Consider the following 56,229-nt stretch of genomic DNA (forward strand, 5'->3'; position numbering starts at 1 on the left):
TAGTGCGCGGGACTGGGTCAACGAAATCCGACCAGCCTCGGCATTCTTGTTCGCCAGGCCGAGATCACGGATCCTGCGGTTGATCGGCTTATATTCGGTCCATTTGTCGAGGACGTTCTGCCAGTCCTGCCGCGCTTCCGGGCTGGCGTTCGCGACGGCGGTGCGGATGAGGTCGTCGGTCTTGGCGACCTTGGTCGTTGCCTGCTGGTCGAAATCGCGGGTCAGCGACATGTCGTCGGTCAGCGCCATGTTCTTTTCCAGACGCAGAAGCTCGTTCAAGGCGACCTGCACGCCGAGCGAGCGGGCCTGGCGCGCGGCCGGGCCGTCGATGACCTGCATCATGCCGGAATTCATCGCGCCCATCTTGGTGATGCCGATCAGGATCACCGCCAGCAGCATGACGATGACCACACCGAAGGTCGCCGCCAGTTTCATTTTGATCGTAGCACGCATTGGTTCAATCCCCCCCGGGATCAGTGGATGGATGCCGCGACGGCATCGCCGCGGGTAATCGATTGGAAGATGGCGCCCAGATCGGGCAGGACGACGATGTCGTCATTGCCGTGCCGGACGAGCGAGCGGACATGTTCGCGTTTCCAGCGCAGACCGACGACGGGTGCGTCCTCGCTGGTGGCTGCGGCGAACGTCGCGACTTCGTGCACTTTGTCCGTGCGCAGCCCGATGATCGTCGGTTCGCCGTCGAGGTCGAGTTCGATGACGACGATGCGGCTGTCCTTGGTCGCGGCCGACACCGGCATCCCGAAGGCGAGGTGCAGGTCGGCCAGCGGAATGATCCGCCCGCGAAAGTTGATGACGTGACCGACCAGCGCGGGTGCGCCGGGCACCCGCGTTTCGGGCATGGTGTCGAGAATTTCGCGCACCAGCACCGCTTCGAGCGCGAAACTCTGTCCGCCGAGATCGAACACCAGCACTTCGAGCTGGTCGTCGCTGTTCCATGGGACCAGGCCGGTCGCCTGGCGGGTTTCATCCGGCTGCACGCAGCGTCTCCTCACGCGGCTGGCCGAGCGCGATGAGCTGGGCGATGTCGAGGATCAGCGCGACCTCGCCATCGCCGAGGATCGTCGCGCCGGCAAAGGTGGTGGCGCCCTGGTGCAGCGCCGACATCGGCTTGATGACGGTCTGGTGGTTGCCGATGATCTGATCGACGACCAGCCCGACGCGGCCCTGCGGCGTCGAGACGACCACGATCTTCTGGAACGGATCGGGGCGGGTGTCGGTCGCGAACATCTCGCGCAGGCGCAGGAACGGCACCAGCTTTTCGCGCAGCGTGATGAGGCTGCGGCCGCGATGGCGCATGTCGTCCTCGAGCGACAGCTCAATGCATTCCTCGACCGCGGTCAGCGGAATGACATAGCGACCAGTACCGACGCGCACGAGCAGGCCGTCGATGATCGCCAGCGTCAGCGGAATGCGCAGCGCGATCAGCGATCCCTCGCCCTCGGTAGATTGAACATCGATCGACCCACGCAACCCCTCGATCGTCCGCTTCACCACGTCCATGCCGACGCCGCGGCCCGACAGGTTGGTGACGGTCGCGGCGGTCGAGAAACCCGGCGCGAAGATCATCTGCAGCAGCTCGTGGTCGCTCAGCACCTGATCGGGCTGGATCAGCCCGTTCGCCTCCGCCTTCGCACGGACGCGGGCGCGGTTGATGCCGCGGCCGTCGTCGCGGATGGTGATGACGACCTCACCACCAGCCTGATGCGCGGCGAGCTTGACCGAACCGGCGGCAGGCTTGCCGGCGGCGATACGGTCCTCGGGCGTTTCGAGGCCATGGTCGCAGCTGTTGCGGATCAGGTGGACCATGGGATCGAACAGGCGTTCGATGACGGTCTTGTCGACTTCGGTCGCTTCGCCGGCGGTCTCGAACTCGATCGTCTTGCCGGTGTCGCGCGACAGGTCGTGGATCAGCCGGCGGAAGCGGGAGAAGAGCGAGCCGACCGGTACCATGCGCAGCACCATCATCGTGTCGCGCAGTTCGCCGGCCAGCCGCTCGATCTCTTCGGATACCGAACGCAGCACCAGATCCTGCCCGCGGTCGGCGCATTGCGACAATCGGCTCTGGGCGATGACCAGTTCGCCGACGCGGTCCATCAGCGCGTCGAGACGCGCGGCGGGCACGCGCACGCTTTCCTCGGCCTTGGCGGTCGAGCGGGCGGCGGGGCTGTCGGTGGGCGGGGCGCTAGCGACAGGGGCGGCGACGATGCTGTCTTCGACGGCCGGGGCTTCGACAGTCGGGATGTTTTCGGCGGCTTCGGCGTCATCGAGTCCGAGCGGTTCGATCGACAACTCCATGTCGTCCATCACGAAGATGAAGACATCCTCGATATCGTCGCGCTTGATGTCGCCGGTGAGCGTGACGTCCCAGCCGATATGGCATTCGGTCGGGACCAGATCGGCAAGCGGCGGGACCCGGTCGGTCCGTGCGACGACGGTGCATTCGCCAAGCTCGCGCAGTTCGTCGAGCAGCATCAGCGGGTTGGTGCCGTTGGCCATCGCATCGGCGGGCAGGCGGAACGCGATCTGCCAGCCGGTGCGGACGGGTGCCTTGGCAGCGGCGGGGGCGGTCCCTGAAGCTTCGTCGATCGCCGCCTGCAATCGGGCGAGGATCGCGTCGCCATCGGCGGCAGGCGCGTCACCCTCGACCAGCGCGCGCATATGGTCCTGCGCGGACAGGATGACCGAGACGAGACCGGCGGTGGCGGGCACCTGACCCTTGCGCACGCGGTCGAACGCCGATTCGCAATGGTGGGTGAAGCCGGCGAGCGCATCGAATCCGAACATCGCGCCCGAACCCTTCAGCGTGTGCAGCCCGCGGAAGACGGCGTTGACGAGGTCGGCGTCGTCGAGGCGGTGGCCGAGGTCGAGCAGCGCCTGCTCCACCTGATCGAGCACCTCGCCCGCCTCCACGCGGAAGGCGGCGATCGGATCGTCGGCGATCACCGACCGAGCACCTTGCGCGCGACCTTGACCAGCTGGTCGGGGACGAACGGCTTGACAAGCCAGCCGGTCGCACCGGCGGCCTTGGCCTGGTTCTTCATCTCCGGATCGGATTCGGTGGTCAGGAAGATGATCGGGACACCCGCCTGCGCCGGCTGCTTGCGCAGTTCGCGGATCATCGACAGCCCGTCCATGTTCGGCATGTTCAGGTCGGTGACGATCATGTCGAACTTGGTCGAGGTCGCCTTCGACAGCCCTTCGACGCCGTCACCGGCTTCGGTCACGGTATAGCCGGCACCGGTGAGCGCGATGCGGATCGCCATGCGCAGGCTGGCGGAATCGTCGACGGCGAGGATGGAAGCGGTCATTGCAGGGGTACTCCGTGAAACCAGAAGTCGTGGTCGTCGGCCGGCATCGCGTCCACGAAGCCGGCACGGCGCAGCAGGGCGGCGAGCGTGTCGTTGGCGGGGGCGGCGAGGCGGACCGAGCCACCGTGCGACCTGGCCTGCGCGCGCAGGCTTTCGATCAGTTGCACGACGCTGAGGTCCGGGACGGCCAGATCGGCGACGTCGAGGACCATATCCCCGTCGGGCGGAAGAAGGCGCAGTTCATCGGCGACGGCGCCAATATTGGCCATCGACAAGTCGGCAGGTACACAAAATGCAGAAGTCATTCGATCTCGCCCCCCAATAGAGCTGTCGTCTTCTCTGGCAGGCGGGGATTAAGATCGATTTAAGTACGGGCCGGTTCAAGCGCTTTCCGGCGTTAACCGGGTGGTAACGGCTGTACCTATGCTGCGGCATGATTTACAATGCTGTCCGTGACTTGGCCGATTTTTGCGGCCGGCCGGCAACCGCTGGGCGGGACGGGCGCCGCCAGCTTTTTTGGTCCGGGGACGGATCGATCGCACGGGCGCTGGCCCGGCGAGTCGGCGCGGCCTAGCGTCGCGGCAGGCGCCGGGAGATCAGGACCAGCAACAGGCCGAGTGCGGCGGTTACCGATCCGGTCACGACCCAGAGATATTGGTCGATCATGAACGAACTGGCGGGCCAGCGGATGATGCCCATCCCCTGACCCAGCCAGAACAGCCCGACAAACGCGAGGATCGCACCGACGATCGTCAGCACCCGCCGGACGATGCGCATCTCAGCGCTGACCCACCGGCACGTAGTCGCGCTGCGCAGGGCCGGTGTAGAGCTGACGCGGACGGCCGATCTTCTGTTCGGGGTCCGAAATCATCTCGTTCCACTGCGCGACCCAGCCGACGGTGCGGGCAAGTGCGAACAGCGCGGTGAACATGGTGGTCGGGAAGCCGATCGCCGACAGGATGACGCCCGAATAGAAGTCGACGTTCGGGAACAGCTTCTTTTCGATGAAGTAATCGTCCGACAGCGCCAGTTCCTCGAGCCGCAGCGCGGTTTCGAAGACCGGATCGTTGACGCCGAGCGATTCGAACACTTCGCGCACCGTCTTCTGCATCACGGTCGCACGCGGATCGTAGTTCTTGTAGACGCGGTGGCCGAAGCCCATCAGGCGGAACGGATCGTCCTTGTTCTTGGCGCGGGCGATATATTCCGGAATCCGCTCGGGCGTGCCAATTTCGCGCAGCATGTTGAGCGCGGCTTCGTTCGCGCCGCCATGCGCCGGACCCCACAGGCAGGCGATGCCGGCGGCCATGCAGGCGAACGGGTTCGCGCCCGACGAACCGGCAAGGCGCACGGTCGAGGTCGAGGCGTTCTGTTCGTGGTCGGCGTGGAGGATGAAGATGCGGTCCAGCGCCTTTTCGACGACCGGGTTCACTTCATACTTCTCGGCCGGCACGCCGAAGGTCATCTTCAGGAAGTTGCCGGTGTAGCTGAGCGAATTGTCGGGATACTGGAACGGCTGCCCGACGCTGTACTTGTAGGCCATCGCGGCGATCGTCGGCATCTTGGCGATCAACCGGTGCGACGCGATCGTGCGCTGGGTCGGATCGGTGATGTCGGTCGAATCGTGATAGAAGGCCGACAGCGCGCCGACGACGCCGCACATGATCGCCATCGGGTGCGCGTCGCGACGGAAGCCGCGATAGAAGGTCGCGAGCTGTTCGTGCAGCATCGTGTGGCGGGTGATGGTGTTCGTGAAGTTGCCCAGTTCCTCACCCGACGGCAGTTCGCCGTTCAGCAGCAGATAGGCGACTTCCATGAACGACGAATGTTCGGCCAGCTGCCCGATCGGATAGCCGCGGTGCAGCAGCACGCCTTCGTCGCCGTCGATATAGGTCAGAGCCGAATCGCAGCTGGCGGTCGAGGTGAAGCCCGGATCGTAGGTGAAGGCGCCGGTCTGCGCATAGAGCTTGCGGATATCGATGACGTCCGGACCGATCGTGCCCGATCGAACCGGAAATTCGACGTCCTTGCCCGCGACCTGCAGTTTAGCGTTATCGGCCATCTGGCGTCTCCTGTTAGGTTATGCGGCCGGTTTGGCCATCTGATCTTCGATGCGGCCAAGGCTTTCGTCGCGACCCAGCAGGGCGAGCACGTCGAAAATCCCCGGTGAGGTGCGCGAACCCGTCAGCGCGGCGCGAAGCGGCTGCGCGGCGGCACCCAGCTTCAACCCCGCTGCCTCCGCCACTTCGCGTACCGCAGCTTCGATCGTCTCCGTATCCCATGCTGCAATTGCGTCAAGCTTGGCGTGCAACTGCGACAGGATCGTACGCGCCTCGGGCGTGAGCAGCGCGGTGGCGCCGTCGTCCATCGCCAGCGGACGCGACTTGAAGAAGAAGGCGGCGTTGGCGGCGAGTTCGTTGATATCGGCGGCGCGAACCTTCAGCACCGGCATGGCGCGCTGCAGCAGATCGCGGTCGATGCCGTCCGGCAGCCGTTCGGCGACCAGTGCGGTCAGGCGCGCATCGTCGGCCTCGCGGATATAATGACCGTTCAGGTTCAGCAGCTTCTTCGTATCGAAACGAGACGGCGAACGCCCGACGCCGGACAGGTCGAAGACTTCGGTCGCGCGCTCGCGGCTGATGATCTCCTCGTCGCCATGGCCCCAGCCGAGCCGCAGTAGATAGTTGTTGAGCGCTTCGGGCAGGACGCCCAGCTCGTCGCGATAGGCCTCGACGCCCAAGGCACCGTGCCGCTTCGACAGCTTGGCTCCGTCGGCGCCGTGAATCAGCGGGACATGGGCATAGACCGGGTCGGGCCAGCCGCCCTCGACCGCGTCCATCGCGCGGATCAGCGCGAGCTGGCGGAAGGCGTTGTTCAAATGGTCATCGCCGCGGATGACGTGGGTCACGCCCATGTCGTGATCGTCGACGACGACCGCGAGCATATAGGTCGGCGTACCGTCCGAACGAAGCAGCACGAAATCGTCGAGCTCGGCATTGGCGACGGTCACCTCGCCCTGCACCTGATCGGGGATCGTTACCGACCCTTCCTTCGGCGCCTTCAATCGCACGACGAACGGGGCGCCTTCGGGAGCCTCCTCGGGCGAGCGATCGCGCCAGCGGCCGTCATAGCGGATCGGCTTGCCGGCGGCGCGCTGTTCCTCGCGCAGCGCGGTCAGTTCGTCGGGCGTCGCATAGCAGCGATAGGCGTGGCCGGCAGCAAGCAGCTGGTGCGCGACTGCAGCATGGCGATCGGCGCGGGCAAACTGGAACACGGCGTCGCCGTCCCAGTCGAGGCCGAGCCAGCGCATGCCATCGAGGATCGCGTCGATCGCCGGCTGGGTCGAACGCGCACGATCGGTATCCTCGATCCGCAGCAGGAAACGACCGCCATGGCGGCGGGCATAGAGCCAGTTGAACAGCGCGGTGCGGGCACCGCCGATGTGGAGGAATCCGGTCGGTGACGGTGCGAAACGGGTGACGACAGGCGTCGCGGAAGTGGTTGCGCCCAAGCGCGGATGCTCCCAGAAATCGAGTGGAACAGATATGGCCAGCTCAGCCGCGAACGCCCCTAGCATGGCACCCCTGCCGCTTCAAACCGCCGGTATCGGGGTGCGGTTCCTTGCCGCGCTGGAACGGGTGGCGGAGGCGGAGCGGGGGCAGTTGCCGCTGTGGATGCCGGTCGCGCTGGGGCTGGGCATCGCCGCTTGGTTCGTGCTGCCGGGGCCGGCGGCATGGGGTGCGGTGCTGTTCGCCGGGCTGGCGGTGGCGCTGGCCGGGCTGGTGCTGCCATGGGGCACGCGGACGGGACGGGCGATCACGGTCGCGGGGCTGCTGGTGATGCTCGGTTGCGCGCTGATCTGGTGGCGGGCGGAGCGGGTCGCGGGCCCGGTGCTGGCGCGGCCGGTGGTGGCGGCGTTCGAAGCGCGGGTCGAGCGGGTCGAGCCGCTGCCGGCGCGCGAACTGGTGCGGTTGACGCTGCGGCCGCACGGCGTGGCCAGTTTGCCGCCGGTGATGCGGGTGAATGTCGCCGAGCGCGATCTGCCGAGCGGGGTGGCGCTCGGTGCACGCCTGGCGCTGCGTGCCCGGCTGATGCCGCCGCCCTCCGCGGCATTGCCCGGCGCTTATGACTTTGCCCGGACCGCGTGGTTTCAGGGGATCGGCGCGACCGGGCGCGGCTTCGCGCCGATCCGCCTCGTCGCGCCGGGCGATCCGGGCAATGCCGGTCTGCGGTCGACGCTGACCCGCCATATCGTCGCGCGGGTCGATGGCAGCGCGGGCGGGATCGCCGCCGCGTTCGTGACCGGCGACCGCGGTGCCATTGCCGAGGCTGATGCCGAGGCGATGCGGCGATCGGGCCTCGCGCACCTGCTGTCCATCAGCGGACTGCACGTGACGGCGGTGGTCGTCGGGACGATGACGCTGGTGCTCAAACTGCTGGCGCTGTTTCCGCCGCTCGCGCTCCGGATGCGGCTGCCGGTCGTGGCGGCGGGGGCGGGGGCGATCGCGGCGGTCGCCTATACGTGGCTGTCGGGGGCGGACGTTCCGACGGTGCGGTCGTGCATCGCCGCCCTGCTGGTGCTGGCGGCGCTGTCGATCGGGCGCGAGGCGATCACGTTGCGGATGATCGCGACCGGCGCGTTGCTCGTCCTGTTGGTGTTGCCGGAGTCGCTCGAGGGGCCGAGCTTCCAGTTGAGTTTCGCCGCGGTCACCGCGATCGTCGCGCTGCACGAACAGCCGCGGGTGCAGCGCTGGTTCCTGAAGCGCGACGAGGCCCAGTGGCGGCGGTTCGGGCGCGCGCTGGCGTCGCTGCTGCTGACCGGGCTGGTGGTCGAGGCGGCGTTGCTGCCGATCGGCCTGTATCATTTCCACGAGGCCGGGCTGTACGGGGCGCTGGCCAATATCGTCGCGATCCCGCTGACGACCTTCGTCACCATGCCGCTCGAGGCATTGGCATTGGCGCTCGACCTCGTCGGGCTGGGGGCGCCGGCATGGTGGGCGGTCGAGCGGTCGCTGGCGCTGTTGCTGTGGATCGCGCGGACCGTCGCTGCCGCGCCGGGATCGGTCGCGGCGCTGCCGGCGATGCCCGACGGGGCGTTTGCGCTGATGGTTGGCGGCGGGCTGTGGATCGCGCTGTGGCGGACGGCGATGCGGCGTTGGGGCATGGCGCCGCTGGCGATCGGTGCGGTCTGGGCATTGGCGACGCCCGCGCCCGACCTGCTGGTGACGGGAGACGGGCGGCATATGGCATTGGCGACGCCCGATGGCGGCATGGCGATCCTGCGCGACCGGGCGGGCGACTATGTCCGATCGACGATCGGCGAGGGGGGCGGGGTCGAGGGCGAATTGTCGCCGCTGTCCGAACAGCCGGGCGTGAAGTGCAGCGCCGACCTGTGCATCGCCGGGCGGCAGGCGGGCGGGCGGCGCTGGACGATCGTCGCGACGCGCAGCGGCTACGCTGTGCCATGGGGCGAACTGGTCGCCGCCTGTCGCATGGCCGATATCGTGGTGAGTGACCGCCGCCTGCCCGCCGCCTGTACGCCGCGCTGGTTGAAGCTCGATCGGGCGACGCTCGCCCGAACCGGCGGGGTCGCGATCGCGCTGGCGAGCGGACGGGTGACGACGGTCCGGCGCGGCGGGCGGCATCCGTGGGAACGTCCAGAGCAAATCGCTCCGCCTAGGTTGTTGAAAAGCCACTGAACCAAAGCGGGATCCGGGACGTTGGCCGCGTCAATCATCAGGAGACGCGCCGTGGATCACAGCACTTCACGCCGGGCGGTATTGGGCGCGGCGGCAGGCGTCGGGCTGGGCAGCCTTGCTAGCGGCGCGATGGCGGAACAGGGCGCGCCGGCGACGCCCGCGCCACCGCTGGTCGATCCGCGCAACCGCTATACCCGCACGCCTTTTCCCGAACAGCGCCAGCCCTGGCCCGGCCTGCAGAGCAAGATGACGCCGAAGCCCGATTGCGGCGAGGCAAGCTATCGCGGATCGGGCCGGCTGGTGGGGCGCAAGGCGCTGGTCACCGGTGGCGATTCGGGGATCGGGCGCGCGGCGGCGATCGCCTTTGCCCGCGAGGGCGCCGATGTGGCGATCAACTATCATCCCGATGAGGAAAGCGACGCACGCGAGGTCGTCGCGCTGATCCGGCAGGCGGGGCGCAAAGCCGTGGCGATCCCGCGCGACCTGCGCACGCTAGCCGGGTGCGAGGCGATCGTCGCTGCGGGGAAGAGAGGGTTGGGCGGCGTCGACCTGCTGGTCAACAACGCCGCCTATCAGCAATCGAAGGAAGATATCTTCCAGATCAGTGACGAACAAATGGTGCGTACGTTCGAAACGAACATCTTCGCCTATTTCCGGATCGCGAAGGAAGTTGCCCGCGACATGGCACCGGGGTCGGTGATCCTGAACGTCGGGTCGGTCAACAGCTACGATCCCGGCGTCGAACTGCTCGACTACGCATCGACCAAGGGCGCGATCCTGATTTTTACGAAGGGGTTGGCGAAGCAGCTCGCCAAACGCGGCATCCGCGTCAACATGATCGCGCCAGGGCCGATCTGGACCCCGCTACAGGTCGCGGGCGGGCAATTGCCGGGGCAGATGGGCGAATTTGGGCAGGACACCCCGCTCGGCCGCGCCGGCCAGCCTGCCGAACTCGCCCCGCTGTTCGTGACGCTCGCGTCGAGCGAGGCGAGTTTCTCGACCGGTACCGCCGTCGGCGCCCATGGCGGCGAGGGCAGTCCCTGAGCGGTCAGAGCCGGGGCAGCGTCACCCCGCGCTGACCCATATATTTGCCGGCGCGGTCGGCATAGCTGGTGCCGCAGGGCTGGTCGCCCTTCAGGAACAGAAACTGGCAGGCGCCTTCATTGGCGTAGATCTTGGCGGGGAGCGGCGTGGTGTTGGAAAATTCCAGCGTGACATGGCCTTCCCATTCGGGTTCCAGCGGGGTCACGTTCACGATGATCCCGCAGCGCGCATAGGTCGATTTGCCGAGGCAGATGACCAGCACGTCGCGGGGCACGCGGAAATATTCGACGGTGCGGGCGAGCGCGAAGCTGTTGGGCGGGATGATGCAGACATCGGTCTTGCGATCGACGAAGCTGTTCTGCGCAAAGTCTTTCGGGTCGACCACGGCGGAGTCGACGTTGGTGAAAATCTTGAATTCGTCCGACACGCGCGCGTCATAGCCATAGGATGACAGGCCGTAGCTGATGCACCCCTCGCGCCGCTGCGATTCGACGAAGGGTTCGATCATCCCCGTCGCCAGCGCCTGTTCGCGAATCCAGTGGTCCGACAGGATGGTCATGCTTTTCCCCCAATTCCCAGGTCGCCCGGACCGAATGCGTGCGGCAACAGAGCGGATAGCTTGTGGGCTTCGACCTCGCCGCCCCCTAGTCCAGAGCAATAGACGTCCAGATCGCGCCCGCCCATCTGCGCCGCTTCGTTCAGCACCTGCCGACAGCGGCCACAGGGGCGGATCGGATCGGTGTCGCGCTCGCCCATCCGCCCGCCGACGATGCCGACCGCAACGATCTGATCGAGCTTGCCGGCCCCGCTGGCGGTCGCGGTGGCGACGGTCTCGGCGCAGAGCGACAGGCCGTAGCTGGCGTTTTCGAAGTTCGTGCCGGTGACGATCGATCCGTCGGTCAGCAGCAACGCCGCTCCGACCGCAAAGCGCGAATAGGGCGCATGGGCGTGGGCGGCGGCGGCGCGGGCGGCGTCGATCAGGGCGGCGGGATCGGTCATTGGGCGGCTACACTCCACGCGACGGGACGCTCGACGCCGTCGATGCGCCGCGCCGGGTTCGCCTGCCACATCCGCCACGGCCGCGCCAGATAATCGGGTTCGAAGAAGCGCCGCGTACCCCACAGCGGACGGACGATCGCGGCGCTGACCCGATATGCATCCTCGAACGCCGGCGAGATACGCAGCATCATCGGTCGCCCGTCATGATATTCCGCCGGCCCCAGGAACCCGCGGATCGCGGTCATGACCTGCGCGCGGGTCGGGCGGGCGGTGCAGTCCGGTGAGAAATCGAGCGAGAGGGTAGCGGGCAGGGCGTCCGCCTCGCGCGGCACGGTGGTCAGATAGGTCGTGACCTGATCGGCGGTCGGCTCGCACAGCGAAAAGGCGTGGAGCGCGCCGTGACGCAGACCGGCGACATGCGCGCCGTTCCAGTTCGTTTCGAACGCGGCATCGCGCTGCGTCCCCTGCGACGCGGTGACATAGGCGAAGTCGGCGCCGCGCGCGCGGACGGTCGGCCAGTCGACCGAGCCGTCAATGGCCGAAACGGTCAGGCCCTGCACCGGAAACCGGGCAGGCTCGGGCGTCCAGCCGAACGACCATTGCCACGCGAACAGCGCGACGAGCGCCAGCACCGCCAGCGCGACGAGAATCAACCTGAACCGCATCACGCCTTGATATGCAGCACGCAGATCAGGGTGAAGAGGCGGCGGGCGGTGTCGAAATCGATCTCGACCTTACCGTCCAATCGTTCGCGCAATGCCTCGGCCGCCTCGTTGTGGATGCCCCGCCTCGCCATGTCGATCGTCTCGATCTCGTGCGGGGTCGCCTGTCGGATCGCTTTATAGTAGCTGTCGCAGATCGCGAAATAATCGCGGATCGGGCGGCGCAGGCGGGCCATGCCCAGCACCAGCGTCTCGATCAGGCTGCCGTCCTCGCGCGTGATGTCGATCGCCAGCCGCCCCTCGGGCACCGACAGCGCGATGCGGTACGGCCCGGCATAATGGTCGGGGGGCGTGCGGGCGGGCGCAAAGTGATTCGCCTCGAGCAGGTCGAAGATGGCGATGCGGCGTTCCTGCTCGATATCGGCGCTGCGCCACAAGATGGTGCGCTCGTCGAGGGTCACGTCGATGATCCGGGGATCGGCCATGGCCTCCTGTCGCCGCTTCATGTGCTGGCGTCCACCGCAAAATGCGCTGTCAAGCGGTTGAGCGTAAGGCCGAGGTCTGGGACAAGGGGCGATGGCTACTGTTCACAGCATCGGCGGGGGTACCCCCCCGCAACCCCCGCGCGTGCCCCACAATGTCGATGCGGAGGCGGCGCTCTTGGGCGCGATGCTGATCGACAACGGTCTGGCTGACGACATGGTCGAACGGCTGGATATCGAGCATTTCTACGATCCCGCCCATGCGCGCATCTTCGAACGGATTCGCGACGTCCGCCGCACCGGCATGATCGCCAGTCCGGTGACGCTGCGGCCGATGTTCGACAATGACGAATTGCTGGCGGCGCGCGGCGGCACCCAATATCTGGTCGAGATCACCGGCAGCAACGCCAGCCTGATCGGCGCGCGGCAGTTCGCGCAGCAGATCTACGACCTGGCGCAGTTGCGCGCGCTCATCACCGTGGGCCGCACGCTGGTCGAAAACGCCACCGATACCTCGACCGAGGTCGATCCGAAGAAGCAGATCGAGGCCGCCGAGGAGGCTTTGTTCAAGGTCGCGGCGGAGGGGAATACGACCAATGCGGTCAAATCGTTCGCGCAGGCGACGACGATGGCGGTGCGCATGGCCGAACGCGCGATGAATTCGGGCGGCGGCCTGTCGGGCGTGACCACCGGGCTCGCGTCGGTCAATGGCCGGATCGGCGGCATGCATCACAGCGATCTCATCATCCTTGCCGGGCGTCCCGGTATGGGCAAGACGTCGCTCGCCACCAACATCGCCTTCAATGCCGCGCAACGTTACATGGACGACCAGCGCGCGGGGATGGAGAAGGGCAAGTCGGTCGGCGCGAAGGTCGCGTTCTTTTCGCTCGAAATGTCCGCCGACCAGCTCGCGACGCGCATCATGGCCGAGCAGGCGGAAATCAGTTCCGAAGCGCTGCGCATGGGCAAGATCCGGAAAGAGGATTTCACCCGCCTCGCCAACGCCGCCGCCGATCTCGAGCAGTTGCCGCTCTATATCGACGATACCGCGGGGCTCTCGATCTCCGGGCTGCACACTCGCGTCCGCCGCTTGCAGCGCAAGCTGGACGGCGAACTGGGGCTGGTCGTGGTTGACTATCTGCAACTCCTGCAAGGCTCCGGCAAAGGCAGCGACAACCGCGTGCAGGAAATTTCGGAGATTTCGCGCGGATTGAAGACGCTGGCCAAGGATATCGGTGTGCCGGTGATGGCGCTGTCGCAGTTGTCGCGCGCTGTCGAGCAGCGCGAGGACAAGCGACCGCAGCTGTCCGACCTTCGTGAATCAGGGTCGATCGAGCAGGACGCTGACATGGTTTGGTTCGTGTACCGCGAAGACTATTACGTTGCGGCCAAGGAGCCGAAGCGTCCGCGCGACGGCGACGATGCGAAGGTGTTCGAGGACCACGCCAAATGGGCGATGGATATGGAACGTGTCTATGGCCTGGCCGAGCTCATCATCGCGAAGCAGCGTCACGGCGCCACGGGCAAGGTGACGCTGAAGTTCGAGCCGCAGATCACCAAGTTCAGCGACTATGCCGGCGGCGGGTTCAGCGGTCTGGACGAATAGCCGGTCGATCTTCACCGGACAAAGAAAGGGGGAGGCGCCGGTGGCACCTCCCCCGATTTGTTTGCGGCAGGTCCCGTCAGATGCGGAACAGCGCGCCAATAACGATACGGCGATCGTTCAGGAAGCTGAACCGGTCGTACCGCTGGCCGTCGGCGTCGATGATGCCGTACGCCTTGCTCTTCGTATCGAGGATGTTGGCGATCGAGCCGCGCAGCTGTAGGTTGCCGATGTTAAACTTCAGCGACGCGTCGAGGAAGCCGGCGTCCTCGGCATAGATCGGGTTGCCCGTCACATAGTCGCGATAGGTCAGCAGGTAGGACGACCGCCAGTTATAGGCGAGACGCGCTTCGACCACCTTGTCCTGATAGATCGCGACCGCGTTGGCGATATGCTTGGACTGGCCGAGCAGATCGCTGACGCCCCAGCGGAACACCTGCGTCACGTCGTCGGGAACGCCGTCGCCATTGGCATCGGCGCCGTTGCCCGGCGGCGTCGTCGTCGCGTCGATGAAGGTGTAGTTGCCCTGTACGCCCAGATGCTTGAGCGGTCCCGGCAGGAAGTCGAAGAACTGCTGGTAGCCGACTTCGACGCCCTTCACCTTCGCCTTCGCCTGGTTGACCGGACCGTTATAGACGATGTTCAGCGTCTTGCCGTCGAGCGTCGTCGTGCCCAGCGACAGGTCGCCGTTGGTGATGATGTTCGACAGGCTCTTGTAGAAGCCGGCGACCGACAGATAGCCGCCCTTGAAATACCATTCGTACGACAGGTCGAAATTGTCGGCGGTGGTAGGTTTCAGGAAGGGGTTGCCGCGGCTGACGCGAATCTCGCTGGCGGAGATGTCGTTCGCACCGCGGTCGACACCGAACAAGGGATCGTTCGGGTCGGTAATCCGCACCGGGTCGGTACGGGTCGTCGTGATGACATATTCCTGCGAAGCCCGCAGATCCTGTACGTTCGGCCGGCTGAGACCCCTGCTGTAGCCGAAGCGGAACAGCATCTCGCGGTTCAGATTGAACTTCATGTTGAACGACGGCAGCCACTTTTCGTCGACCAGGTTGAGCGTGGTCGGGATCGCGGCCTGTTCCGAATAGGCGACCGCCTGCGGTGCGAAGTCGCGGATATCGTCGCGGCTCTCGGCATTGTCGGTGCGCAGGCGACGGCCGGTCGTCGGATCGATCGTGTATTGGCATCCCGTCTGTCCCGCGCCCCCGGCCGGATTACACGACGGCAAGTCGGGGTTGAACGGGCGGAATGCCTGGAAGCCCGACGATTGCAGTTCGGTGCGGACATAGCGGACGCCGACATTGCCGTCGATCGACATGCCGCCGTCGAAGTCATGCTTGAAGTCGACGCGGACATAGGCGTTCTTCGTCCGCTCGGTGATGTCGGACGTATCCTCGGGACGATAGACACCCTGACCGAAGCGCGTACCATTATCGATCCCGCGCGGAACCCAGCTGCCCAGCGTCGCGAGCTGGGGTTCGCTGGCGATATACTTCCGATAGGCGGAGTAGTCGTTCAGGATATCGCTGTTTACGAACACGAAGGCGGTGTTGCTGCCCGGAATGACGCCATCGCCACGGAAGAAGTCCTTGAACTCGACTGCTTCGAAACCCTTGCTCGGGTTCTGGAACGTGCCGGCGATACCATAGCCGCCGGCCCATGCCGGTGCGATCGCACCCCAGTTCAGTGCCATTTCCGAATTGACCTGGCTGCGTTCGGCGAAGCGGGCGCCGAACTTCACGCTGTCGAACCAGCTGGCAAGGCCGTCGCCACCCGACACGTCGTAGCTGACGTCGCCGCGCAGCGCGTACAGGTCGCCGTCGCCATTCTGGAACTGATCGGCCGCGTACTGGAAATTGGCCCCGTTGAAGTCGGCCGAGTTCGTCGGCGAAGGGATGTACACCCCAGGTGCGTTGATGAAACCGTTGGAATTGGTGATCGGGTCACGATCACCGGTGAAACGGGTATTGCTGGGGTTGAAGCGGTGCGCCGGGTCGATGAAGAATTCGACCCGCGGATGATCGAGGTCCGGCTTCACCGAATAGTTGAAGTAGCTATTCATGCCACCCCAAATCTGGCGCTGCCGGGCGTCCGCCTTGGTATATTGCCCGTCGAGCGTGACGAAGAGGCGCTCGGTGGCGTTCCATTTGATGTTCAGGCTGAAGTCCTCGGTGGTTGCTTCTTCCTGTTTGCCGACGCCGAGCATGCCGATGTCGCGACCCCGCGCACCGGTCCACGAATCGTTGTTGCTGGTGACGAGCCCTGATTCCATCAGCCCGCCGCGGACCGGATACAGGTTTTCGCAGTCGCCGGGCGCAACCGGACGGCCGCCGGGGCCGCTGCACAACGGAAGTCCGTTCGAACCCCAGTTCCTGTTCAACTGCATGTTCTCGACACCGATCTGGACGCCGCCATTATGATCGGGGAACCATTCCAGCGTATCTTCGATGCTGTTGATCTTGCTTTCGACGCGAATGTACTTGAACGTCGCCTGCAGGCCGTCGTTCCGCCACTGCAGCGCGCCGTAATAGCTGATACGGTCGCGATCGAATTCGGTATTGCGGAACTGGAAGCCCGGCGTGATGCCGACGATGCGCGACGGATCGACACCGTTGAACTCGTTCAGCCGGTTGTCGTCGTTGAAGTTGCCGGTTTGCGGCACGTTGCCATTGGCGTCGAGCACGCGCGGGATCGGCGGGCTCTGCTGCCAACCATTGATGCGCGAATCGAGGCGCGAGCGCGAATAGGAGCCGAGGATGCCGAATTCGCCGATGCCGGTCTGCCAGCGCTTGCCGGCGGTGATGCTACCCTGCGGCGACCATTTCTTGCGAAGATCGGAATAGGTCCCATCGACCGAGATGACGAACAGGTCCTTCTTGCTGTCGAAGGGTTCGAGCGTGCGCAGGTTGATCGTGCCACCGATGCCGCCTTCGATCAGGTCGGCGCTCTGGTTCTTGTAGACGTCGACGCCGCCGACCAGTTCGGGCGGAATGCTCGAGAAGTCGAGTGCGCGACCGCCATTGGCGGAGAAGGCGTCACGGCCGTTGAATTCGGAACGGACGAAGCCGAGGCCGCGCACCAGGTTGCCGCGACCTTCGGGAGAGGGAAAGTCGGGGCTGCCGCCGTTGGTCGGGAAGCGCGAAATGGTGACGCCCGGGATACGACCGATCGCTTCGGCGACCGACAGATCTGGCAGCGTCGCGATGTCCGACGCGGTGATCGAGTCGACGAAGGTCGACGAACGGCGCTTAATCTCCTTGGCCGATTCGAGTGCGGCGCGGATGCCGGTGACGACGATTTCGCCCTCGGGCGTCGCGTCCTGTGCGTTCGCAAGCGGCGTCGGCACCTTTTCGTCCGGCGGGGTGATCGCGGTCTGCGCGGCGGCGAGTGCGGGCGTCATTGCCAAGGTCAGTGCCGAGGTGGCCATGAGCAACCGCTTGGCCGAGCGCGACGGATACGCGAGTACCTGCATCTTCATCAATCTATCCCCTCCCTGTAGCGGCTTGTGGTACGTGCCGCCCGGTGTCCCCTGTGCTCGATCCTTACTGCTCGTTTTTCGTTTATCGATACGATACGGCTAGCAATGGTGCGGCAACGAAGAGCGGCATAACTGATCCGATTTACCCCGACAAGATAGCGGTAACATATTTAGCCGACATCGTTGACAATTGTACGTGCGCGGCGTTTTGATTAGTAATCGAAGTTACATTACGTACGTAATTATTGCTGCATTGCAACGTGTTAGGGATATCGCTCCCTTTGTTCTTGTGCAGTGCGGACGAAGTGGTCGGAGAGAGGCGGTTCCATGACAAAATGCGCCGGTAACGGGCCGAAAACCGCATGAGTGTTGCAAGTGACATCGAACGCATCTGTATCGTCGGCGGCGGGACCGCCGGATGGATGACCGCTGCTGCGCTTGCGAACAGACTGCACGGTCTCGGCGTCCGCGTGCAGCTGATCGAATCGGACGAAATCGGGACGGTCGGGGTCGGCGAAGCGACGCTGCCGCACATCCGCGCGTTCAATGCGACGCTGGGTATCGCCGAATCGGACCTGATGCGCGCGACCGAGGCGACGTACAAACTGGGCATCGAATTTTGCGACTGGGGGCGAATCGGCGATCGCTATATCCACCCGTTCGGCAATTACGGGCCGACCGATGACGGCATTCCCTTCTACCATCAATGGCTGCGGCTGCGCGAACAGGGCGATACGACCCGGCTCGACGAATATTCCTTTCCGGTGATCGCCGCCGAGAACAACCGCTTCCGTCATCCGGGCAGCGACGTGCGGCAGGTCGGATCGAGCTTCGGCTATGCCTATCAGTTCGACGCGTCGCTCTATGCCCGCTTCCTGCGCCGCTATGCCGAGGCGCGGGGTGTCGAGCGGGTCGAGGGCCGGGTGGTCGATGTCGCGCTGGATGGCGAACGCGGCCATGTCCGCGACGTGACGCTGGCCGACGGCCGTGTGATCGATGCCGAGCTGTTCGTCGACTGTTCGGGCTTTCGCGGGTTGCTGATCGAGGGGGCGCTGCGATCGGGCTATGACGACTGGAGCAACTGGCTGCCGTGCAACCGCGCGGTCGCGGTGCCGACCGACAGTCGCGGGCCGCTCGGCCCCTATACCCGCGCGACGGCGCGGACCGCGGGGTGGCAGTGGCGGATTCCGTTGCAGCACCGGGTCGGCAACGGCCATGTCTATTGCAGCAGCTTCATTTCCGACGACGATGCGCAGGACCAGCTGGTCGCCAATCTCGACGCGCCGATGCAGGCCGAGCCGCGGCGGTTGCGCTTCACGACGGGGCGGCGGCGCGACTTCTGGAAACGCAACGTCGTCGCGATCGGCTTGGCCAGCGGGTTCCTCGAACCGCTCGAATCGACGTCGATCCACCTGATCCAGGACGGCATTACCGAATTGCTGGCGCTGTTCCCGACCCGCGCCTTCGATGCGGGCGATATCGACGAATATAATCGGCGGATGGCGCTGCATTTCGAACGGGTGCGCGACTTTCTGCTGCTGCACTATGTCGCGACCGAGCGCGAGGACAGCGAAATGTGGCGGCATTTTCGGGCGCTGACCCTGCCTGACAGTTTGCAGGCGAAGATCGATGCGTGGCTGACGCGCGGCTATGTCGTACCCTATCAGTTCGGATTGTTCCTGCCGCCCAGCTGGGTGGCGGTGATGCTGGGGCAGAGACTGATGCCGAGAGGATATGATCCGCGCGTGTTGGCGCAGGACGATGCGACGATCGCGGCGCGCGCGGCGGCGCTGCGCGGGGCGGTGGCGCAGGCGGTGCAGGCGACCCCCGACCATGCCGATTATATCCGCCGGTCGCCGGCCGCGGCCGGTCTGGCGGCCTGAAGGACGGTGATGCAGGGTTTCGAGTCGTCCGCACCGGTCGGACGCATATTGGTATGTGGCAGCGGGCTTGCCGCCGAGATGACGGTCGCGGCGCTGGCGGCGCAATTGCCGTCGCACGTCGCGATCCTGCGCGTCGATGCCGGCGATCAGCACAGGAGCGATCTGTTCTATGGCAGCGTCACCGCGCCATCGGCCTATGGCTTCAACCTGTCGGCCGGGGTCGACGAACGGCGGCTGATCCTCGACAGCGATACGAGCTTTTCGTGGGGGACGCGCTATGCCGATTGGGGCGGGCGCGGCTGGATGCAGGGCTTTGCGTTGCCGTTCCCGGTGATCGACGGCGTGCACCTGCACCAGTATCTGGCACTGGTCGGGGCGGATGGGATCACCCCCTATGTCGCCGGGGTCCAGGCGGCGCGGCGCGGCGTGTTTGTCCATCCGCCGCGCGAGGGCGACGGGCAGCATCCGCTGGCGCGCGCCGAATATGGCTATCAGTTCGATCCGGCGGACTATGCCGCACTGTTCGCCGCGGCGGTTCCGGCGGGGCGGGTCGAGCGGATTGCCGGGTCGGTTGTTGGCGTGGACGTCGCGGGGGGGGCGATCGAGGGCGTGCGGCTGGACGATGGCCGGTTGGTGACCGCCGACCTCTATGTCGATTGCAGCGGCCCGGTGGCGATGCTGCTGTCGGCGCTGGCGCCCGAGTGGCATGGTGATCGCCGGATCGCGATCGAGGTCGAGGATAGCGCCAGCGCCGACGAAGCGCCGCTGCGGACGGTGCGCGTGTCGGCGGAGGGATGGCAGAGCGAGACGCCGCTAAAAGAGCGCGTCCGCCGGATGCGGGTGTCGGCATCGGACGGCGCCGAGGTCCTGCTCGGCCGGCGGTCGCGCGGATGGGTCGGCAATTGCGTCGGCATCGGACAGGCGGCGGCGGTGGTCGAACCGCTGACGCCGGCGCCGATGATGCTGCTGGAACGCGATATCGAACGGCTGCTGACGCTGATCCCGACGCGGTGCGATATGGGCGTGGAGGCGCGCGAATATGACCGGCGCTTTGCCGACGATCACGACCATGCCGGCCTGTTCCAGCGCGCGTTCTTCACCGCCGAGGGGCTTCCCGACGGCCCCTATTGGCAGGCGGCGAAGGCGCAGGCGGTGCCGGAGAAGCTGGCGCGCAAGCTGAGCATGTTCGCCGACCGCGGGGTGCTGGTGGCCTATGACCTCGAACCGTTTCATCCGGAGGACTGGGTGATCCTACATCTGGGGATGGGGCTGCGGCCGATGCGCCACGACCGGCTGGCCGATCGCGCCGATCCGGTGCGGGTGCGGCAGTTCCTGTCGAAGATGGCGGGTGATATCGAAGCGGCGGTGGCGAAGCTGCCGCCGGCGCGGATCTATCGGGCGCAACTCGAGCAATATCTGAAGCGGGGAATGCTATGAGCGCGCCGCTGTTGCGCCGGATCGTGATCGTCGGCGGTGGATCGGCCGGGTGGATGACCGCCGCTGCGCTGTCGAGCCTGCTCGACCCGAAGGATGTCTTAATCACGCTGGTCGAATCGGACGCGATCGGCACGGTCGGGGTGGGTGAGGCGACGATCCCCGACATTCTTGCGTTCAACCGGATGCTGGGCGTGAACGAGGCCGAGTTCATGGCCGCGACGCAGGCGACGTTCAAGCTGGGCATCGAGTTCGTCGATTGGGGGGCAAAGGGCGACCGCTATGTCCACCCGTTCGGCCAGCATGGCGTCGACATGCAGGGGATCGATTTCCATCAATATTGGCTGCGCGCCCGCGAGCATGGGGCACCGCAGCCGATCGAGGATTATAGCCTGTGCGCGGTGGCGGCGCGGGCCGGCAGGTTCGTCCTGCCCGATCCCGATCCGCGATCGGTGTTGTCGCACATTCGCTATGCCTATCATTTCGACGCGACGCTCTATGCGCGCTTCCTGCGCCGCTATGCCGAGAAGCGCGGCGTGGTGCGGGTCGAAGGGATTGTCGGTGCGGTCGGGCAGGGTGCGGATGGCGTCGTTACCGGGCTGACGCTGAGCGACGGGCGGGTGGTCGAGGGCGATTTCTTCTTCGACTGCACTGGTTTCCGCGCGTTGCTGGCCGGGGAGACGCTGGGCAGCGGCTTCGTCGACTGGAGTCACTGGCTGCCGTGCGATACGGCGCTGGCGGTGCCGAGCGAACATGCCGGGCCGCCGGCACCCTATACTCGTGCGACCGCTCGCGATGCCGGGTGGCAATGGCGCATCCCGACGCAGCGGCGGGTCGGCAACGGCCATATCTTTTCGAGCGCGTTCACGACCGAGGAAGCGGCCAGCGCGACGTTGCTCGCCAATCTCGATGCGCCGGCGCTTGCAGATCCACGCCGTATCCGGTTCAGGGCGGGGTGTCGCGAGACGTTCTGGTCGGGCAACTGCATCGCGATCGGGCTGGCGGCGGGGTTCCTCGAACCGCTCGAATCGACCTCAATCTACCTGATTCAGGAGGGGATCAGCCGGTTCATCTCGCTATTCCCGCGCGGTGACATGCCCGACATCCTGCGCACCGAATATAACCGCCACATGCGCACCGAGTTCGAACAGGTGCGCGATTTCATCATCCTGCACTATGCAGCGACCGCGCGCGACGACACGCCGTTCTGGAACCATTGCCGGACCATGACCCTGCCCGATACGCTGCTGCACAAGATCGAACTGTTTCGGGAGACCGGGCGGGTGTTCCGGTACAATGACGAGCTGTTCACCCGGCCGAGCTGGGTGGCGGTGATGCTGGGGCAGGGGATCGTGCCCAAGGCGTCCGATCCGATCGTCGCGACGCTTCCGCAAGCGGATGTTGCGCGCAGCTTGACGTCGATGCGCGAGGCGATGGCGGCAGCGGTCGCGCGGATGCCGAGCCATGGCGACTTCCTCGCCCGCTACTGCCCGGCACAGGCGATGGCGGCATGAGCGAGGCGAACATCCGCAGCATCGTCATCGTCGGCGGCGGCACGGCGGGATGGATGGCGGCGGCGGCGCTCTCGCACATGCTGGCGGGCAGCGGCATGACGATTCGCGTGGTCGAATCTGAAACGATCGGCACGGTCGGCGTCGGCGAAGCGACGATCCCGCATATCCAGTATTTCAACCGGCTGCTCGGCATCGACGAGGACGATTTCGTTCGCCGGACTTGCGCGACGTTCAAGCTCGGCATCGAGTTCGTCGATTGGGGGCAGATCGGCGAACGCTATATCCATCCCTTCGGCACCTATGGGCAGGAGATGGAGGGCATCCATTTCCACCATTTCTGGTACCGCCATGTCCAGGCCGGACGCGCGCTGCCACTCGATCGCTACAGCATCGGCGTCGGCGCGGCGCGGGCCGGCAAGTTCATGCGACCCGATCCATCGCGGCGTGGGTCGCCGCTGGCCGGCATCAGCTATGCGTTCCAGTTCGATGCCGCGCTCTACGCCAGATATCTGCGCGAACGTGCCGAAGCGGCGGGCGTGGTGCGAACCGAAGGGCGGATCGTCAATGTCGCGCTGAACGGCGAGAGCGGCCATGTCGATCATGTCGTGCTCGACGATGGCAGCCAGGTTGCGGGCGACTTGTTCATCGACTGCTCGGGGTTTCGCGGGCTGCTGATCGAGGGGGCGCTGAACGCCGGTTACGACGACTGGCGCGAATGGCTGCCCTGCGACCGGGCGGTGGCGCGGCCGTGCGCGCGGGGCGGCGATCCGACGCCCTATACCCGCGCGACCGCGACCAGTGTCGGGTGGCGCTGGCGCATTCCGCTTCAGTCGCGCACCGGCAACGGCCATGTCTATTGTTCGGACTATGTCGATGACGACACCGCACTTGTCATGCTCAATGACGGGCTGGACGGGGCGCCGCTGGCCGGGCCGAATTTCCTGCGCTTCACCGCCGGGGTGCGGCGCAAGGCGTGGGACCGGAATGTCGTCGCGCTCGGACTGGCGGCGGGGTTTCTCGAACCGCTTGAGTCGACCTCGATCCACCTGATCCAAACCGGGATCGCGCGGTTGCTGACCAACTTCCCCGATCGCGCGTTCAACCAGCCCGATATCGATTACTATAACCGGCGGACGCGGCTGGAGTACGAACAGGTCCGCGACTTCCTGATCCTGCATTACAACGCGACGGTGCGCGACGACAGTCCGTTCTGGCGCCGCTGCCGCGACATGGCGATCCCGGCATCGCTGGAGGAGCGCATCGCGATCTTCCGCGAAAATGCCCGGCTGTATCGCCACGACAATGAATTGTTCAGCGAAACGAGCTGGCTGGCGGTGCTGCATGGGCAGAATATTCACCCCAAACGGCATCACCCGATCGCCGATATCCTGTCCGAGGAAGAGCTCGACCGGCGAATGACCCATATCGCGGGGGCGATGGATGCCGGGGTGCGGGCGATGCCCGACCATATGGCGTTCATCGACCGCTTTTGTCGAGCGACTGGCTAGGATCAGTACAACCGCAAACCGTTCGTGCTGAGTAGGGGCTGAGCGAAGTTGAAGACCCGTATCGAAGCACCCTTGGCTATCCTTCGATACGCCGCTTCGACAAGCTCAGCGGCTACTCAGGACGAACGGAAGGGATTGCGGCCGGTTCGCCCTAACGACGTAAATCGTCGATCAGATAGTGTTTCACCCGCTGCGCCATGTCGGGCGTCATCTCGCCCAGCGCGCCGCGACCGGCGGGGGGCAGATGGGTGACCGCGTCGTGACCGGTGCCGAAGACATAATGGTCGAACCATGTCCGCCACACGTCGCGCTCGCGTTCGGGCAGGTCGCGGATGCTCATCACCGCGTGCATCAGCGTGCGGAACGGGGAGCCCTGCCAATGGCGCGGCGACAGGTCCCACCAATAATTGGTGAGCACGTTGATCGGCGACAGCCCTTCGACCTGATGCCACCACATATACGGGATGTAGATCGCGTCGCCAGGTTCCAGTTCAGCCTCGAGCGCGGTTTCCAGCGCCTCGGCATAGCGCGGATAGCGTTCGAGATCGGGGTTGCGCAGATCGACCATACTGACCGGCGGCCCGGCAAAGGTGAAGTCGAACGGCCCGACATACAGGTTGCGGACCTGTTCGGGCGGAAACAGTGTGAAGCGCCGTCGCCCGCCGACGACCACTGCGACATTTTCCGACATGTCGAAATGGGTCGACACCGTCACCCGGTTGCCGATCCACAGCCGCGCGACCGCGCCCGGACCGGTGATGCCGAGCACATTGTCGCGTGCGAAATCGGGACAGTTTTCGACGATCGGCACCGCACCGGCGTAAAAGGCCGGCGGCTGTTCCTCGTCACGGACGCCCATCAGCACGCGCAGCAATTCGGCGATCGGCGCGAGGCGCTGCCGATAATTCAGCCCGCGCAGGTCGTTGCTGTACCAGAATCGCCCGTTGATCTGCGGCGGTCCCAGAAAGGCAGGCACCGGTTTGCCGAGGTCGGTCGCCTCGATATAGTCGCGCAACGCCTCGTCCGACTGTCGCGCCGCCTGCACCGCCGGCCACGACGCGGCGATACCGCGCAGGACCGCCGGCTGGCGCAGCGGCACGATCTCCGTTTCGAACCGCTGGCGATCGACATCGTGCCATTCGCGGATCGGCTGAAAACTGCGCGTCATATCGGAAAGCCCGTCAAATTACCGTCCGGCAACCACCCGCCGGATGTAACAGCCTGTAAATGGCCAGTTTGCGGATGTCGATGACATCACGTCTTTACACCGCGCGCGGACCTACCTAGCCTTGCAAACGAATTAGCAGACAATACTGCGGAGGGGTGGCTGATGGCCATAGCGGAGGGTGTCGGGCCCGTGACCGAAAATTCGGTCGGCGGAAGTCTGACCGCGCGGCTGAGCGCGTTGATGTTTATGCAGTTCTTCATCTGGGGGGCGTGGCAGGTCACGCTCGGCCTGGTGATGCAGACGGTCGGGATCGGAAACCTGATCGGCAACGCGTTTTCGATGGGACCGATCGCGTCGATCGTGGGCTCGCTGCTGCTCGGCATGGTCGCGGTGCGCTATGTCGCGCCGCGGATGCTGATGGTGATCCTGCATCTGGTCGGTGGCGTGCTGCTGTACCTGCTGCCGACACTGCTCACGCCTGAAAATGGCGGCACGTTCGTGTGGCTGCTGCTCGGCTACATGATCCTGTACATGCCGACCGTGGGGCTGGCGAACACGATCGCGCTCAAGAGCTTCGGCGATCGGACCGATAATTTCCCGTTCGTTCGCGCCTTCGGCACGATCGGCTGGATCGCCGCGGGCCTCATCATCGGCTGGGCGGGGCTGTCGGCCAGCCCGAAGATCTTCTGGGTCGCGGCGGTCGTCTCGGTCGCACTCGGCGTCTACAGCTTCACCCTGCCGGCGGTCGAGGCCGACAAGCCGCAGGGCGGCAGCGTCCTCGCCCAGGTGTTCTGCGTCGAGGCTTTCGGCCTGATGCGGCAGAAGTCGTTCCTGATCTTCATCATCTGCGCGACGCTGATCTCGGTGCCGCTGGCGATGTATTATGCCTATGCCTCGCCCTATGTCGGGGCGGCGGGGATCGAGAATGTCAGCGGGACGCTGGCAATCGGGCAGATGTCCGAACTGGTCTTCATGTTCTCGATGCCGTGGCTCTATCGCCGCTTCGGGGTGAAGCCGCTGCTGCTGGTCGGCATGGCGGCATGGGCGCTGCGCTATGCGCTCTTCGCGATCGGCGACGGTGGATCGGGGCTGTGGGCGATCTATCTCGGCGTCGCGCTGCACGGCGTGTGCTACGACTTCTTCTTCGTCGCAGGCGCCATCTATGTCGGCACCATCGCGACGCCGAAGGGCGTCAATGCGCAGGCGCAGGGTATGCTGACCTTGTTCACCTATGGCGTCGGCATGTTGCTCGGCTCGCAGATCGGTGCGCTGATCTACGCGCAGTTGCCGACCGCGCCGACCATCGCCGACTGGCAGGGCATGTGGGTCTATCCGGCGGTCGCCGCCGCCGCGATCGCGCTGCTGTTTCAATTCACCTTCCGCGACGATCGTCGCAAGGAGACGCTGGCATGACGGGAATGAAGGGGCCGGGCATCTTCCTGGCGCAGTTCATGGGCGACCAGGCGCCGTTCGACACGTTGGAGAACATGGCCGAATGGGCCGCCGGGCTCGGCTATGTCGGTGTGCAAATCCCGTGCGATCCGCGGCTGATCGACCTGAAGACCGCGTCGGAGAGCAAGGATTACTGCGACGACCTGCGCGGCAAGCTGGCCGAGCACGGCATCGAGCCGACCGAGTTGTCGACGCATTTGCAGGGGCAGCTGGTCGCGGTCCATCCGGCGTACGACACGCTGTTCGACGGCTTCGCGCCCCCGGAAGTGCACGGCAAGCCCGCTGAGCGGCAGGTCTGGGCAGTCGAGCAGGTCAAGATGGCGGCGAAGGCCAGCGCCAATCTGGGGCTGAAGGCGCATGCGACCTTCTCCGGCGCGCTGGCATGGCCCTATGTCTATCCGTGGCCGCAGCGTCCGGCCGGGCTGGTCGAGGAGGCGTTCGCCGAACTGGCGCGGCGCTGGACCCCGATCCTCGACGTGTTCGAGGAAAATGGCGTGCATTGCGCGTTCGAGGTCCATGCGGGCGAAGACCTGCACGACGGCGCGACGTGGGAACGCTTCCTCGAGGCGGTGAAGGGGCACAATGCCGCGCGGCTGCTGTTCGATCCGTCGCATTACGTCCTGCAACAGCTCGATTATCTCGACTTCATCGATCGCTATCACGACCGGATTTCGTGCTTTCACGTCAAGGATGCCGAATATAATCCGACCGGGCGGTCGGGCGTCTATGGCGGCTATCAGGACTGGGTCGATCGCCCGGGGCGGTTCCGCTCGCTGGGCGACGGGCAGGTCGATTTCTCGGGCGTGTTCAGCCGCATGGCGCAATATGGCTATGACGGCTGGGCGGTGCTCGAATGGGAGTGCGCGCTCAAGAACTCGGCGGATGGCGCCAGCGAAGGTGCCCCGTTCATCGAGGCGCATATGATCAAGCTGACCGACCATGCCTTTGACGATTTCGCCAAGAGCGGCGTCGATCGGGCGGCGATCCGGAAGTTGATGGGATTGTCGGCGGAATGAGTGGGAAGGCGTTGAAGCTGGGTATGGCCGGCGGTGGCGAGGGCGCGTTTATCGGCGCGATCCACCGCAAGGCGGCGGCACTGGATGGCGACTGGCAGCTGGTGGCCGGTGCGTTCAGCAGCGATGCCGCGCGCAACGAGCGCAGCGGTGCCGCGCTCGGGCTCGATCCGCAGCGTGTCTATGGCGATCTGAACGCGCTGATCGCCGCCGAAACGGGGCTGCCCGAGGGCGAGCGGATCGATGCGCTGGCGATCGTTACGCCGAACCATCTTCACGCGCCGATGGCGATCGCGGCGCTGGAGGCGGGCATCCACGTCTTCTGCGAAAAGCCGATGGCGATGAGCAGCGACGAAGCGCGCGCCATCGCCGCAGCGGCGCGCAAGAGCGGCGCGAAGTTCGCGCTGGCCTTCACCTATAGCGGCTATCCGCTGGTCGAGGAGGCGCGGGCGCGCGTCGCGCGCGGCGATCTGGGCAAGATCAGGCTCGTTCAGGTTGAGTATCTGCAGGGTTGGCTAAGTTTGCCGATCGATGGCGAAGGCAACAAACAAGCGGAATGGCGCACCGATCCGGCCAAGGCTGGCTTGGGCGGCTGTCTGGGCGATATCGGCACCCATGCCTTTCACCTTGCCGAGCATGTCTCGGGTGTGCGGGTGAGCGAGGTGTCGGCCGACCTGACCGTGCATGTCGCCGGAAGGCGGCTCGACGACGATGTCAGCGCGCTGCTGCGCTTCGAGGGCGGCGCGCGCGGTACGTTGAAGGCGACGCAGGTCGCGGCGGGCGAAGAGAACGGTCTGAAGCTGCGCGTGTCGGGCGAACATGGCACGCTTGAATGGGCGCAGATGGAGCCGAACACGCTGACGCTGCGCTGGCTCGATCGGCCAGCGGAGGTGGTGCGCGCGGGCGGACCGGGACTGGCGCCGTCAACGCAGGCGCTGCTGCGGACGCCATCGGGGCATCCCGAAGGCTATATCGAGGCATTCGCCAATCTGTATCAGGGGTTTGCGGCAGCGATCCGTGGGCAGGACGAACGCTTCGTCCCTGGCCTCACCGACGGGCTGCGGACGATGACCTTTATCGAGGCGGTGATCGCGAACGCGGCATCCGACCGGAAATGGACCCCAGTGGAAGCGGGAGAGTAAAGATGAAACTGCTGACGGGTATGGCGATCGTAGGAGCGGCGGGTGCGACCGCTTTGCTGGCGACCGCAACGCCGACCACCGCGCAGACCGCGGCACCGCCCGCGTTCAATGCGTGCAAGGCGTGCCACACGGTCAACAAGGGCGGCCGCAACGGCATCGGCCCCAATCTATTCGGGGTCGTCGGACGGCCGGCTGCATCGGTGCCGGGCTTCAACTATTCGCCGGCGATGAAGGCGTCGAAGCTGCGCTGGGATGCGAAGACGCTCGACGAATATCTGGCGGCGCCGGCCAAGAAGGTGCCGGGCACGCGGATGCCGATCGCCACGCCCGATCCGGCGAAGCGCGCGGCGATCATCGCTTATCTGACATCTGCAAAATGAGCGGGGTATCGCGACGCACGGTGATGGCGGGGGCCGCCGCCGCGACGCTGACCGCCGGGGTCGGTGCGTCGCAACGACGCGAGGGCGGCGGCAGCAATGCCGCGCGCTTCTCGCTGAAATTCGCGCCGCACGAGGGCAGCTTCGCCAGCCGCGGCGACCGAATCGAACAGATCGCCTATGCCGCCGATCAGGGCTTTACGGCGTGGGAGGATAACGAGGCGGCCGGTCGCAGCATTGCCGAACAGACGGCGATGGCGAAGGCGCTGCAACAGCGCGGCATGACGATGGGCGTGTTCGTCGCCAGCATGCCGAAATGGTCGCAGTCGCGGCCGTTGCTGGGGGCGAATGACGGGGCGGAGCGCGAAGGCTTCCTGAACGACATCCGCGCATCGATCGACGTTGCCAAGCGGCTGTCGGCGACGCGGATGACGGTGGTGACCGGCTTCATGGATCCGAAGGTGCCGGTGGATATCCAGACGGCACGGGTGATCGACGTGATGCGTCGGGCCGGCGATATCGTCGCGCCGCACAACATCGCGATGGTGATGGAACCGCTGAACACCCGGACCAATCATCCCGGCGTCTATATGCAGACGGTTGCGCAGGGCTATGCCGTCGCGCGCGGGGCGAACAGTCCGGGGGTCAAGATCCTCGCCGATCTGTATCACGAGCAGATCCAGTCGGGGAATCTGATTCCGACCCTGGACACTTGCTGGGACGAGATCGGCTACATCCAGTTCGGCGACAATCCGGGCCGCAACGAGCCGGGAACCGGCGAAATCAACTATGCCAACATCGTCAAATGGCTGCGTAACAAGCGCTATGCCGGGGTGATCGGCATGGAACATGGCAATTCGATAAAGGGTCGTGCCGGGGAGGACGCGCTGGTCGCGGCCTATCGCCGGATCGATCAGGCTTGAAGGGAGGGGATGATGCGGCTGCGTAATATAGCGGCACTCGGTTCCGCACTGACAGCGCTGGCGGGTTCCGCCGGTGCGCAGGACCGGCCGGGGTTCAAGGATACGCCCGTGCTGCCCGGCGGTCAGTGGCGGGTGCACGATGCTGACCGGCCGACACCGACGGTGGTGACGCCCGCCGCACAGCCGGGCGGTGCGCCGTCCGATGCGATCGTGCTGTTCGACGGGCGATCGGTCGACGCTTGGTCTCCAAAGGGCACGCCATGGCTGGTCAAGGACGGCGCGCTGACCGTCCCGTCGCGCGGGCCGGACGGGAAAGGTGGCGGCGATCTGGTGTCGAAGCAGAGCTTCGGCGACGTGCAACTGCACCTCGAATTCCGCAGTCCCAATCCGCCGACCAAGACGTCGCAGGATCGCGGCAACAGCGGCATCTGGTTCATGCAGCGCTACGAGGTGCAGATCCTCGACGGCTATCAGAACCCGACCTATGCCGATGGCACGGTCGGTGCGGTCTATGGCTGGAAACCGCCGCTGGTGAACGCGTCGCGCAAGCCCGGCGAATGGCAGACCTATGACATCATATTCGAACGGCCGCGTTTCGCCGCCGATGGTTCGCTGCTGCGCCCCGCCTATGTCACCGCGATCCTGAACGGGGTGGTGGTGCAGAACCACCAGGCGATGCTGGGCACGACCATCTGGCGGCAGGTCGCGAAGTACGAGGCACATGGCGATGCCGCGCCGATCCAGTTGCAGGATCATGATTCGCCGGTGTCGTTCCGCAACATCTGGGTACGGCCGCTGCCCGAGAGCGCGATCGCGCAGGACCTGAAGGAGAACAGCAAATGATCGATCGCAGAACGGCGCTTGCCGGTGTCGCGGCGATGTTCGGCACCGCGCTCTATGCGCCGCTCGCCCGTGCCGTGGGTGCGGAGGGTCCGGTCGGCGTACCGGCGATCAGCGATGGCCCACCGAGTGCGGCGGTGTTCACCGCGCCGCAACGCGCGCTGATGACGGCGCTGAGCGAACGGGTGATCCCGACCACCGATACGCCGGGCGCAATCGCCGCGGGCGTGCCGGCCTATATCGAAAAGCTGCTGGCCGATTGGTCCTATCCCGCCGAGCGGGTGCCGATCGTCGCCGGGCTCGACGCGATCGAGAAGCGCAGCATGACCGATTACAAGGTCGCGGGTGCAAAGGCGACGCCCGCGCAGCAGGACGCGTTGCTGACGCTGGCGATGAACGACCAGATTCCGGGCGGCAAGACCTTCTTCGAAGCGTTCCGGCAGCTGGTCATCGCCGGCTATTACACGTCGGAAATCGGCATGACGCAGGAACGCGAATATCTGCCGGTACCCGGTGAGTATAACGGCGCCTTCCCCTATTCGCAGGTCAACAAGGTGTACAGCGCATGATCGTCAATCGCAGGCACGTCCTGGCCGGAGCGGGCGGCATCGCCGCGCTCGGCGTCACCGGCATAGCGCAGGCCGCGCAGATCAAGGCCGTCGGCATCCAGCTCTACACGGTGCGCGACCTGTTCCAGAAGGACCCGGTCAAGACGCTGGGTGACATCGCCCGCATCGGCTACAAGGAAGTCGAATATGGCGGTGGCGGCTATGACGCCATGGACCACAAGCTGTTGCGGCGGACCACGGACCGGCTGGGGCTCAAGGCGCCCTCCGTACATGTGCCCTATGAAGCGCTGCTGGCTTCGTTCGACAAGCAGGTCGAGATGGCCAAGACGCTGGGGGCCGATACGGTCATCCTGCCGTACATGATCGACAAATATCGCACCGAAGCCGGTTGGAACGAGGCGCTGCCGAACATCAATCGCTTCGCCACCGACCTGCGCAAGGCCGGGCTGGGCTTCGCCTATCATAACCACGACTTCGAATTCACGGTGAAGCCGGGCGGCGTCAGCCTGTACGAGCGGTTGCTGAGGGCGACCGATCCGGCGCTGGTGAAGATCGAGCTCGACCTTTACTGGGTCGGCCATGCCGGCGAGGATGTCGGCGGCTGGATCGACCGGCTGGGGCCGCGCCTCTATGCCTATCACGTCAAGGACGCGCGTGCCGATGGCAGCATGACCGCGGTCGGCGCCGGCAAGACCGATTTCGCGGCGCTATTCCGCCGCCGCGGCAGTGCCGGCGTCCGCCATTTCTATGTCGAGAACGATCAGGCGCCTGCGCCCTATCTGCCCGACATCACCACCAGTTTCCGGACGCTCAAGGCGCTGCGGTACTAAAACAGATACCCTTGGAGGGGAATTATGGCAGTCACCAACAGGTTCGACGCGATCGTCATCGGATCGGGCGTCAGCGGCGGGTTCGCCGCCAAGGAATTGACCGAAAAGGGCCTGCGCGTCCTGATGCTCGACCGTGGCCGGATGGTCGAGCATGTCGAAGGCTATCCGTATGACGGCAAGCCGGCATATGAGGTCCCGGCGCGCAATCAGATGCCCAAGCCGTTGATGGACAGCGACTATTTCATCGCGAAATATGGCTATGTCTCGCCCAGCAACCGGTCCTTCTACAATGACGACCGGTTGAACCCCTATGCCTATGACGAAGGGGAGAAGTTCTACTGGATCCGCCCGGGTGCGGTCGGCGGCAAGTCGCTGATCTGGGGTCGCTGGTCGTTCCGGTGGAGCGCCGACGATTTCGAGGCGAACAAGCGCGAGGGCATCGATGGCGCGTGGCCGATCGGCTATGACGACGTCGCCCCGTGGTACAGCTATGTCGAGAAATATATCGGCGTATCGGGTTCGCGCGAGAACCTGCCGTACCTGCCCGACAGCGAATTCCAGCCGCCGATGCCGATGAACGTCGCGGAGAAGTGGCTCAAGGAACGGCTCGAGACCCAGTTCCCAGGTCGCAAGCTGATCCACACCCGCCTGTCGAACATGACCGAGGACAAGCCGGACCAGAACCGCAGCAAGTGCCAGTTCCGCAACCAGTGCGGCAATGGCTGTTCATTCGGTGCCTATTTCTCGACCCAGGCGGTAACCTTGCCGGCGGCGCGGGCGACGGGGCGGCTGACGCTGCGCTCGGACGCGGTCGTCACCAATCTCGAATATGATGCCGCACGCAAGAAGGTGACTGGCGTCCGCTTCGTCGATGCGAAGACCGGGCAGGCGGAGACGGTGCAGGCGAACCTCGTCTTCCTGTGCGCATCGGCGATGGCATCGACGCAGATTCTGATGAATTCGCGGATGGGCGGCGGCGGTCGCAGCCATTTCGACACCAGCGGTACGCTGGGCCGCTATGTCATGGACCATATCTTCCGCGTCGGCGCCGAGGGCGAGATCCCCGGCATGACCGACCTGATCGAATATGGCCGGCGGCCGGGCGGGGTCTATGTCCCACGCTTCCGCAACCTGAAGGGCGAGGAAGGCGTCGGTTTCCGTCGCGGCTATGGCTATCAGGGCAGCGCGCGGCGCGAACCGATGGCGCCGGTCGGCTTCGGCAAGGACATGAAGCACGGCATGCGGCAATATGGCCCGTGGAAGTTCGGTATGGGCGCGTTCGGCGAATGCCTGCCCTATGCCGACAACCGCGTGTCGCTGCACGCGAACAAGGTCGACCGGTTCGGCGTGCCGTTGATGAAGTTCGACGTGAAGTTCCGCGACAACGAACTGAAGATGATGGCCGATGCCCGGATCGAGGGCGAGAAGATGCTGAAGGCGGCGGGCCTGACCAATGTCCGCAGCTATGAAGGCGCGCATATCCCGGGCGACGCGATCCACGAAATGGGTGGTGCGCGCATGGGGGCCGATCCGCGCAAGTCGGTGCTGAACGGCTGGAGCCAGGCGCATGATGCGTCGAACCTGTACGTCACCGATGGTGCCCAGATGGCGTCGGTGTCGTGCGTGAACCCCTCGCTGACCTTCATGGCGCTGACCGCGCGTGCGGCGGACCATGCGATGCGGACGAAGCCCTGGGCATAAGGGGCAGCGTAACCGGGAGGCCCCGGCCCTGGCTGGGGTCTCTTGCGGCTAGAATGTTATAGAAGCCGCAGGAGGCCCGGCCGCAATCTGTACGAGAGTCCGCCTCGCCGTGTCCCCGCGAAGGCGGGGACCCAGGGAAAGAAGAGCGAGCCGTTGATTTGCGTGGCTCTGGACCCCCGCCTCCGCGGGGGTACGGTAGGGTCCGGGGTTAGGTCGTGGACTTTCGCAAAGACTCCCATACGCCGTGTGACGTTTGGGTCAGCCTTCGGTGGAAGTATATGCCGGGTCCGGCCGCAGTCCGAGCAGGATCAGCAGCGCGCCTGCCATCGCCTCGCCATCGCCGGCGGTGACCGATTTGGCATCGTCCGGCCGCGGTTCGAAGCCGTTGTTCGCACCAAGATTGTCAGAAGGCGTCAGCACGACCGTGTCGCCGGTACGGTCGATGTCGACGCGACGCGCTTCGCGCATGAAGGTTTTGAAGTTCTTGACCGCCGCTGCGTCCTGGAAGGGGATGAACTGGCGCTTCCATTGCTCGGGGGTCGGGTCGGCGATCTCGCCGCACGATGCTGCGAGGGCGGCAGCGATTGCCTGCGCGACGACGGCCTTCTTTGCCGATTTGCCGAACCACTGGGGATCGGTCGCGATGGTGTCGCCAGATATGGTGCGCGATACCGGCGCGATGATGATCCGGCCGTTGGTGAAATAGGCGACTGCCGATTGCTGCATCGCCGCCCTTTGCGCCCGAAACCGGGGCGGGGCAAGCAGCGGGTCAGAAGCTCGGCAGGTTCGGATCGCCATCGAGCAGCGGCTTGTGGATGCCGCATTCGACCTTTTCCCAGCCGGCCCAGCGGCCCGAGCGCGGGTCTTCGCCGGGCTTTACCCGGTTGGTGCAGGGTTGGCAGCCGATCGAGGGAAAACCTTGTTCAACCAGCGGGTGGCGCGGCAAGTCGTGCTGCGCGAAATAGGCGTCGATATCGGCCGGGGTCCAGGTGATGAGCGGATTGACCTTCAACCGGCCGACCGCGTCCGACGTGTCGAGTTCGAACCGCGGCAGCGCAGTGCGGGTCGCCGACTGGAACGCCTTGCGCCCGGTGAAGCTGGCATCGAACCCGGCAAGGCCGCGCGCGAGCGGTTCGACCTTGCGAAGGTCGCAGCAGCCATCGGGGTCGTAGGACCAGCGCAGCCCGGTCGCGTCCCTTGCCGCCAGCAGCGCGGGATCAGGGGTCAGGTTGCGAAAATCGGTCAGGCCCAGCCGGTCGACCAGCAGGTCGCGATAGGCGAGGGTTTCAGGGAAATGCTTGCCCGTTTCGAGGAACAGGACCGGGACCGACCGGTCAACCGAGGCGATCAGGTGCAGCAGCACCGCCGACTCCGCACCGAACGAGGAAACGGCCGCGACATTGCCGAGCAGCCGCTCGCGCAGGGCCACCGTCAGCATATCGTGCGTCGACGCATCGCGAAAACGATCGTTCAGTGCCTGCGCATCGGCGGCGGTGAAGCGCGGGGCGATGTCCAGCCGGTCGCGCACGCGAATATCGGGGTCGGCATCAGCCATGACGCAGTTTCCACACCGGCACCTGCGCATCGGCGGCCGATTGATAGACATGGTCGTAGCGTTCCAGCGCGCGTTCGAGCGCGGCGGGATCGACCGGGGCGGCGGGCGCAAAGCTGTCGAAGCCACAGCGCCGCATCAACGGAATCTGATCGACCAGCACGTCGCCCTCGGCGCGCAGTTCGCCGGTATAGCCCGCCTCGCGCAGAATACGCCCGGCCGAATAGCCGCGGCCGTCGCGGAATTTGGGGAAGCTGACCTCGATCAATGCCAGCCGGTCGAGATGCGGCAGCAGCAGGCGGGCATCGTCGCCCGCCTCGATCCGGACGGCGGTCGCGTTCGACTGGCCGAGGAAGGCGTCGAGGGTGACGGCGGGTTCGTCATGCGCGGCATCGTTGCGCAGGCGCAGGGCCTCAACCATAGATAGCCTCCTTGAACGGTTCCATGCCGATCCGGCGATAGGTGTCGACGAAGCGCTCGCCGTCGTTCCGTTCGGCGAGATAGCGGTCGGTGACGCGCTCGATCGCGTCGACCACGCCGTCCTCTGAAAAACCGGGACCGGTGATCTTGCCGAGCGAGACGTCCTGCGCCCCCGATCCGCCAAGGAGAAGCTGGTAATTCTCGGTCCCCTTCCGGTCGACGCCGAGAATGCCGATGTGCCCGGCATGATGGTGGCCGCAGGCGTTGATGCAGCCGCTGATCTTGAGCTTCAGTTCGCCCAGGTCCCGCTGGCGCACCGGATCGGCGAAGCGGTCGGCGATCTTCTGTGCGAGCGGGATCGAGCGCGCATTGGCGAGGCTGCAATAATCTAGGCCGGGGCAGGCGATGATATCGGTGATGAGGTCGAGGTTCGCCTCGGCCAGCCCGATCGCCACCAGCCGGTCATAGACGGCGCGCAGATCGGCCGAGCGGACATGCGGCAGGACGATGTTCTGCGCATGGGTGACGCGCAGTTCGGCGAAGCTGTACGCCTCCGCCAGATCGGCCATCGCGTCGATCTGATCGGCCGACGCGTCGCCCGGGATGCCGCCGGTCGGCTTCAGGCTGATCGTGACGATGGTGTAGCCGGCGCGCTTGTGGGCGTGCGTGTTCTGGTCGAGCCAGGCGGCGAATCCCGCATCGCTGCGATCAACCGGGGCGTCGGCCGTGGTGTCGGCAAAGGCGGGATCGGCGAAGAAGGCGGCGATGCGGTCGAATTCGGCCTGGGGCGGATCGATGCCCAGCGTCTTGATATGGGCGAATTCCTCGGCGACCTCGGCGCGGTATTTGTCGACGCCGATCTCGTGGATCAGGATCTTGATCCGCGCCTTGTACATATTGTCGCGGCGGCCATAGCGATTGTAGACGCGCAGGCACGCCTCCAGATAGCTCATCAGGTCCGACAGCGGCACGAAGTCGTTGACCAAGGGTGCGATCATCGGCGTACGGCCCATGCCACCCCCGACATAGACTTGCGCGCCGGCTACACCGTCCTGTTCGACGATCCGCAGGCCGATATCGTGGAGGCGCATCGCCGCGCGGTCCTCGTCGGCGGCGATCACCGCGATCTTGAACTTGCGCGGCAGGTAGCTGAATTCGGGGTGGAAGGTGCTCCACTGACGCAGCAACTCGGCCCAGGGGCGAGGGTCGGTCGTCTCGTCGGCGGCGGCGCCGGCGAACTGATCCGAACTGATGTTGCGGATGCAGTTGCCGCTGGTCTGGATGGCGTGCATCTCGACCTTGGCCAGCTTCTCGAGAATGTCGGGCGTATCGGCCAGCTTGATCCAGTTGAACTGCAGGTTCTGCCGCGTGGTGAAGTGGCCATAGCCGCGGTCATAGGTGCGGGCGATATCGGCCAGCACCCGCATCTGCGTCGACGACAGCGTGCCATAGGGGATGGCGACGCGCAGCATGTACGCGTGAAGTTGCAGATACAGGCCGTTCATCAGCCGCAGCGGCTTGAACTGGTCCTCGGTCAGGTGGCCCGACAGGCGGCGTTCGACCTGGTCGCGGAACTCCGCGACGCGGGCATCGACGATCGACTGGTCGTAGGTGTCGTATTGGTACACTTCGAAGTCCTCTCCGTTGGCGGGGAGGGGGCCGTCGCGCCAGCGACGCGGCGATTAGGGACACCCCCCTCCACCAGCCTGCGGCTGGTCCCCCTCCCCGCGGAGCGGGGAGGAGTTTGATTAGATCACCCACGCCCCGGCATCGGGGTCGGCGGGCTTGAGCGTAAGGTCGGTTCGCACCGTGGGGCCGAGCGCGCGGATGCGGTCCTTGATATGCGCGGGGCGGGGGCCTTCGGGGGTCGCTACCGCATCGATCACATAGGGTACGTTGACCCGGCGGGCGGCTTCCTCAACCAGTGCGATGCGTTCGCCATCCTCGCCGACGTCCGCCGCATCCTCGACATGGCGCGACCAGTCGCTGCCGGTCCACCACGTCACGTCGCCGGTGGCGAGATCGTTGCCGGTCAGCAGCTTCATGCCAAGGCCTCCGCCGCCCGTGCCCAGTTGCCGAGCTTGTCCTCGGCATCGGCCAGTTGCACGACCTCGCCGACGACGATCACCGCCGGACTCTTGACCCGTTCGCGCGCCACCATCGGACCGAGATCGGCGAGCAGGGTGCGCAGCGCGCGGGCGTCGGCATAGGTGCCGCGCTCCAGCACCGCGACTGGCATGTCGGGGGCGACGCCATCGGCCATCAGCTTGTCGGCGATCGCCTCCGCCGTCGCGACGCCCATATAGATCACCAGCGTGCGACCCTGTCCGGCAAGGCCCGACCAGTCCTGCTCGCTCAAACCCTTGCACTGGCCGGCGACGAAGCTGACCGCCGACGACCAGTCGCGATGGGTGAGCGGCAGCATCGCGCCCGCTGCACAGCCGAGCGCGGCGGAGACGCCCGGAATGACCTCGACCGGCAGGCCGGCGGCGCGGACCGCCTCGACCTCTTCGCCTCCGCGACCGAAGATGAACGGGTCGCCGCCCTTCAACCGGACGACGATCGCGCCGGTCTTCACGTGCGCGACGATCAGCGCGTTGATCGATTCCTGCGGCAAGGTGTGGCGCGCGCGCTGCTTGGCGACCGAGATGCGCTGCGCCGTCGCAGGTGCCAGGTCGAGCACGCGCGGGTCGATCAGCCCGTCATGGACGACGACATCGGCGGACTTCAGCGCTTCCACCGCGCGTACGGTCAGCAGGCCGGGATCGCCCGGACCTGCCCCGACAAGGATGACGCGCCCGCGCGCGGTCGGATCGAGTAACGTTGCCATGCCGCCGTAGATGCGGGCAGGGCGCCCCCCGAGCAACCGACGCTTGCTTGGGGGGCGGGAAGGGATTGTTTAGCGGCCTATTGGTTGCGCAGGCCGATGCCGATCGAGGCGCGCGCCTGTTCCGCTTCGGCCGAGACGACCGGATAGGCGCAATAGTCGGCGGCGTAATAGGCCGAGGGGCGGTGGTTGCCCGACCAGCCGATGCCGCCGAACGGTGCCGCCGACGACGCGCCGTTGGTCGGGCGGTTCCAGTTGACGATGCCGGCACGAATATTCGCCCAGAAGCCGTCATAGAGCTGCGGATCGGACGAGATCAGCGACGCCGACAAGCCGTAGCGGGTGTTGTTCGCCTCGGCGATCGCGTCTTCGAAGCTATTGACGCGGAACACCTGTAGCAGCGGGCCGAACAGTTCGACGTCGCTGCGCTCGGCAGTGTCCGACATGTCGATGATGCCGGGGGTGAGGAACGGGCGCCCCTCGACCAGCCGCTGCATGAAGCGCAGCGGACGCCCGCCGCCTGAGGTGAGCGACAGGAAGCTCTCGGTCAGCTGGTCGGCAGCTTCGTTGTCGATCACCGGACCCATGAACGGCGCGGGATCGGCGTGCGGTTCGCCGATGATGAGCCGTTCGCACAGCCGGTTGATCTCGGCCAGCAGCGGTTCGGCCAGCCGCCGTTCGACGATCAGCCGGCGCGCGGCGGTGCAGCGCTGTCCTGCGGAGGTGAAGGCCGACTGTACCACCAGCACCGCGGCGGCATAGAGGTCGGGCGTGCTCCACACGATGATCGGGTTGTTGCCGCCCATTTCCAGCGCGAGGATCTTTTCGGGTGTCTCGGCGAACTGGCGGTTGAGCGCGATGCCGGTCCGCGCCGATCCGGTGAACAGCAGCCCGTCGATATCGGGATGGCCGGCGAGCGCGCGCCCCTGTTCGGGACCACCGATCAGCAGCCGGACGCAATCCTCGGGCACGCCGCCCGCGCGGTAGCAATCGACGAGGAACGCGCCGCTGGCCGGGGTTTTTTCCGACGGCTTGAACACCACCGCGTTGCCGGCGATCAAGGCCGGAACGATGTGGCCGTTGGGCAGGTGCGCCGGGAAATTATAGGGCCCGAGCACCGCCAGCACGCCATGCGGCTTGTGGCGCAGTGCCATGCGCGAGTTGGCCTGCGCCTCCAGCCGACGCTGGCTGGTGCGTTCGCCGTATGCGGTGAGCGAGATTTCAACCTTGGCGATGACGGTTTCGACCTCGGTCCGCGCTTCCCACAGCGGCTTGCCGGTTTCACGAGCGATGACGTCGGCAAAGGCTTCGGCGCGGCTGCGCACGACGTTGGCGAAGCGGCGCATCGCTTCGATCCGGTAGGCGAGCGAGCGCGAGGCCCAGCCGGCCCAGCCGGCACGGGCGGCGGCGACTTCGGTATCGGCATCGCCGACAGGGGCACGCCACAGGGTCGCGCCGGTTGCGGGTTCGGTCGAGACGAGTTCGGCCATGCTGAAGTGTATCCGCCTCCTGGTTGGCGCGCATCCTTGGACCAGAATGCGCAGCGATGCCAGTTGTGTGCTACGAACGGTCGGGGTCAGGCAAGCGCTTGCCCGATGCGGCGGATCGCGGCGACCTTGTCCTCGAACGCCGTCCAGTCGTCGCGCTCGGCGATGGCGGCCCAGATCGCCTCCACCTCGTCGATCAGCATCGAACAGGGGGCGGCGTCGGACCAATAGGGATGGCTGCGGTCGCTGCGCGGACGATAGTCGGACAGCAGCGCACGGACGGGTTCGAATGCGGTCCAGTCTTCGCCTTCGGGCAACCAGCCGCCGAATGCCTCGAAAAAGAAGTGGTCGATGGGCATCTGCGACGCGGCCAGCGCGGCGGTGACCGCGTCGGCGAGTGCCCGGTCGCTTGCTGGGTCGCGTGAGACGACGCCCAGCCGCCACAGCATCGCGTCGGCCAGTGCCGTTGCATAGCGTTCGGGGAAGGCCTCCAGCACCTCGATCAGTGGCGGTGCATCGACGACGGTGCGCAGCGCCACCGCCAGTTGCATGACGTTCCAGTGCATCGCGTCGGGCTGGCGACCGAAGGCGTAGAGCCCCTGATGATCGAAATAGGCGGCGGTGAAGGTAGCGTCCCAAGTCGGCGCGAACCGCCACGGGCCGTAATCGAAGCTCTCGCCGGTCACGTTGATATTGTCGGTGTTGAGCACGCCGTGCACGAACCCCGCCGCCATGAACCGTGCGGCGAGCGTCGCGACACGACCGACGACCTCGTCGAACAGTTCGATCGCGGGGGCGCTGCCCGGCGTGCGGCCGTAGAGACGGGTGAGCACATAGTCGATCAGCCGGTGCATCGCGTCGGCATCGCGTTCATAGGCCAGCCGCTGAAAGGTGCCGATCCGGACATGGCTGTGGTTCAGCCGCACCAGCACGGCCGAGCGCGTCGGCGAGGGTTCGTCGCCGCGCACCAGTTCCTCGCCGGTCTCGATCAGCGAGAAGCTGCGCGAGGTGGGGACGTTCAGCGCCTCGAGCATCTCGGTCGCCAGCACTTCGCGCACGCCGCCCTTCAGCGTCAGGCGACCGTCGCCGAAGCGGCTGTACGGGGTCTGGCCCGACCCCTTGGTGCCGAGGTCGAGCAGCCGCTCGCGATGGTCGGTCGCCTGCGCGTACAGGAAGCCGCGCCCGTCGCCGATATCGGGGTTGTACGACTGGAACTGATGGCCGTGATAGCGCAGCGCCAGTGGTTGCGGAATGCTGCCGGGCAGGGGGGTGAAGCGGCCGAAATGGTTGAGCCACGCTGCGTCGGTGAGGGGTAGGGTACTGGCAGCCTCGCCAAGTTCGTTACCCGAGCGCAGGCTGGGGTCTCGTTGTTGGGGCAGGTCGCGCTCACCATCGGAAGACCCCAGCCTGCGCTGGGGTGACGTGTCCACCCCGCCCGCCACAATTCCGATCTGCGCCGCCGCCCGGTCGTTCCTGAACCGCAGGATATGTTCCGGAAAGGCCGCAGGCGTCACGGCATCGTAGAACGGTTCGCCCAGCGCCAGAATATCGGTGCGGGGGCGATAGCGAGCGGGTTGCGGGTTTTCGGCCATGCGGCGATATGGGGGGCGATGGCGCTATCCGACAAGCAACGCTTCACTGATGCATATTGGTGGTCGAACGACGGCCTGCGGTTGCATTATCGCGACTATGCCGGGCGGGCCGACCGGCCGGCGATCCTGTGCCTGCACGGGCTGACCCGCAATGCCCGCGACTGGGAGGATGTCGCCGACCGGCTCGCCGGAGAATGGCGGCTGATCGTGCCGGAGATGCGCGGCCGAGGCGAGAGCGGCTATGCCCGCGATCCGATGACCTATGTACCGCTGGTCTATCTGCAGGATGTCGAGGCGCTGCTGAACCAGTTGGAACTGCCGCAGGTCGTCGCGTTCGGCACGTCGCTGGGCGGGATCCTGACGATGTTGCTGGCCGCGACCGATCGCGACCGGATCGCGGCGGCGCTGCTCAACGACGTCGGACCCGAACTCGATCCGGTCGGGCTGGGGCGGATTCGCGGCTATGTCGGCAGGCAGGTCAGCCACCCGACCTGGATGCATGCGGCGCGCGCGGTCGCCGAGAACAATGGCGACGTCTATCCGGGTTATGAGGTGCAGGACTGGCTGCACATGGCCAAGCGGGTGCACCGGCTGAATTCGGCGGGGCGCATCATCCTCGATTACGACATGAAGATCGCCGAGCCGTTCCGCGTGCCCGGCAATGAAGCGGGTCCGGACATGTGGCGCGCCTATGAAGCGCTGGCGGGCAAGCCGGTGTCGATCGTTCGCGGCGAACTGTCGGATATCCTGCCGGCGCAGGTCGGGACGGCGATGGCCGAGCGGATCGGTACCGCCGAACTGACGACGATCGCCGGGGTCGGCCACGCCCCGACGCTGACCGAACCGGCGTCGGTGGCGGCGATCGACCGGTTGCTGGCGCGGGTGGCGGGGGCGTGAGCGCGCCGGTCCGCATCCTGCACCTCCATTCCTCCTTCGCCTATGGCGGCAAGGAGGCGCGGGCGATCCGGCTGATGCATGCATGGGGGTCGAACGCCGTGCATACGATCGTGTCGGGCGTGCCCGAGCGGACCGAGGCGCAGGCGGCGATCGGTAGCCATATCCGATACGAGATCGCACAGAACCCGCCGCCCTTGACCGGCAAGCCATCGGTCGCACGGTTCGAAGCGATCGCGCGGTTCATGCGCCGCTTCGATCTGGTGCTGACCTATAATTGGGGCGCGATCGACGGGGTGATGGCGAAGCGGGTGTTCGCCAAGGGCGCGCCGCCGGTGATCCATCACGAAGACGGCTTCAACGAGGATGAGGCGACCCGGCTGAACCCGGTGCGCAACCTGTATCGCCGCTTCGCGCTGGGCGCCGCCGATGCGCTGGTCGTCCCGTCCGAGCGGTTGCTGGACGTTGCGCGGACGGTGTGGAAACAGCCGGACAACCGGCTGCATTTGATCGGCAACGGCGTGCCGGTCGCGCGGTTCGCACAAGGCTGCGCGCCCGATACGATTCCTGGTTTCCGCCGCAAGGCCGGCGAGGTCGTGATCGGCTGTGTCGCCGGCCTGCGCGAGGTGAAGGACCTGCCGCTGCTGGTCCGCTCGGTCGGCGGGATTTCGGTCAAGGTGCGGCTGGTGATCGTCGGCGAGGGTCCCGAGCGCCAGAATATTCTCGATGCCGCAGAGGCGATGGGGATCGACGACCGTGTCCATCTGCCCGGCTTTCTGCCCGAGGCGTGGCGGTACATGGGGCTGTTCGACATCTTCGCGCTGTCGTCGAAGAGCGAGCAGCAGCCGATTTCGGTGATGGAGGCGATGGCCGCCGGGCTGCCGGTCGTCGCGCCGCCGCTGGGCGATATCGGCAGGATGGTGTCGGAGGCGAACCAGCCGTATATGGGCATCGACCGGATGGAGGTGCATCTGCGCGACCGGTTGCAGATGCTGGCGGTCGATCCGGCGGCGCGGCGCTATGTCGGCGAAAGCAACCGTGCCAAGGCCTATGCCGAATTCGACGAGGCGACGATGATCGCCAGCTACAAGGCGTTGTACGAACGCGCGATCGGGCGGCCGGGGGCGCTGGGTCAGCCGGTCTGAACGTCGGCTTCGGCCAGCCAGGCGCGGGCCGGTTCGAGCGCGTCGAACACCGCCGTTTCGCGGGCGGCGGTGATACGACGGGCCTGCATCGCGTCGAGCGCCGATGCCGATACGATCGCGATCCGCTCCATCTCGCCGATCTGGTTCCGGCGGAATTCGACCAGCGCCTCGGTGACGCCGCGGACGTGCAGGCCACAGGTGCGAATGTCGAGGAGCAGGTGCCGGGGCATCAACCGGGCGGGCGTGGCGCGGATGTCGGCAGTGACCGCCGCGATATAGGCTTCGGCGGTCGCGATCGTCCATTGTCCGTCGAAGGTGATGATGACGGTCCGCTGCGCGTGGTCGTGCACGATGGAAAAGGACGGGTCCGTCATACACGATGCCTTAGCCGGTGCCGGGACCAATTGATATATCGGTGCGATATGGAACGTTGGCGTACGGGTTGCCCTGCCATCGTGCCCGTCCGGCAACGGGCGGTCCTCGCAATTTGCTCGCGTTCGGCGTCTGGTGCGATTAATGACGCTTCGATGCGATCGTCGGCTCTGTCCGTCCGCACGAGGTTCCCGCTGGAGGTTGCGTTGTTCAAAGGTCTGTCGCCCATCGTCTATAACGGCCGCGAAGTCTGGCCGCTGATCGAAGGGGGCAAGGGCGTTGCCGCGACCAACCACGCCTCGGCCGGGGCATGGGCGGCGGCGGGCGGGATCGGCACCGTCTCGGCGGTGAATGCCGACAGCTATGATGCCGAGGGCAAGATCATTCCGCAGGTGTACAAGGCGCTCACCCGCCGCGAACGCCATGAGGAACTGATCGAATATGCGATCGAGGGCGCGGTGCAGCAGGTGCGGCGCGCATGGGAGATTGCGGGCGGCAAGGGCGCGATCAATATCAACGTCCTGTGGGAAATGGGCGGGGCGCAGCGCATCCTGCATGGCGTGCTCGAGCGGACGCGGGGCCTAGTCTCGGGCGTGACCTGCGGCGCGGGGATGCCGTACAAGCTGTCCGAGATCACCGCCTCCTACGGTGTCAGCTATCTGCCGATCGTGTCGTCGGGCCGTGCGTTCCGCGCGCTGTGGAAGCGCGCCTATTCGAAGGCCGCCGAATGGCTGGCGGCGGTGGTCTATGAGGACCCGTGGCTGGCGGGCGGGCATAACGGCCTGTCGAATGCCGAGAATCCTCTGGAGCCGCAGGACCCCTATCCGCGCGTCCGCGACCTGCGCGCGACGATGCGCGAGGGCGGCATTTCCGACGACGTGCCGATCGTGATGGCCGGTGGCGTCTGGTATCTGCGCGACTGGAACGACTGGATCGACAATCCCGAGCTCGGCAAGATCGCGTTCCAGTTCGGCACCCGCCCGCTGCTGACGCAGGAAAGCCCGATCCCCGAGGAGTGGAAGGCGAAGCTGATGGAGATCGAGGAGGGCGAGGTGCTGCTGCACCGGTTCAGCCCGACCGGCTTCTATTCGTCGGCGGTGCGCAACCCGTTCCTACGCAACCTCGAGGCGCGCTCGGAGCGGCAGATCGCCTTCTCGACGCAGGAGGCGGGCGACCATGTCTTCCAGCTCGACGTCGGCGTGAAGGGCCGCAATTTCTGGGTGACGCAAGGCGATCTGCTGCGTGCGCGCGAATGGTTCGGGCAGGGCTTCACCGACGCGCTGAAGACCCCGGACAATACGCTGGTGTTCGTGACGCCGGAAGAGAAGGGCATCATCCGCAAGGACCAGGCGGACTGCATGGGCTGCCTGTCGCAGTGCAGCTTTTCGAGCTGGGCCGATAGCGAGACCAACTCGACCGGGCGGCTGGCCGATCCGCGCAGCTTCTGCATCCAGAAGACGCTGCAGGACATCGCTCATGGCGGTCCCACCGACCAGAATCTGATGTTCGCGGGGCACGCCGCCTATAACTTTAAGCGCGACCCCTTCTATTCCAACGGGTTCGTGCCGAGCGTGAAGCAGCTGGTCGATCGTATCCTGACCGGGGATTGAGGGCCGGGCTGTCCAGCGATCATGTCGCGGCGTTGGCCGTGGTCGATCGCCTGTTGCGGCGGGCGCAGGAACCGTGGTGGGTGATCGCTGGTGCGGCCGTGGCGCTGCACACAACGGAGCCGGTCGCGGTCGACGATATCGACGTGTTGCTCGCGATGCGGGACGTGGCGTTGATCGCGAACCTGCCCGGGCTGGTGCGCAAGGGCGGGGATCGCGATGCGCGGTTCCGATCGGCCTTTTATGCGTCGCTGCCGGTCGGTACGGTCGAGGTCGAGTTCATGGCCGGCTTCGCGCTGTGCGGCGAGCAAGGCTGGCAGCCGGTATGGCCGCGGTCGCGGGTGTTGGTCGACATGGCGGGGCTGGCGGTGCCGACGCCGGATCGCGCCGAACTGGTCGCGATGCTGCGGGCGTTCGGCCGGCCCAAGGATCTGCAACGCGAAAGGTTGCTGGGCTGCTGACCGGGGCGGCGTACCGCCCCGGCCGATCCGATCAGTCGTCGGCGACGGTGCCGACCACTGCCCCACCGACGCCACCCACGGCCGCGCCCTTTTCGACATTGCCACCGGTTGCCGCCGCGATGCCGGCACCGCCCGCCGCGCCGATCGCGCCACCGCGCAACGTCGAACAGGCGGCCAGCGAGCTGCCGGCGGCGAGGGCGAGGACGATAGTCGCGATCTTTTTCATGGGGTTACTCCTGTTGTACACACAGCCCCGCCAATGATTGTGCGCCGCGACGGTTCCAAACCCGTCCCATTGCAACACAAAGAAACATTACAGGTGCCATTAACCTGCATCGCGATAGACTGCCCCTATGAAGTCCGCGTTGATCGTTCGCCACGTTCCCTATGAAGGCTGTGCCGGATACCGGGCGCCGGTGGAGGCGGCGGGGTACGTGATCGACCGGATCGACGTGACCGATCCGGCCTTCGCCACCGCCGACCTGACTGCGCCCAACCTGCTGATCGTGATGGGCGGGCCGATGGGCGTGTATGACGTCGCCGAGAACCCGTGGATTCCCGGCGAGATCGCGTCGCTGTCGCGGCGTCTGGCGGCGGACCTGCCGACGCTAGGCATCTGTCTGGGTGCACAGATGATGGCGGCGGCGCTGGGCGCGAATGTCTACAAGGGCAGCGGCGGGTGCGAGATCGGGTTTGCGCCGATCGACCTTGCCGATCCGGATTCACCGCTGCGCCATGTCGCGGGGGTGCCGGTGCTGCACTGGCATGGCGACACGTTCGACCTACCCGAGGGGGCCGAGTTGCTGGCGACCACCGCGCGCTACCGGCAGGGGTTCCGGCGGGGGAGCAACCTGCTGGCGCTGCAATTCCATGCCGAGATGGGCGAGGATGCGCGGTTCGAGGCGTGGCTTGATTATCTCGATTGCCCGAACCATCGCGGCGAGCTGACCGAGGAGTATCGGACGCTCGGGCCTGCGGCGGTGCGGGCCGGGCAGGCGATGATCGCGGAGTGGTTGGCGGGGCTTCGGGTCTGACCGCGCGATGCGCCCGCCTTCGTTCAAGCGACGTTTCGCGGTGAGCGGCCCGATGCTGAAAACGCCCGGTTTTCTGGCCAAAGTTCACTAAGTTCACGCCTGTGCAGTGTCGGTTCATGGTGCGGAGCGGCAGTGTCAAAGAGCGGGTCGCGCAAGGACCGTCGGAGATGTTGGCAGGCATTGGCCGTGTAGGAAACTATGGGTCAACCGGCTTTAAAGGGAAGCGAACATGCGCATCAACGCTTCCATATTCAGTAAATCAAGCCAAGCGACGTCATTAGAACAAGAGAAACGAACACCGTCAGCGCCAGAAAGAGCGTTCCAAAAATCCGACAGCCGCCCAGCGACCGCCCGTCATCGTCTGCATCTGGACGCAAACGGACAGAGCCCTTCAAGGCGGATTGCCCGCCAACCACCCTGCGGTTATCGGCGAGACATGGCGCACCGCTTGCCCTCGTATATCGGGACCGTCCGGCGCATGCTGCTGGCCGTGCTTGCGATTGCGCTCGCCTTGCCGATGGGCGGCGGCATCTGCGAAGCGCAGGCGGCGATGCTCGCGCATTCGGTCGCGGAGCCTGCCTGCGCCGACATGCCGAAGGAACGGCACCATCCGGTCAAGGCGGCTTCGATCGACTGCGCCTTGTGTGTAGCGCTGCCGGGTCCGGCAGCGGCTCCCGACGCATCCGTACCCGTCATCGCGATAATACCCGTCGCCGGTCTGGCCAGCTGCCTTGCGGGATTGTCCGGGGGGCCGGCGCCCCCGCCTCCACGGATCGTCTGACGCTCGACACTATCGGAACGTCAGACGAACCAAGGAACTATCATATGAAGAAGATCTCGATCATCGCCGCCGCCCTCGTGCTCGGCGTCCCGGCTACCGCCTATGCAGCCGCCGGTTGCTGCAAGGGCATGACGTGCTGCAAGCAGGACGCCGACTGTTGCAAGGACGGCAAGAGCGACTGCTGCAAGGACATGAAAAAGGGCGGCGACCACGCCGACCACGCAGCTCGCAAGTAACGCGAACGGCAGGCGGCGGGGCGTTGGACGCTCCGCCGTCTGCTCTGCGAGCGACGGCGGTCCTTCGACGATCTGCCTACCGCAACCCTTCCAACACCTGATCCGGCGGGCGGTGCCCGTCCGCCCAGACGCGGATGTTGGTAATCACCTTTTCCCCCATCGCCACGCGGCCTTCCAGCGTCGCCGACCCCATATGCGGGGTCATCACGACATTGGGCAGCGCGAGCAGACGGGGATCGATCGCCGGTTCGTGCGCCCAGACGTCCAGCCCGGCACCGGCCAGCCGCCCGCCCTCCAGCGCGTCGACCAGCGCCTCCTCGTCGACGATGCCGCCGCGCGAGGCGTTGATGAGATAGACGTGGCGGCGCAGGCGGGCGATGCGGCGGGCGTCGAGCAGGTTCTCGCTGTCGGCGTTGCGCGGGGTGTGGATGGTCAGCAGGTCGATCTGTCCGAGCATCTGGTCGAGATCGGCATGCCATGTCGCGCCGAGCTCGGCCTCGACCACTTCGGGCAGGCGGTGGCGGTTGTGGTAATGGATCGACAGGCCGAAGGCGCGGGCGCGGCGGGCGACGGCCTGGCCGATGCGGCCCATGCCGATGATGCCGAGCGCCTTGCCGCCGATGCGGTGGCCGAGCATCCCGCCGGGGCTCCACCCCTTCCACTCGCCCGATCGGACCAGCTTTTCGCCCTCGGCCAAGCGGCGCGGCACTGCGAGGATCAGCGCCATGACCATGTCGGCGGTATCCTCGGTCAGGACGCCCGGCGTGTTGGTGACGATGATCCTGCGGGCGCGAGCAGCCTTCAGGTCGATATGGTTCACGCCCGCGCCGTAATTGGCGATCAGGCGCAGGCGATCGGGTGCGGCATCGATCAGCGCGGCATCGATCACGTCGGTCACGGCGGGGACCAGCACGTCGCAATCAGCCATGGCGGCGGCCAGTTCGTCGCGGGTAAAGGCGTGGTCGTCGGGGCTGACCACCGTGTCGAACAGCGTCGCCATCCGCCCCTCGGTCGCTGCCGGCAGACGCCGCGTCACCTGGACTCGCGGATGGCGGGGTGGGGCTGCTGAAACGGTCATGGGTACCGGATTGGCGGCTGGGCGAACCTGCGTCAACGGCTTGCGGGCACGGTGTCGTTGCCGATAGAGGCGGGGTTCGGACAAAAGGGGACGATAACATGCGCTTCGCAAGGCAATCGATCGCGGTCGCGTCGATGCTGGTGGTGCTGGCGACCGGAGCGGCGGAGGCGCAGCGCCGCAAGCCGCCTTATTATGCGTCGATCGCCGCGGGCGAGGCGCGGATGCGCAGCGGCCCCGGCAAGAACTACCCGACGCAATGGGTGTATCGCCGCGCCGACCTGCCGATCAAGGTCGTCGATATCTATCAGGACTGGCGCCGGGTCGAGGACCCCGACGGCACGCGCGGATGGTTGCAGGTCGGATTGCTGAGCGACCGGCGCACCGCGTTCGTCGGGCGCGAGGTCGTGGAGTTGCGCGCATCGCCGCAATCGGGTGCGGCGGTGGTATGGCGCGCGGCGCCGGGCGTGGTCGGGCGGTTGTCGCGGTGCAACGGCGCGTGGTGCTTCTTCGACGTGCGCGGGCGTGGCGGCTATGTCGAGCAGTCGCGGCTGTGGGGCGTCGATCCAGGGGAGACGATGTAGGGCGCCGGTGCTCGTCGTTGCCGCTTTGCGGGAGATCCCTGCGAAGTCCTTCTCTCGACACGGAACCTTCCGTACCCCCGCGAAGGCGGGGGTCCAGAGTCCGGGAGAACAAAGGTTTGCTCGTGTCGCTCCTGGGCCCCCGCCTTCGCGGGGGCACGAACAGGCATGGCCCATTCCCACACCCAAACTCCGCCATTTACCTCCGCCCCCAGTCCGACGATAACCGTTGTTACGATCGGCGCGGTTTCACCGCAGGACATATGGGGCAATATGGTCAAATGGTTGATGGGTGCGGCGTTGCTGGCATTGGGTCAGGCCGGCATGGCGAGTGAACCGGCAGCGCCGGTGGCGGCGAGCGAGGCGGTGAAGGCAGGGGATCTGACGCTAGAACGCGTCTTTGCCAGCCCTGACCTGAACGGGGCCGCGCCGCAGAACCTGCGGCTGTCGCCCGACGGCAAATATGTGACGCTGCTGCGCAACCGCGCGGATGAGCGCGAGCGGTTCGACCTGTGGGCGATGGACACGACCAGCCGCGAATGGCGGATGCTGGTCGATTCGAAGAAGGTCGGCACCGGCGCCGCGCTGTCCGAGGCGGAAAAGATGCAGCGCGAGCGCGACCGGTCGCTGACCGGCAAGCGCGGTATCCTCGCCTATGACTGGGCACCCGATGGCAAGTCGATCCTCGTGCCGCTCGACGGCGACCTCTACCTTGCGTCGATCGACGGCAATGTCCGGCGGCTGACCAACAGCGACAGCGGCGAGCTGAACCCCGTGGTCAGCCCCGAGGGGCGCTATGTCAGCTTCGTGCGCGACCAGAATCTGGTGACGCTCGACCTGAAGACGGGGCAGGAAACCGCGGTCACGACCGAGGGCAAGGATACCGTCCATTTCGGTGAGGCGGAGTTCGTCGCGCAGGAGGAGATGGACCGGCGCACCGGTTACTGGTGGTCGCCCGACGACCGGCTGATCGCGGTCGAACGCTTCGACGAGGCGCCGGTCGGCATCGTCACCCGATCGGCGATCGGTGCCGAGGGAACCAGCATCTATCAGCAGCGCTATCCCAAGGCGGGGACGCCCAACGTGCTGGTCGAACTGTACGTCATGAAGCCCGATGGATCGGGCAAGGTGAAGGTCGATCTCGGCCCCGATCCCGATATCTATCTGGCGCGGGTCGACTGGACGCCCGATGGCAAGGCGCTGCTGGTCCAGCGGCAGAACCGGTCGCAGACGAAGCTCGACATGCTGCGCGTCGATCCGGCGACCGGGGCGGCAACCGTGCTGTTCAGCGAGGAGAGCGGGCCGAAGAGCTGGGTCAACCTGTCGAACGCCTATCATGCGATGAAGGACGGGAGCCTCATCTGGTCGTCGGAACGCGACGGCTATGCGCATCTCTATCGCTGGAAGGGCGGCAAATGGACGCAGCTGACCAGCGGCAAATGGATGGTGTCCGATCTGGCAGGCGTCGATGAGGCCAAGGGCCGCATCTATTTCCTCGGCAACAAGGACGATGTGCTCGAACGGCAGCTGTACCGCGTCGACATCAACCGGCCGGACGTCATCACCCGGCTGACCGAGCGGGGCTGGTCGTACAGCGCGTCGATGGATGGGAAGGCGTCGCGGCTGATCGTGTCGCGCTCCAACCCCGACCAGCCGGCGCAGACCTATCTGGCCGATACCGCCGCCAAGCGGATCGCGTGGATCAACGAGAACGCGTTGACCGGCGACCACCCCTACGCGCCCTATGTCGCCAGCCACCGCCCGACCGAGTTCGGGACGATCAAGGCGGCGGACGGTTCGACGCTGTATTGGAACATGATCACGCCGAAGCTGGAGCCGGGCAAGCGCTACCCCGTGTTCTTCTCGCATTACGGTGGCCCGGGAAGCCAGGTGGTGAAGCGCGCCTGGGGTGGGGCGCTGCGGCAATATCTGGTCGATCGCGGCTGGATATGGTTCGAGATCGACAATCGCGGATCGCCCGAACGCGGCAAGGCGTTCGAGGACCAGATCCATCAGGCGATGGGCACGGTCGAGGTCGACGACCAGATCGCGGGGGCGAACTATCTGAAGACGCTGCCGTTCGTCGCGCCCGACAAGATCGCGACCTATGGCTGGTCGTACGGTGGATACATGACGCTGAAGATGCTGGAAAAGGCGCCGGGCGTGTTCGCCGCCGGCGTGTCCGGCGCGCCGGTGTCGCGGTGGGAGCTGTACGACACCCATTATACCGAACGCTATATGGGCGATCCGCGCGTGGTCGGGGATGCCTATACCGCGTCGGCAGCGGTGCCCGATGCGGCGAAGATCAGGGACCCGCTGTTGCTGATCCACGGCATGGCCGACGACAATGTCGTGCTCGAACATTCGACGGCGATGATGGCGGCGATGCAGAAGAGCGCGACGCCGTTCGAACTGATGCTGTATCCGGGACAGACGCACCGCGTCGGCGGACAAGGTGTCAGCGAACATCTGTGGAAGACGATCCTGAACTTCCTCGATCGCCAAGTCGTGCAAAAGTAAAACCCAAATGGTGTATTGACGTCCGACTTTTCCCAAGTCAGCCTATGTATCAAGGACTTGGGGGAGTCGGGCGATGGGGGAAGTTGCGGGCGGGATCGCACCGGTCACGGGGCGCGCGCGGATCGAGGTGCTGGACGTCCTGCGCGGGCTGGCCATCCTCGCCATCTATTACATGAACGTGACGACGCAGGCCTCGGCGACGACGCTGTTGTTCGCCGATTTCCGCTGGATCGGATGGACGCCGATCGACCGAGTGGCGTGGGGCTTCGTCATGATCTTCCTCGAGGGGACGCAGCGCGGCGTGCTCGAACTGCTGTTCGGGGCGGGGTTCATGGTGCTGACCGCGCGGGCGATGCGGCCCGACGGGCCGGTGGCGGTCGCCGACCTGTTCTATCGCCGGACGCTGTGGCTGTTGTTCTTCGGGCTGGTCAATGTGTTCGTCGTGCTGTGGGTCGGCGACATTTTGACCGTCTATGCGCTGGCCTCGCTGTTCCTGTTTCCGTTCCGTCTGCTGGGGTCCAAGGCGCTGGTGGCGCTGGGTAGCCTGTTCGCGCTGTTCACGGCGGCGGGGGGCCTCAGCGAATATGTCCCGCGGCTCGCCATGCAGGCGAAGGTCGAGCGCGCGCAGGCGGCACAGGCGGCGGGCCGGTCGGTGGCGAAGGACGATGCCAAGGCGCTCAAGGAATGGAACCAGAAGATCGCCAAGCGCCAGCCGAACGAGAAGATGGCCAAGGATCTGGTCAAGGAGCGCAAGGCGCATGCCGGCGGCTGGCTGCCCTATGCCAGCTATTACTGGGACGGCTGGATGAAGTTCATGGTCGGCAAGGGGCTGATCGCCATGGCGGTGGTCGAGGCGTTCTGCGTGATGCTGATCGGCGTGGCGCTGTGGAAATGGCGGATTATCCAGGGTGAGCGGACGACGCACTTCTATCTGGGGCTGATGGTCGCCGCTTATGGCTTCGGGCTGACGGCGCGCGCGGTCGGGGTGGTCGAGATGATGCCGCTGCTGCCGACCGCCAAGACGATCTGGTTCACGCAGGAGGCGGCGCGGATCGCGGTCAGCATCGGCCATGTCGCTGCGGTCAATCTGGCGATGAAGACGGTGAGCGGCACGCGGCTGCTTCACCCATTCCGCGCGGTCGGGCGGATGGCGTTCTCGGTCTATTTCCTCGAACAGATCATCGGGCTGCACATCCTGTTCGCGCCCTATGGGTTCAACCTATGGGGGAAATACGGGCATGCCGGACAGTTCGCGATCGCGACCGGGGTGATCGTGGTCAGTGCCATCGCCGCCAATCTATGGGCGCGCTGGTTCGCGATCGGGCCGCTCGAATGGGCATGGCGGAGCCTTGCCTATTGGCAGCGCCAGCCGTTCCGGCGTCGCCCCGATCAGGTGCCGGAGGTGCTGCCCGGGCCGACGCTGGTCCCCGCGTGACTTTACAAAAGGTGCAGAACCGGTATGCCGCGCGCAAGATTTGATCGCGGAGAAGTCGAGTGGGTTATCGGGTAGTCGTCACCGGGGCGACCGGCAATGTCGGTCGCGAGATGCTGAACATCCTGGCGGAGCGCGAATTTCCGATCGACGATCTGGCAGTGCTGGCATCGTCGCGCTCGGCGGGCGAGATGGCCGATTTCGGCGAGACCGGCAAGCAGTACAAGATCCAGAATATCGAGCATTTCGATCCGACCGGATGGGACATGGCGCTGTTCGCGATCGGCAGCGAAGCGACCAAGGTCTATGCGCCGAAATTCGCCGCCGCCGGCTGCACCGTCATCGACAATTCGTCGCTGTACCGCATGGACCCCGACGTGCCGCTGATCGTGCCCGAGGTGAACCCGGAGGCGATCGACGGGTACAAGGCGCGCAACATCATCGCCAACCCCAATTGCTCGACCGCGCAGATGGTCGTCGCCCTCAAGCCGCTGCACGATGCCGCGACGATCACGCGGGTCGTCGTCGCCACCTATCAATCGGTGTCGGGTGCGGGCAAGGCGGGCATGGACGAGCTGTTCGAACAGAGCCGCAACATCTTCGTCGGTGACTCGGCGGACCCCAAGAAGTTCACCAAGCAGATCGCGTTCAACGTGATCCCGCACATAGACAGCTTCCTCGACGACGGGTCGACCAAGGAAGAATGGAAGATGGTGGTCGAGACCAAGAAGATCCTCGACCCCAAGATCAAGGTCGTCGCGACCTGCGTTCGCGTGCCGGTGTTCGTCGGCCATAGCGAAGCCATCAACATTGAGATGGAAAACGAGCTGTCGGCCGAGGACGCGCAGAAGATCCTGCGCGAGGCACCCGGCATCATGCTGGTCGACAAGCGCGAGGACGGTGGATACGCGACCCCGATCGAATGCGTCGGCGACTTCGCGACCTATGTCAGCCGCGTGCGCGAGGATTCGACCGTCGAGAACGGGTTAGCCCTGTGGTGTGTGTCGGACAATCTGCGCAAGGGTGCGGCGCTGAACGCGGTGCAAATTGCGGAATTGCTGGGTCGTCGGCACTTGAAAAAGGACTGAGCGTCCGTTCCCGGACACAGTTCGTTACAAGCGACGAACATATCCTAAAGGGTCGTTAACCGGTTTCGGTTAACGTTTGCCCATGGAACCGGGAACTGTCCGCGACGATGCCGTGCACCGGGGTGCGTGGGAAGCGATCTGCCGTTCGCAGGCGGTGATCGAGTTCGCGCTCGACGGGACGGTCCTGTGGGCGAACGACGCGTTCCTCGCTACGATGGGCTATGCCTTGGCCGAGGTACAGGGACGGCATCATCGTATCTTCTGTTCGGCGACCGAGGGAATTTCGCCGGCCTATGCCGCGTTCTGGCGCAAGCTGGCCGGGGGCGCGTTCGAAGGCGGGCTGTACCGCCGCGTCGACCGGCAGGGTCGCGACGTGTGGTTGCAGGCGACCTACAACCCGGTGCTCGATGCGCAGGGCCGCCCGTCCAAGATCGTCAAGATCGCCACCGACATGACCCGGCAGATCGTGCTGGAGCATGAGGTGCAGGCGCGGCTGGAGGAGGGCAACCGCTTCCGCACCGCGCTGGAGGGGCAGAAGGAGGCGCTGCAATCGGCGATGACGCAACTGGCCGGCATCGTCGCGTCGATCGGCGATATCACCGCGCAGACCCGGCTGGTCGCGCTGAACGCCGCGATCGAGGCGGCGCGGGCGGGAGAAGCCGGCACCGGCTTCGCGGTCGTCGCGCGCGAGGTGAAGTCGCTGGCCGACGATATCCGCGTCGCGACCGAGCGCGCGGCGACGATGCTGCGCGATCATGGCGGAGCGGCGTTGGCGGCCTGAGCGTCAATAGCCGGTATAGCGCCCCGGGCGGTGCCACGCGATCAGGATGCCGCTGATCGCCGCGGCGCTGAGCGCCGACCACGCGACCTGTACCGGGGCCACCACCGCGAATGAGGCGGCGAGGATGCCGAGGTCGATCGCGATCTGCGTCCGTCCGGCATTCCATTCGCGGGTGCGTTGCAGCCAGAGCGTTACCACCCCGGTCCCGCCGACCCCGGCATCGTGGCGGGCAAGCGCGAGGATGCCCATGCCGATCACGGTTCCGCCGGCGATCGCGGCGAAGGCGGGATGCACCTCGACGATGCGGAAGCCGTAGCGCGCCATGGTCGAAAACACCGCGATCCCGGCATTGACCGCGATCGTGCGCAGCATGAACCGCGTGCCCATCGCCCGCTTGGCGAACAGGAAGAAGGGGATGTTGATCAGCGTGAACAGCACGCCGGTCGGCAGCGGGATCAGATAGGAGACCAGCAGCGCGACCCCGGCAATGCCGCCGGTCACCAGCCCCGCGGCGCGGAGCAACGCCAGCCCGAGCGCGATCATCACGCACCCGACGACGATGGCATAGACGTCCTCGGACCGGCTGTGCGGTACACCTTCATGGGGCAGGGCAGGGGCGATGGCGTCGATCTCCGGTCAGGCCGGCATCCTCCCCGTTTGTTGTTTTATTGCGTGGGTACCTATCCTG

The 56,229-nt window shown here is 65.9% G+C and carries 54 protein-coding genes (1 of these 54 only partly in view); 28 read left to right on the forward strand and 26 right to left on the reverse strand.

Features of this window, described 5'->3' with window-relative positions:
• The 8 genes from ACTHQV_RS02625 to gltX all read right to left on the reverse strand — a co-directional run.
• Positions 1-453 carry the beginning of a methyl-accepting chemotaxis protein gene (locus ACTHQV_RS02625; protein WP_440488224.1) on the reverse strand. The gene continues 1,335 nt to the left of window position 1, outside the view, so 453 of the gene's 1,788 nt are visible here — the first part of the coding sequence; its start codon is at positions 451-453; its stop codon lies off the left edge, out of view.
• Between the two features lie 20 nt (positions 454-473).
• Positions 474-998: a chemotaxis protein CheW gene (locus tag ACTHQV_RS02630; protein WP_440488225.1), complete on the reverse strand. Its 525-nt coding sequence runs from the start codon at positions 996-998 to the stop codon at positions 474-476.
• A complete protein-coding gene (locus tag ACTHQV_RS02635; protein ID WP_440488226.1) occupies positions 985-2,964 on the reverse strand; it encodes a chemotaxis protein CheA in 1,980 nt (659 codons plus the stop codon). Before ACTHQV_RS02635 ends, ACTHQV_RS02630 begins: the two co-directional genes overlap by 14 nt.
• On the reverse strand, positions 2,961-3,329 hold the full coding sequence (locus ACTHQV_RS02640) for a response regulator (protein WP_242417363.1): 369 nt from the start codon (positions 3,327-3,329) through the stop codon (positions 2,961-2,963). Before ACTHQV_RS02640 ends, ACTHQV_RS02635 begins: the two co-directional genes overlap by 4 nt.
• On the reverse strand, positions 3,326-3,634 hold the full coding sequence (locus ACTHQV_RS02645; protein WP_440488227.1) for an STAS domain-containing protein: 309 nt from the start codon (positions 3,632-3,634) through the stop codon (positions 3,326-3,328). Before ACTHQV_RS02645 ends, ACTHQV_RS02640 begins: the two co-directional genes overlap by 4 nt.
• Positions 3,635-3,899: 265 nt before the next feature.
• Complete coding sequence (locus ACTHQV_RS02650; RefSeq protein ID WP_440488228.1) at positions 3,900-4,106, reverse strand: hypothetical protein; 207 nt, start codon at positions 4,104-4,106, stop codon at positions 3,900-3,902.
• Position 4,107: 1 nt separating this feature from the next.
• Complete coding sequence (locus ACTHQV_RS02655) at positions 4,108-5,391, reverse strand: citrate synthase (protein ID WP_440488229.1); 1,284 nt, start codon at positions 5,389-5,391, stop codon at positions 4,108-4,110.
• Between the two features lie 18 nt (positions 5,392-5,409).
• Positions 5,410-6,840, reverse strand: a complete 1,431-nt coding sequence (gene gltX, locus ACTHQV_RS02660) for a glutamate--tRNA ligase (RefSeq protein ID WP_440488230.1) — start codon at positions 6,838-6,840, stop codon at positions 5,410-5,412.
• Positions 6,841-6,904: 64 nt separating this feature from the next.
• Here gltX and ACTHQV_RS02665 point away from each other — a divergent pair, with 64 nt between their 5' ends.
• On the forward strand, positions 6,905-9,028 hold the full coding sequence (locus ACTHQV_RS02665) for a ComEC/Rec2 family competence protein (protein ID WP_440488231.1): 2,124 nt from the start codon (positions 6,905-6,907) through the stop codon (positions 9,026-9,028).
• A 51-nt stretch (positions 9,029-9,079) separates the two neighbouring features.
• Positions 9,080-10,072, forward strand: coding sequence for an SDR family oxidoreductase (locus ACTHQV_RS02670; RefSeq protein ID WP_440488232.1), 993 nt, complete (start codon positions 9,080-9,082; stop codon positions 10,070-10,072).
• A 4-nt stretch (positions 10,073-10,076) separates the two neighbouring features.
• Here ACTHQV_RS02670 and dcd read toward each other — a convergent pair whose 3' ends face one another.
• The 4 genes from dcd to ACTHQV_RS02690 are packed head-to-tail and all read right to left on the reverse strand — an operon-like array spanning position 10,077 to position 12,218.
• On the reverse strand, positions 10,077-10,631 hold the full coding sequence (gene dcd / locus ACTHQV_RS02675) for a dCTP deaminase (protein ID WP_056450640.1): 555 nt from the start codon (positions 10,629-10,631) through the stop codon (positions 10,077-10,079).
• Positions 10,628-11,071, reverse strand: coding sequence for a cytidine deaminase (locus tag ACTHQV_RS02680; RefSeq protein ID WP_440488233.1), 444 nt, complete (start codon positions 11,069-11,071; stop codon positions 10,628-10,630). The genes dcd and ACTHQV_RS02680 overlap by 4 nt, the downstream gene beginning before the upstream one ends.
• Positions 11,068-11,736, reverse strand: coding sequence for a GH25 family lysozyme (locus tag ACTHQV_RS02685; protein ID WP_440488234.1), 669 nt, complete (start codon positions 11,734-11,736; stop codon positions 11,068-11,070). Before ACTHQV_RS02685 ends, ACTHQV_RS02680 begins: the two co-directional genes overlap by 4 nt.
• Positions 11,736-12,218: a UPF0262 family protein gene (locus ACTHQV_RS02690; protein ID WP_440488235.1), complete on the reverse strand. Its 483-nt coding sequence runs from the start codon at positions 12,216-12,218 to the stop codon at positions 11,736-11,738. Before ACTHQV_RS02690 ends, ACTHQV_RS02685 begins: the two co-directional genes overlap by 1 nt.
• Positions 12,219-12,309: 91 nt before the next feature.
• On the opposite strand from ACTHQV_RS02690, the gene ACTHQV_RS02695 reads away from it, so the two are divergent.
• The gene (locus tag ACTHQV_RS02695) at positions 12,310-13,821 is read left to right on the forward strand and encodes a replicative DNA helicase (RefSeq protein ID WP_242116596.1); all 1,512 of its coding nucleotides are present in this window, start codon (positions 12,310-12,312) and stop codon (positions 13,819-13,821) included.
• Positions 13,822-13,897: 76 nt separating this feature from the next.
• Here the strand turns inward: ACTHQV_RS02695 and ACTHQV_RS02700 are convergent, their stop codons facing one another.
• Entirely contained in the window at positions 13,898-17,302 is a 3,405-nt protein-coding gene (locus tag ACTHQV_RS02700; RefSeq protein ID WP_440488236.1) for a TonB-dependent receptor, read from the reverse strand.
• A gap of 362 nt (positions 17,303-17,664) precedes the next feature.
• Here ACTHQV_RS02700 and ACTHQV_RS02705 point away from each other — a divergent pair, with 362 nt between their 5' ends.
• Genes ACTHQV_RS02705 through ACTHQV_RS02720 form a run of 4 tightly spaced genes read left to right on the forward strand, consistent with a single transcriptional unit; the run spans position 17,665 to position 23,641 of the window.
• Entirely contained in the window at positions 17,665-19,185 is a 1,521-nt protein-coding gene (locus tag ACTHQV_RS02705; protein ID WP_440488237.1) for a tryptophan halogenase family protein, read from the forward strand.
• Positions 19,186-19,194: 9 nt separating this feature from the next.
• A complete protein-coding gene (locus ACTHQV_RS02710; protein ID WP_440488238.1) occupies positions 19,195-20,622 on the forward strand; it encodes a tryptophan 7-halogenase in 1,428 nt (475 codons plus the stop codon).
• Complete coding sequence (locus ACTHQV_RS02715) at positions 20,619-22,133, forward strand: tryptophan halogenase family protein (protein WP_440488239.1); 1,515 nt, start codon at positions 20,619-20,621, stop codon at positions 22,131-22,133. Before ACTHQV_RS02710 ends, ACTHQV_RS02715 begins: the two co-directional genes overlap by 4 nt.
• The gene (locus tag ACTHQV_RS02720) at positions 22,130-23,641 is read left to right on the forward strand and encodes a tryptophan halogenase family protein (protein WP_440488240.1); all 1,512 of its coding nucleotides are present in this window, start codon (positions 22,130-22,132) and stop codon (positions 23,639-23,641) included. Before ACTHQV_RS02715 ends, ACTHQV_RS02720 begins: the two co-directional genes overlap by 4 nt.
• A 151-nt stretch (positions 23,642-23,792) precedes the next feature.
• Here ACTHQV_RS02720 and ACTHQV_RS02725 read toward each other — a convergent pair whose 3' ends face one another.
• Positions 23,793-24,809 carry a cupin-like domain-containing protein gene (locus ACTHQV_RS02725; protein WP_440488241.1) on the reverse strand — a complete coding sequence of 339 codons (1,017 nt, stop codon included), beginning with the start codon at positions 24,807-24,809 and terminating at the stop codon, positions 23,793-23,795.
• Between the two features lie 189 nt (positions 24,810-24,998).
• Between ACTHQV_RS02725 and ACTHQV_RS02730 the strand changes: the two genes are divergently transcribed.
• Genes ACTHQV_RS02730 through ACTHQV_RS02770 form a run of 9 tightly spaced genes read left to right on the forward strand, consistent with a single transcriptional unit; the run spans position 24,999 to position 33,656 of the window.
• On the forward strand, positions 24,999-26,222 hold the full coding sequence (locus tag ACTHQV_RS02730; RefSeq protein WP_440488242.1) for an MFS transporter: 1,224 nt from the start codon (positions 24,999-25,001) through the stop codon (positions 26,220-26,222).
• Positions 26,219-27,277 carry a sugar phosphate isomerase/epimerase family protein gene (locus ACTHQV_RS02735; protein ID WP_440488243.1) on the forward strand — a complete coding sequence of 353 codons (1,059 nt, stop codon included), beginning with the start codon at positions 26,219-26,221 and terminating at the stop codon, positions 27,275-27,277. The genes ACTHQV_RS02730 and ACTHQV_RS02735 overlap by 4 nt, the downstream gene beginning before the upstream one ends.
• Positions 27,274-28,416 (forward strand): Gfo/Idh/MocA family protein, encoded by a 1,143-nt coding sequence (locus ACTHQV_RS02740; RefSeq protein ID WP_440488244.1) that lies wholly within the window; start codon positions 27,274-27,276, stop codon positions 28,414-28,416. The genes ACTHQV_RS02735 and ACTHQV_RS02740 overlap by 4 nt, the downstream gene beginning before the upstream one ends.
• A gap of 2 nt (positions 28,417-28,418) precedes the next feature.
• Positions 28,419-28,796: a c-type cytochrome gene (locus ACTHQV_RS02745; RefSeq protein ID WP_440488245.1), complete on the forward strand. Its 378-nt coding sequence runs from the start codon at positions 28,419-28,421 to the stop codon at positions 28,794-28,796.
• Complete coding sequence (locus tag ACTHQV_RS02750) at positions 28,793-29,716, forward strand: hydroxypyruvate isomerase family protein (protein WP_440488246.1); 924 nt, start codon at positions 28,793-28,795, stop codon at positions 29,714-29,716. Before ACTHQV_RS02745 ends, ACTHQV_RS02750 begins: the two co-directional genes overlap by 4 nt.
• Positions 29,717-29,728: 12 nt before the next feature.
• Positions 29,729-30,559: a 3-keto-disaccharide hydrolase gene (locus ACTHQV_RS02755; protein WP_440488247.1), complete on the forward strand. Its 831-nt coding sequence runs from the start codon at positions 29,729-29,731 to the stop codon at positions 30,557-30,559.
• A complete protein-coding gene (locus tag ACTHQV_RS02760; RefSeq protein WP_242116583.1) occupies positions 30,556-31,125 on the forward strand; it encodes a gluconate 2-dehydrogenase subunit 3 family protein in 570 nt (189 codons plus the stop codon). Before ACTHQV_RS02755 ends, ACTHQV_RS02760 begins: the two co-directional genes overlap by 4 nt.
• Entirely contained in the window at positions 31,122-31,955 is an 834-nt protein-coding gene (locus tag ACTHQV_RS02765) for a sugar phosphate isomerase/epimerase family protein (RefSeq protein ID WP_440488248.1), read from the forward strand. Before ACTHQV_RS02760 ends, ACTHQV_RS02765 begins: the two co-directional genes overlap by 4 nt.
• Before the next feature lie 24 nt (positions 31,956-31,979).
• Positions 31,980-33,656 carry a GMC family oxidoreductase gene (locus ACTHQV_RS02770; RefSeq protein ID WP_440488249.1) on the forward strand — a complete coding sequence of 559 codons (1,677 nt, stop codon included), beginning with the start codon at positions 31,980-31,982 and terminating at the stop codon, positions 33,654-33,656.
• Between the two features lie 258 nt (positions 33,657-33,914).
• Here the strand turns inward: ACTHQV_RS02770 and ACTHQV_RS02775 are convergent, their stop codons facing one another.
• The 8 genes from ACTHQV_RS02775 to ACTHQV_RS02810 all read right to left on the reverse strand — a co-directional run bounded on the left by ACTHQV_RS02775 (position 33,915) and on the right by ACTHQV_RS02810 (position 41,534).
• Positions 33,915-34,382 carry a hypothetical protein gene (locus tag ACTHQV_RS02775; protein WP_440488250.1) on the reverse strand — a complete coding sequence of 156 codons (468 nt, stop codon included), beginning with the start codon at positions 34,380-34,382 and terminating at the stop codon, positions 33,915-33,917.
• A 43-nt stretch (positions 34,383-34,425) separates the two neighbouring features.
• Positions 34,426-35,211, reverse strand: a complete 786-nt coding sequence (locus tag ACTHQV_RS02780) for a phosphoadenylyl-sulfate reductase (RefSeq protein WP_440488251.1) — start codon at positions 35,209-35,211, stop codon at positions 34,426-34,428.
• Positions 35,204-35,629: a DUF934 domain-containing protein gene (locus ACTHQV_RS02785; RefSeq protein ID WP_440488252.1), complete on the reverse strand. Its 426-nt coding sequence runs from the start codon at positions 35,627-35,629 to the stop codon at positions 35,204-35,206. The genes ACTHQV_RS02780 and ACTHQV_RS02785 overlap by 8 nt, the downstream gene beginning before the upstream one ends.
• Positions 35,622-37,256 (reverse strand): nitrite/sulfite reductase, encoded by a 1,635-nt coding sequence (locus ACTHQV_RS02790; RefSeq protein WP_440488253.1) that lies wholly within the window; start codon positions 37,254-37,256, stop codon positions 35,622-35,624. Before ACTHQV_RS02790 ends, ACTHQV_RS02785 begins: the two co-directional genes overlap by 8 nt.
• 120 nt (positions 37,257-37,376) lie before the next feature.
• The gene (locus tag ACTHQV_RS02795; protein WP_126014464.1) at positions 37,377-37,673 is read right to left on the reverse strand and encodes a DUF2849 domain-containing protein; all 297 of its coding nucleotides are present in this window, start codon (positions 37,671-37,673) and stop codon (positions 37,377-37,379) included.
• Complete coding sequence (gene cobA, locus ACTHQV_RS02800; RefSeq protein WP_440488254.1) at positions 37,670-38,458, reverse strand: uroporphyrinogen-III C-methyltransferase; 789 nt, start codon at positions 38,456-38,458, stop codon at positions 37,670-37,672. The genes ACTHQV_RS02795 and cobA overlap by 4 nt, the downstream gene beginning before the upstream one ends.
• 77 nt (positions 38,459-38,535) lie before the next feature.
• The gene (astD, locus tag ACTHQV_RS02805) at positions 38,536-39,945 is read right to left on the reverse strand and encodes a succinylglutamate-semialdehyde dehydrogenase (protein WP_440488255.1); all 1,410 of its coding nucleotides are present in this window, start codon (positions 39,943-39,945) and stop codon (positions 38,536-38,538) included.
• An 86-nt stretch (positions 39,946-40,031) separates the two neighbouring features.
• Complete coding sequence (locus ACTHQV_RS02810) at positions 40,032-41,534, reverse strand: protein adenylyltransferase SelO family protein (protein ID WP_440488256.1); 1,503 nt, start codon at positions 41,532-41,534, stop codon at positions 40,032-40,034.
• A gap of 18 nt (positions 41,535-41,552) precedes the next feature.
• On the opposite strand from ACTHQV_RS02810, the gene ACTHQV_RS02815 reads away from it, so the two are divergent.
• Both ACTHQV_RS02815 and ACTHQV_RS02820 read left to right on the forward strand, forming a co-directional pair.
• On the forward strand, positions 41,553-42,431 hold the full coding sequence (locus ACTHQV_RS02815; protein ID WP_440488257.1) for an alpha/beta fold hydrolase: 879 nt from the start codon (positions 41,553-41,555) through the stop codon (positions 42,429-42,431).
• Complete coding sequence (locus tag ACTHQV_RS02820; RefSeq protein ID WP_440488258.1) at positions 42,428-43,573, forward strand: glycosyltransferase; 1,146 nt, start codon at positions 42,428-42,430, stop codon at positions 43,571-43,573. The genes ACTHQV_RS02815 and ACTHQV_RS02820 overlap by 4 nt, the downstream gene beginning before the upstream one ends.
• On the opposite strand, the gene ACTHQV_RS02825 is transcribed toward ACTHQV_RS02820, so the two are convergent.
• A complete protein-coding gene (locus ACTHQV_RS02825; protein WP_440488259.1) occupies positions 43,561-43,947 on the reverse strand; it encodes an STAS/SEC14 domain-containing protein in 387 nt (128 codons plus the stop codon). The two genes, ACTHQV_RS02820 and ACTHQV_RS02825, sit on opposite strands and share 13 nt — an antisense overlap.
• Positions 43,948-44,151: 204 nt before the next feature.
• On the opposite strand from ACTHQV_RS02825, the gene ACTHQV_RS02830 reads away from it, so the two are divergent.
• Both ACTHQV_RS02830 and ACTHQV_RS02835 read left to right on the forward strand, forming a co-directional pair.
• A complete protein-coding gene (locus ACTHQV_RS02830) occupies positions 44,152-45,555 on the forward strand; it encodes an NAD(P)H-dependent flavin oxidoreductase (RefSeq protein ID WP_440488260.1) in 1,404 nt (467 codons plus the stop codon).
• Complete coding sequence (locus ACTHQV_RS02835; protein ID WP_440488261.1) at positions 45,552-46,013, forward strand: hypothetical protein; 462 nt, start codon at positions 45,552-45,554, stop codon at positions 46,011-46,013. Before ACTHQV_RS02830 ends, ACTHQV_RS02835 begins: the two co-directional genes overlap by 4 nt.
• 31 nt (positions 46,014-46,044) lie before the next feature.
• Here ACTHQV_RS02835 and ACTHQV_RS02840 read toward each other — a convergent pair whose 3' ends face one another.
• Positions 46,045-46,239: a hypothetical protein gene (locus tag ACTHQV_RS02840; protein ID WP_440488262.1), complete on the reverse strand. Its 195-nt coding sequence runs from the start codon at positions 46,237-46,239 to the stop codon at positions 46,045-46,047.
• 127 nt (positions 46,240-46,366) lie between these two features.
• Here ACTHQV_RS02840 and ACTHQV_RS02845 point away from each other — a divergent pair, with 127 nt between their 5' ends.
• From ACTHQV_RS02845 to ACTHQV_RS02855, 3 genes are all read left to right on the forward strand, one after another.
• Complete coding sequence (locus tag ACTHQV_RS02845) at positions 46,367-47,047, forward strand: glutamine amidotransferase-related protein (RefSeq protein ID WP_440488263.1); 681 nt, start codon at positions 46,367-46,369, stop codon at positions 47,045-47,047.
• 478 nt (positions 47,048-47,525) lie between these two features.
• Entirely contained in the window at positions 47,526-47,828 is a 303-nt protein-coding gene (locus ACTHQV_RS02850) for a hypothetical protein (RefSeq protein WP_440488264.1), read from the forward strand.
• 44 nt (positions 47,829-47,872) lie between these two features.
• Positions 47,873-48,064, forward strand: a complete 192-nt coding sequence (locus ACTHQV_RS02855; RefSeq protein WP_440488265.1) for a hypothetical protein — start codon at positions 47,873-47,875, stop codon at positions 48,062-48,064.
• Between the two features lie 76 nt (positions 48,065-48,140).
• Here ACTHQV_RS02855 and ACTHQV_RS02860 read toward each other — a convergent pair whose 3' ends face one another.
• On the reverse strand, positions 48,141-49,142 hold the full coding sequence (locus ACTHQV_RS02860; RefSeq protein WP_440488266.1) for a 2-hydroxyacid dehydrogenase: 1,002 nt from the start codon (positions 49,140-49,142) through the stop codon (positions 48,141-48,143).
• Positions 49,143-49,240: 98 nt separating this feature from the next.
• Here ACTHQV_RS02860 and ACTHQV_RS02865 point away from each other — a divergent pair, with 98 nt between their 5' ends.
• The 5 genes from ACTHQV_RS02865 to ACTHQV_RS02885 all read left to right on the forward strand — a co-directional run bounded on the left by ACTHQV_RS02865 (position 49,241) and on the right by ACTHQV_RS02885 (position 55,541).
• Positions 49,241-49,723 carry an SH3 domain-containing protein gene (locus ACTHQV_RS02865; RefSeq protein WP_440488267.1) on the forward strand — a complete coding sequence of 161 codons (483 nt, stop codon included), beginning with the start codon at positions 49,241-49,243 and terminating at the stop codon, positions 49,721-49,723.
• Positions 49,724-49,993: 270 nt separating this feature from the next.
• On the forward strand, positions 49,994-52,240 hold the full coding sequence (locus ACTHQV_RS02870) for a S9 family peptidase (protein WP_440488268.1): 2,247 nt from the start codon (positions 49,994-49,996) through the stop codon (positions 52,238-52,240).
• Positions 52,241-52,313: 73 nt separating this feature from the next.
• The gene (locus tag ACTHQV_RS02875; RefSeq protein ID WP_440488269.1) at positions 52,314-53,675 is read left to right on the forward strand and encodes a DUF418 domain-containing protein; all 1,362 of its coding nucleotides are present in this window, start codon (positions 52,314-52,316) and stop codon (positions 53,673-53,675) included.
• 59 nt (positions 53,676-53,734) lie between these two features.
• Positions 53,735-54,760 carry an aspartate-semialdehyde dehydrogenase gene (locus tag ACTHQV_RS02880; protein WP_440488270.1) on the forward strand — a complete coding sequence of 342 codons (1,026 nt, stop codon included), beginning with the start codon at positions 53,735-53,737 and terminating at the stop codon, positions 54,758-54,760.
• An 82-nt stretch (positions 54,761-54,842) separates the two neighbouring features.
• The gene (locus ACTHQV_RS02885; protein ID WP_440488271.1) at positions 54,843-55,541 is read left to right on the forward strand and encodes a methyl-accepting chemotaxis protein; all 699 of its coding nucleotides are present in this window, start codon (positions 54,843-54,845) and stop codon (positions 55,539-55,541) included.
• 3 nt (positions 55,542-55,544) lie between these two features.
• On the opposite strand, the gene ACTHQV_RS02890 is transcribed toward ACTHQV_RS02885, so the two are convergent.
• Complete coding sequence (locus tag ACTHQV_RS02890) at positions 55,545-56,171, reverse strand: YitT family protein (protein WP_440488308.1); 627 nt, start codon at positions 56,169-56,171, stop codon at positions 55,545-55,547.
• Between the last annotated feature and the right edge of the window lie 58 nt (positions 56,172-56,229).

Source organism: Sphingomonas sp. SAFR-052 (assembly GCF_051965015.1).
In the GTDB taxonomy this organism is placed as follows: Bacteria; Pseudomonadota; Alphaproteobacteria; order Sphingomonadales; family Sphingomonadaceae; genus Sphingomonas.

Bases quoted from the DNA above. Each gene is read 5' to 3' on its own strand.
- ACTHQV_RS02760 (WP_242116583.1), top strand. From the start codon at position 30,556: ATGATCGATCGCAGAACGGCGCTTGCCGGTGTCGCGGCGATGTTCGGC.
- ACTHQV_RS02735 (WP_440488243.1), top strand. From the start codon at position 26,219: ATGACGGGAATGAAGGGGCCGGGCATCTTCCTGGCGCAGTTCATGGGC.
- ACTHQV_RS02860 (WP_440488266.1), bottom strand. From the start codon at position 49,142: ATGACCGTTTCAGCAGCCCCACCCCGCCATCCGCGAGTCCAGGTGACG.
- ACTHQV_RS02725 (WP_440488241.1), bottom strand. From the start codon at position 24,809: ATGACGCGCAGTTTTCAGCCGATCCGCGAATGGCACGATGTCGATCGC.
- ACTHQV_RS02685 (WP_440488234.1), bottom strand. From the start codon at position 11,736: ATGCGGTTCAGGTTGATTCTCGTCGCGCTGGCGGTGCTGGCGCTCGTC.
- ACTHQV_RS02855 (WP_440488265.1), top strand. From the start codon at position 47,873: ATGAAGAAGATCTCGATCATCGCCGCCGCCCTCGTGCTCGGCGTCCCG.
- ACTHQV_RS02865 (WP_440488267.1), top strand. From the start codon at position 49,241: ATGCGCTTCGCAAGGCAATCGATCGCGGTCGCGTCGATGCTGGTGGTG.
- ACTHQV_RS02695 (WP_242116596.1), top strand. From the start codon at position 12,310: ATGGCTACTGTTCACAGCATCGGCGGGGGTACCCCCCCGCAACCCCCG.
- ACTHQV_RS02715 (WP_440488239.1), top strand. From the start codon at position 20,619: ATGAGCGCGCCGCTGTTGCGCCGGATCGTGATCGTCGGCGGTGGATCG.
- ACTHQV_RS02850 (WP_440488264.1), top strand. From the start codon at position 47,526: ATGCTGCTGGCCGTGCTTGCGATTGCGCTCGCCTTGCCGATGGGCGGC.
- ACTHQV_RS02825 (WP_440488259.1), bottom strand. From the start codon at position 43,947: ATGACGGACCCGTCCTTTTCCATCGTGCACGACCACGCGCAGCGGACC.
- ACTHQV_RS02775 (WP_440488250.1), bottom strand. From the start codon at position 34,382: ATGCAGCAATCGGCAGTCGCCTATTTCACCAACGGCCGGATCATCATC.
- ACTHQV_RS02720 (WP_440488240.1), top strand. From the start codon at position 22,130: ATGAGCGAGGCGAACATCCGCAGCATCGTCATCGTCGGCGGCGGCACG.
- ACTHQV_RS02810 (WP_440488256.1), bottom strand. From the start codon at position 41,534: ATGGCCGAAAACCCGCAACCCGCTCGCTATCGCCCCCGCACCGATATT.
- ACTHQV_RS02665 (WP_440488231.1), top strand. From the start codon at position 6,905: ATGGCACCCCTGCCGCTTCAAACCGCCGGTATCGGGGTGCGGTTCCTT.
- ACTHQV_RS02815 (WP_440488257.1), top strand. From the start codon at position 41,553: ATGGCGCTATCCGACAAGCAACGCTTCACTGATGCATATTGGTGGTCG.
- ACTHQV_RS02785 (WP_440488252.1), bottom strand. From the start codon at position 35,629: ATGGTTGAGGCCCTGCGCCTGCGCAACGATGCCGCGCATGACGAACCC.
- ACTHQV_RS02645 (WP_440488227.1), bottom strand. From the start codon at position 3,634: ATGACTTCTGCATTTTGTGTACCTGCCGACTTGTCGATGGCCAATATT.
- ACTHQV_RS02690 (WP_440488235.1), bottom strand. From the start codon at position 12,218: ATGGCCGATCCCCGGATCATCGACGTGACCCTCGACGAGCGCACCATC.
- ACTHQV_RS02640 (WP_242417363.1), bottom strand. From the start codon at position 3,329: ATGACCGCTTCCATCCTCGCCGTCGACGATTCCGCCAGCCTGCGCATG.
- dcd (WP_056450640.1), bottom strand. From the start codon at position 10,631: ATGACCATCCTGTCGGACCACTGGATTCGCGAACAGGCGCTGGCGACG.
- ACTHQV_RS02710 (WP_440488238.1), top strand. From the start codon at position 19,195: ATGCAGGGTTTCGAGTCGTCCGCACCGGTCGGACGCATATTGGTATGT.
- ACTHQV_RS02765 (WP_440488248.1), top strand. From the start codon at position 31,122: ATGATCGTCAATCGCAGGCACGTCCTGGCCGGAGCGGGCGGCATCGCC.
- ACTHQV_RS02700 (WP_440488236.1), bottom strand. From the start codon at position 17,302: ATGAAGATGCAGGTACTCGCGTATCCGTCGCGCTCGGCCAAGCGGTTG.
- ACTHQV_RS02845 (WP_440488263.1), top strand. From the start codon at position 46,367: ATGAAGTCCGCGTTGATCGTTCGCCACGTTCCCTATGAAGGCTGTGCC.
- ACTHQV_RS02870 (WP_440488268.1), top strand. From the start codon at position 49,994: ATGGTCAAATGGTTGATGGGTGCGGCGTTGCTGGCATTGGGTCAGGCC.
- ACTHQV_RS02875 (WP_440488269.1), top strand. From the start codon at position 52,314: ATGGGGGAAGTTGCGGGCGGGATCGCACCGGTCACGGGGCGCGCGCGG.
- cobA (WP_440488254.1), bottom strand. From the start codon at position 38,458: ATGGCAACGTTACTCGATCCGACCGCGCGCGGGCGCGTCATCCTTGTC.
- ACTHQV_RS02770 (WP_440488249.1), top strand. From the start codon at position 31,980: ATGGCAGTCACCAACAGGTTCGACGCGATCGTCATCGGATCGGGCGTC.
- ACTHQV_RS02840 (WP_440488262.1), bottom strand. From the start codon at position 46,239: ATGAAAAAGATCGCGACTATCGTCCTCGCCCTCGCCGCCGGCAGCTCG.
- astD (WP_440488255.1), bottom strand. From the start codon at position 39,945: ATGGCCGAACTCGTCTCGACCGAACCCGCAACCGGCGCGACCCTGTGG.
- ACTHQV_RS02745 (WP_440488245.1), top strand. From the start codon at position 28,419: ATGAAACTGCTGACGGGTATGGCGATCGTAGGAGCGGCGGGTGCGACC.
- ACTHQV_RS02680 (WP_440488233.1), bottom strand. From the start codon at position 11,071: ATGACCGATCCCGCCGCCCTGATCGACGCCGCCCGCGCCGCCGCCGCC.
- ACTHQV_RS02750 (WP_440488246.1), top strand. From the start codon at position 28,793: ATGAGCGGGGTATCGCGACGCACGGTGATGGCGGGGGCCGCCGCCGCG.
- ACTHQV_RS02780 (WP_440488251.1), bottom strand. From the start codon at position 35,211: ATGGCTGATGCCGACCCCGATATTCGCGTGCGCGACCGGCTGGACATC.
- ACTHQV_RS02755 (WP_440488247.1), top strand. From the start codon at position 29,729: ATGCGGCTGCGTAATATAGCGGCACTCGGTTCCGCACTGACAGCGCTG.
- ACTHQV_RS02740 (WP_440488244.1), top strand. From the start codon at position 27,274: ATGAGTGGGAAGGCGTTGAAGCTGGGTATGGCCGGCGGTGGCGAGGGC.
- ACTHQV_RS02885 (WP_440488271.1), top strand. From the start codon at position 54,843: ATGGAACCGGGAACTGTCCGCGACGATGCCGTGCACCGGGGTGCGTGG.
- ACTHQV_RS02655 (WP_440488229.1), bottom strand. From the start codon at position 5,391: ATGGCCGATAACGCTAAACTGCAGGTCGCGGGCAAGGACGTCGAATTT.
- ACTHQV_RS02705 (WP_440488237.1), top strand. From the start codon at position 17,665: ATGAGTGTTGCAAGTGACATCGAACGCATCTGTATCGTCGGCGGCGGG.
- ACTHQV_RS02650 (WP_440488228.1), bottom strand. From the start codon at position 4,106: ATGCGCATCGTCCGGCGGGTGCTGACGATCGTCGGTGCGATCCTCGCG.
- ACTHQV_RS02795 (WP_126014464.1), bottom strand. From the start codon at position 37,673: ATGAAGCTGCTGACCGGCAACGATCTCGCCACCGGCGACGTGACGTGG.